At 58.0% G+C, this 56770-nt stretch carries 52 protein-coding genes, 1 tRNA gene and 4 pseudogenes (2 of these 57 only partly in view); 38 read left to right on the plus strand and 19 right to left on the minus strand.

Translation table 11 applies throughout. The features are described 5' to 3' along the window. Nucleotides 1–759, minus strand: partial view of an IclR family transcriptional regulator domain-containing protein gene (locus BSY240_RS22285; RefSeq protein ID WP_083229770.1) — the 5' portion only. It extends 849 nt beyond the left edge of the window; only the first 759 of its 1608 coding nucleotides appear in the window; its start codon is at nucleotides 757–759; its stop codon lies off the left edge, out of view. Nucleotides 760–862: 103 nt separating this feature from the next. Between BSY240_RS22285 and BSY240_RS22290 the strand changes: the two genes are divergently transcribed. Genes BSY240_RS22290 through BSY240_RS22300 form a run of 3 tightly spaced genes read left to right on the plus strand, consistent with a single transcriptional unit; the run spans nucleotide 863 to nucleotide 2360 of the window. Then, complete coding sequence (locus tag BSY240_RS22290) at nucleotides 863–1609, plus strand: dimethylmenaquinone methyltransferase (protein ID WP_069044134.1); 747 nt, start codon at nucleotides 863–865, stop codon at nucleotides 1607–1609. Further along, nucleotides 1609–2073, plus strand: coding sequence for a nuclear transport factor 2 family protein (locus BSY240_RS22295; RefSeq protein ID WP_069044135.1), 465 nt, complete (start codon nucleotides 1609–1611; stop codon nucleotides 2071–2073). The genes BSY240_RS22290 and BSY240_RS22295 overlap by 1 nt, the downstream gene beginning before the upstream one ends. After that, entirely contained in the window at nucleotides 2073–2360 is a 288-nt protein-coding gene (locus tag BSY240_RS22300) for a YciI family protein (RefSeq protein ID WP_069044136.1), read from the plus strand. The genes BSY240_RS22295 and BSY240_RS22300 overlap by 1 nt, the downstream gene beginning before the upstream one ends. 134 nt (nucleotides 2361–2494) lie before the next feature. Here BSY240_RS22300 and BSY240_RS22305 read toward each other — a convergent pair whose 3' ends face one another. Beyond that, nucleotides 2495–3169 (minus strand): GntR family transcriptional regulator, encoded by a 675-nt coding sequence (locus BSY240_RS22305; RefSeq protein WP_069044137.1) that lies wholly within the window; start codon nucleotides 3167–3169, stop codon nucleotides 2495–2497. Between the two features lie 78 nt (nucleotides 3170–3247). Between BSY240_RS22305 and BSY240_RS22310 the strand changes: the two genes are divergently transcribed. The 11 genes and pseudogenes from BSY240_RS22310 to BSY240_RS22360 all read left to right on the plus strand — a co-directional run bounded on the left by BSY240_RS22310 (nucleotide 3248) and on the right by BSY240_RS22360 (nucleotide 15658). Beyond that, on the plus strand, nucleotides 3248–4966 hold the full coding sequence (locus tag BSY240_RS22310) for an IlvD/Edd family dehydratase (RefSeq protein ID WP_150127573.1): 1719 nt from the start codon (nucleotides 3248–3250) through the stop codon (nucleotides 4964–4966). After that, nucleotides 4963–5724 (plus strand): SDR family NAD(P)-dependent oxidoreductase, encoded by a 762-nt coding sequence (locus BSY240_RS22315; RefSeq protein WP_069044139.1) that lies wholly within the window; start codon nucleotides 4963–4965, stop codon nucleotides 5722–5724. Before BSY240_RS22310 ends, BSY240_RS22315 begins: the two co-directional genes overlap by 4 nt. 67 nt (nucleotides 5725–5791) lie before the next feature. Continuing rightward, nucleotides 5792–6754 (plus strand): sugar-binding protein, encoded by a 963-nt coding sequence (locus tag BSY240_RS22320; protein ID WP_069044140.1) that lies wholly within the window; start codon nucleotides 5792–5794, stop codon nucleotides 6752–6754. A gap of 63 nt (nucleotides 6755–6817) precedes the next feature. Next, a complete protein-coding gene (locus tag BSY240_RS22325; protein ID WP_069044141.1) occupies nucleotides 6818–8323 on the plus strand; it encodes a sugar ABC transporter ATP-binding protein in 1506 nt (501 codons plus the stop codon). Beyond that, nucleotides 8323–9294 carry an ABC transporter permease gene (locus BSY240_RS22330; protein WP_069044358.1) on the plus strand — a complete coding sequence of 324 codons (972 nt, stop codon included), beginning with the start codon at nucleotides 8323–8325 and terminating at the stop codon, nucleotides 9292–9294. Before BSY240_RS22325 ends, BSY240_RS22330 begins: the two co-directional genes overlap by 1 nt. Beyond that, nucleotides 9291–10730, plus strand: a complete 1440-nt coding sequence (locus BSY240_RS22335; protein ID WP_069044142.1) for an aldehyde dehydrogenase family protein — start codon at nucleotides 9291–9293, stop codon at nucleotides 10728–10730. Before BSY240_RS22330 ends, BSY240_RS22335 begins: the two co-directional genes overlap by 4 nt. 180 nt (nucleotides 10731–10910) lie before the next feature. Then, nucleotides 10911–11357: pseudogene (locus BSY240_RS22340) on the plus strand (transposase); the annotation flags it as partial. A 300-nt stretch (nucleotides 11358–11657) separates the two neighbouring features. Beyond that, nucleotides 11658–12629: an NAD(P)H-binding protein gene (locus tag BSY240_RS22345; protein ID WP_083229798.1), complete on the plus strand. Its 972-nt coding sequence runs from the start codon at nucleotides 11658–11660 to the stop codon at nucleotides 12627–12629. 129 nt (nucleotides 12630–12758) lie between these two features. Continuing rightward, complete coding sequence (locus tag BSY240_RS22350) at nucleotides 12759–13688, plus strand: alpha/beta fold hydrolase (RefSeq protein WP_335622548.1); 930 nt, start codon at nucleotides 12759–12761, stop codon at nucleotides 13686–13688. A 483-nt stretch (nucleotides 13689–14171) separates the two neighbouring features. Further along, nucleotides 14172–14399, plus strand: coding sequence for a helix-turn-helix domain-containing protein (locus BSY240_RS22355; protein ID WP_083229771.1), 228 nt, complete (start codon nucleotides 14172–14174; stop codon nucleotides 14397–14399). Next, entirely contained in the window at nucleotides 14396–15658 is a 1263-nt protein-coding gene (locus BSY240_RS22360) for a type II toxin-antitoxin system HipA family toxin (protein ID WP_069044144.1), read from the plus strand. Before BSY240_RS22355 ends, BSY240_RS22360 begins: the two co-directional genes overlap by 4 nt. Before the next feature lie 208 nt (nucleotides 15659–15866). Here BSY240_RS22360 and BSY240_RS22365 read toward each other — a convergent pair whose 3' ends face one another. The 3 genes from BSY240_RS22365 to BSY240_RS22375 all read right to left on the minus strand — a co-directional run bounded on the left by BSY240_RS22365 (nucleotide 15867) and on the right by BSY240_RS22375 (nucleotide 20720). Then, nucleotides 15867–17669 (minus strand): NAD(P)/FAD-dependent oxidoreductase, encoded by a 1803-nt coding sequence (locus BSY240_RS22365; RefSeq protein WP_069044145.1) that lies wholly within the window; start codon nucleotides 17667–17669, stop codon nucleotides 15867–15869. Between the two features lie 118 nt (nucleotides 17670–17787). Further along, nucleotides 17788–18861 carry a 2,3-butanediol dehydrogenase gene (locus tag BSY240_RS22370; protein ID WP_069044146.1) on the minus strand — a complete coding sequence of 358 codons (1074 nt, stop codon included), beginning with the start codon at nucleotides 18859–18861 and terminating at the stop codon, nucleotides 17788–17790. A gap of 164 nt (nucleotides 18862–19025) precedes the next feature. After that, entirely contained in the window at nucleotides 19026–20720 is a 1695-nt protein-coding gene (locus tag BSY240_RS22375; protein WP_236759409.1) for a sigma-54-dependent Fis family transcriptional regulator, read from the minus strand. On the opposite strand from BSY240_RS22375, the gene BSY240_RS24450 reads away from it, so the two are divergent. Further along, a complete protein-coding gene (locus BSY240_RS24450; RefSeq protein WP_236759410.1) occupies nucleotides 20715–20945 on the plus strand; it encodes a hypothetical protein in 231 nt (76 codons plus the stop codon). The genes BSY240_RS22375 and BSY240_RS24450 overlap by 6 nt on opposite strands. Before the next feature lie 355 nt (nucleotides 20946–21300). Here BSY240_RS24450 and BSY240_RS22380 read toward each other — a convergent pair whose 3' ends face one another. Next, nucleotides 21301–22200, minus strand: a complete 900-nt coding sequence (locus BSY240_RS22380; RefSeq protein WP_069044147.1) for a LysR family transcriptional regulator — start codon at nucleotides 22198–22200, stop codon at nucleotides 21301–21303. A gap of 314 nt (nucleotides 22201–22514) precedes the next feature. Here BSY240_RS22380 and BSY240_RS22385 point away from each other — a divergent pair, with 314 nt between their 5' ends. The 10 genes from BSY240_RS22385 (at nucleotide 22515) to BSY240_RS22430 (ending at nucleotide 33138) form a co-directional block, all read left to right on the plus strand. Then, on the plus strand, nucleotides 22515–23258 hold the full coding sequence (locus BSY240_RS22385; protein WP_069044362.1) for a 5-oxoprolinase subunit PxpA: 744 nt from the start codon (nucleotides 22515–22517) through the stop codon (nucleotides 23256–23258). 12 nt (nucleotides 23259–23270) lie between these two features. Continuing rightward, entirely contained in the window at nucleotides 23271–23513 is a 243-nt protein-coding gene (locus BSY240_RS22390) for an acetyl-CoA carboxylase (RefSeq protein WP_069044148.1), read from the plus strand. Then, nucleotides 23510–24892, plus strand: a complete 1383-nt coding sequence (locus BSY240_RS22395) for an acetyl-CoA carboxylase biotin carboxylase subunit (RefSeq protein WP_069044149.1) — start codon at nucleotides 23510–23512, stop codon at nucleotides 24890–24892. Before BSY240_RS22390 ends, BSY240_RS22395 begins: the two co-directional genes overlap by 4 nt. Next, nucleotides 24892–25767: a 5-oxoprolinase subunit B family protein gene (locus BSY240_RS22400; protein ID WP_069044150.1), complete on the plus strand. Its 876-nt coding sequence runs from the start codon at nucleotides 24892–24894 to the stop codon at nucleotides 25765–25767. Before BSY240_RS22395 ends, BSY240_RS22400 begins: the two co-directional genes overlap by 1 nt. Further along, nucleotides 25757–26725, plus strand: a complete 969-nt coding sequence (locus BSY240_RS22405) for a biotin-dependent carboxyltransferase family protein (protein ID WP_069044151.1) — start codon at nucleotides 25757–25759, stop codon at nucleotides 26723–26725. The genes BSY240_RS22400 and BSY240_RS22405 overlap by 11 nt, the downstream gene beginning before the upstream one ends. Nucleotides 26726–26753: 28 nt before the next feature. After that, a complete protein-coding gene (gene torT, locus BSY240_RS22410) occupies nucleotides 26754–27827 on the plus strand; it encodes a TMAO reductase system periplasmic protein TorT (RefSeq protein WP_069044152.1) in 1074 nt (357 codons plus the stop codon). Between the two features lie 74 nt (nucleotides 27828–27901). Next, nucleotides 27902–29416, plus strand: coding sequence for a sugar ABC transporter ATP-binding protein (locus tag BSY240_RS22415; RefSeq protein ID WP_069044153.1), 1515 nt, complete (start codon nucleotides 27902–27904; stop codon nucleotides 29414–29416). Then, the gene (locus tag BSY240_RS22420) at nucleotides 29413–30447 is read left to right on the plus strand and encodes an ABC transporter permease (protein WP_069044154.1); all 1035 of its coding nucleotides are present in this window, start codon (nucleotides 29413–29415) and stop codon (nucleotides 30445–30447) included. The genes BSY240_RS22415 and BSY240_RS22420 overlap by 4 nt, the downstream gene beginning before the upstream one ends. A 1005-nt stretch (nucleotides 30448–31452) precedes the next feature. Beyond that, entirely contained in the window at nucleotides 31453–32178 is a 726-nt protein-coding gene (locus BSY240_RS22425; protein WP_083229773.1) for a DUF6088 family protein, read from the plus strand. Between the two features lie 327 nt (nucleotides 32179–32505). After that, a complete protein-coding gene (locus BSY240_RS22430) occupies nucleotides 32506–33138 on the plus strand; it encodes a hypothetical protein (RefSeq protein WP_069044155.1) in 633 nt (210 codons plus the stop codon). Between the two features lie 175 nt (nucleotides 33139–33313). Here BSY240_RS22430 and BSY240_RS24515 read toward each other — a convergent pair whose 3' ends face one another. Continuing rightward, nucleotides 33314–33436, minus strand: coding sequence for a hypothetical protein (locus BSY240_RS24515; RefSeq protein WP_256367286.1), 123 nt, complete (start codon nucleotides 33434–33436; stop codon nucleotides 33314–33316). A 295-nt stretch (nucleotides 33437–33731) separates the two neighbouring features. Between BSY240_RS24515 and BSY240_RS22435 the strand changes: the two genes are divergently transcribed. Beyond that, on the plus strand, nucleotides 33732–34658 hold the full coding sequence (locus BSY240_RS22435) for an ArdC family protein (protein WP_069044156.1): 927 nt from the start codon (nucleotides 33732–33734) through the stop codon (nucleotides 34656–34658). An 11-nt stretch (nucleotides 34659–34669) separates the two neighbouring features. Here the strand turns inward: BSY240_RS22435 and BSY240_RS22440 are convergent, their stop codons facing one another. Continuing rightward, the gene (locus BSY240_RS22440) at nucleotides 34670–35905 is read right to left on the minus strand and encodes a type II toxin-antitoxin system HipA family toxin (protein WP_069044157.1); all 1236 of its coding nucleotides are present in this window, start codon (nucleotides 35903–35905) and stop codon (nucleotides 34670–34672) included. After that, nucleotides 35898–36494 (minus strand): helix-turn-helix domain-containing protein, encoded by a 597-nt coding sequence (locus BSY240_RS22445; protein ID WP_069044158.1) that lies wholly within the window; start codon nucleotides 36492–36494, stop codon nucleotides 35898–35900. Before BSY240_RS22445 ends, BSY240_RS22440 begins: the two co-directional genes overlap by 8 nt. Before the next feature lie 575 nt (nucleotides 36495–37069). Between BSY240_RS22445 and BSY240_RS24630 the strand changes: the two are divergent. The 3 genes and pseudogenes from BSY240_RS24630 to BSY240_RS22455 all read left to right on the plus strand — a co-directional run. Next, nucleotides 37070–37150: pseudogene (locus BSY240_RS24630) on the plus strand (hypothetical protein); the annotation flags it as partial. 141 nt (nucleotides 37151–37291) lie between these two features. Further along, complete coding sequence (locus BSY240_RS22450; protein ID WP_069044159.1) at nucleotides 37292–38473, plus strand: hypothetical protein; 1182 nt, start codon at nucleotides 37292–37294, stop codon at nucleotides 38471–38473. A gap of 38 nt (nucleotides 38474–38511) precedes the next feature. Continuing rightward, a complete protein-coding gene (locus tag BSY240_RS22455) occupies nucleotides 38512–38847 on the plus strand; it encodes a hypothetical protein (RefSeq protein ID WP_171901627.1) in 336 nt (111 codons plus the stop codon). Between the two features lie 424 nt (nucleotides 38848–39271). On the opposite strand, the gene BSY240_RS22460 is transcribed toward BSY240_RS22455, so the two are convergent. The 5 genes from BSY240_RS22460 to BSY240_RS24245 form a co-directional block, all read right to left on the minus strand. Further along, nucleotides 39272–39568, minus strand: a complete 297-nt coding sequence (locus BSY240_RS22460) for a helix-turn-helix transcriptional regulator (RefSeq protein ID WP_069044161.1) — start codon at nucleotides 39566–39568, stop codon at nucleotides 39272–39274. An 11-nt stretch (nucleotides 39569–39579) separates the two neighbouring features. After that, nucleotides 39580–40908 carry a type II toxin-antitoxin system HipA family toxin gene (locus BSY240_RS22465; protein ID WP_069044162.1) on the minus strand — a complete coding sequence of 443 codons (1329 nt, stop codon included), beginning with the start codon at nucleotides 40906–40908 and terminating at the stop codon, nucleotides 39580–39582. 441 nt (nucleotides 40909–41349) lie between these two features. Beyond that, nucleotides 41350–41436, minus strand: coding sequence for a hypothetical protein (locus BSY240_RS24635; protein WP_442856022.1), 87 nt, complete (start codon nucleotides 41434–41436; stop codon nucleotides 41350–41352). Nucleotides 41437–42141: 705 nt separating this feature from the next. Next, nucleotides 42142–42492: an antitoxin Xre/MbcA/ParS toxin-binding domain-containing protein gene (locus BSY240_RS22470; protein ID WP_069044163.1), complete on the minus strand. Its 351-nt coding sequence runs from the start codon at nucleotides 42490–42492 to the stop codon at nucleotides 42142–42144. 313 nt (nucleotides 42493–42805) lie between these two features. Then, complete coding sequence (locus BSY240_RS24245) at nucleotides 42806–43159, minus strand: hypothetical protein (protein WP_171901628.1); 354 nt, start codon at nucleotides 43157–43159, stop codon at nucleotides 42806–42808. Here BSY240_RS24245 and BSY240_RS22475 point away from each other — a divergent pair. After that, nucleotides 43151–44095 (plus strand): GGDEF domain-containing protein, encoded by a 945-nt coding sequence (locus tag BSY240_RS22475; protein ID WP_171901629.1) that lies wholly within the window; start codon nucleotides 43151–43153, stop codon nucleotides 44093–44095. The genes BSY240_RS24245 and BSY240_RS22475 overlap by 9 nt on opposite strands. A 602-nt stretch (nucleotides 44096–44697) precedes the next feature. Here BSY240_RS22475 and BSY240_RS22480 read toward each other — a convergent pair. After that, nucleotides 44698–44904 (minus strand): cold-shock protein, encoded by a 207-nt coding sequence (locus BSY240_RS22480; RefSeq protein ID WP_069044165.1) that lies wholly within the window; start codon nucleotides 44902–44904, stop codon nucleotides 44698–44700. 364 nt (nucleotides 44905–45268) lie between these two features. Between BSY240_RS22480 and BSY240_RS22485 the strand changes: the two genes are divergently transcribed. Further along, nucleotides 45269–45589 (plus strand): helix-turn-helix domain-containing protein, encoded by a 321-nt coding sequence (locus tag BSY240_RS22485; RefSeq protein WP_069044166.1) that lies wholly within the window; start codon nucleotides 45269–45271, stop codon nucleotides 45587–45589. 125 nt (nucleotides 45590–45714) lie between these two features. Here the strand turns inward: BSY240_RS22485 and BSY240_RS22490 are convergent, their stop codons facing one another. Both BSY240_RS22490 and BSY240_RS22495 read right to left on the minus strand, forming a co-directional pair. Continuing rightward, nucleotides 45715–47775 (minus strand): ATP-dependent helicase, encoded by a 2061-nt coding sequence (locus tag BSY240_RS22490; RefSeq protein ID WP_069044167.1) that lies wholly within the window; start codon nucleotides 47773–47775, stop codon nucleotides 45715–45717. 486 nt (nucleotides 47776–48261) lie between these two features. Then, a complete protein-coding gene (locus BSY240_RS22495) occupies nucleotides 48262–48525 on the minus strand; it encodes a helix-turn-helix domain-containing protein (RefSeq protein ID WP_069044168.1) in 264 nt (87 codons plus the stop codon). Nucleotides 48526–48635: 110 nt separating this feature from the next. Between BSY240_RS22495 and BSY240_RS22500 the strand changes: the two genes are divergently transcribed. The 3 genes from BSY240_RS22500 to BSY240_RS22510 all read left to right on the plus strand — a co-directional run bounded on the left by BSY240_RS22500 (nucleotide 48636) and on the right by BSY240_RS22510 (nucleotide 51699). Then, entirely contained in the window at nucleotides 48636–49526 is an 891-nt protein-coding gene (locus BSY240_RS22500; RefSeq protein WP_069044169.1) for a LysR family transcriptional regulator, read from the plus strand. Nucleotides 49527–49953: 427 nt separating this feature from the next. Next, nucleotides 49954–50043: transfer RNA gene (locus tag BSY240_RS22505), tRNA-Ser, on the plus strand. Between the two features lie 390 nt (nucleotides 50044–50433). After that, entirely contained in the window at nucleotides 50434–51699 is a 1266-nt protein-coding gene (locus BSY240_RS22510; RefSeq protein WP_069044170.1) for an MFS transporter, read from the plus strand. Between the two features lie 175 nt (nucleotides 51700–51874). Here the strand turns inward: BSY240_RS22510 and BSY240_RS22515 are convergent, their stop codons facing one another. Then, a complete protein-coding gene (locus BSY240_RS22515; protein WP_236759411.1) occupies nucleotides 51875–52717 on the minus strand; it encodes a putative bifunctional diguanylate cyclase/phosphodiesterase in 843 nt (280 codons plus the stop codon). Beyond that, nucleotides 52669–53178: pseudogene (locus BSY240_RS22520) on the minus strand (transposase); the annotation flags it as partial. The pseudogene BSY240_RS22520 and the gene BSY240_RS22515, both read right to left, overlap by 49 nt. 104 nt (nucleotides 53179–53282) lie before the next feature. Between BSY240_RS22520 and BSY240_RS22525 the strand changes: the two are divergent. From BSY240_RS22525 to BSY240_RS22540, 4 genes and pseudogenes are all read left to right on the plus strand, one after another. Next, nucleotides 53283–53632 (plus strand): annotated as a pseudogene (locus BSY240_RS22525) (DDE-type integrase/transposase/recombinase); the annotation flags it as partial. A 135-nt stretch (nucleotides 53633–53767) separates the two neighbouring features. Next, complete coding sequence (gene rfaH / locus BSY240_RS22530) at nucleotides 53768–54265, plus strand: transcription/translation regulatory transformer protein RfaH (protein WP_069044172.1); 498 nt, start codon at nucleotides 53768–53770, stop codon at nucleotides 54263–54265. 40 nt (nucleotides 54266–54305) lie between these two features. After that, nucleotides 54306–56249 (plus strand): polysaccharide biosynthesis protein, encoded by a 1944-nt coding sequence (locus BSY240_RS22535; RefSeq protein WP_069044173.1) that lies wholly within the window; start codon nucleotides 54306–54308, stop codon nucleotides 56247–56249. A gap of 424 nt (nucleotides 56250–56673) precedes the next feature. After that, a protein-coding gene (locus BSY240_RS22540; protein ID WP_069044174.1) for an NAD-dependent epimerase crosses the window boundary here: on the plus strand, nucleotides 56674–56770 show its beginning. The gene runs 911 nt beyond the window's last position; only the first 97 of its 1008 coding nucleotides appear in the window; it begins with the start codon at nucleotides 56674–56676; its stop codon lies beyond the right edge, outside the window.

A 56770-nucleotide genomic window follows, 5' to 3' on the forward strand; every position in this document is an offset into this window, starting at 1 on the left:
AAGATACTCTGTCCGCGCGAGAGTTATGCGAAAACTTGGACCGGCCACCGAGACCGCAGCAATGGGCATTCCGCTATCGTCAAGCACTGGTGCGCCAACGCAACGAGTACCCATGACGATCTCTTCGTCATCAAGCGCATATCCACGCGCACGGGTCTTGGCGAGCTCAACGTCAAGGAGAATAGGGTCGGTAATCGTGCGCTCAGTCAGCGCGACCAAGGAGCCCTCAAGCAGGCGATCCCGCTGAGCCTGCGGTAAATGTGCCAGAAACGCCTTGCCTTGGGAGGTGCAATGCAGCGGTTTGACTGAGCCAAGTGCAGCTGAAGAACGTTTGGAATGCGCACCCTGAAACCGACCTATCGAAAGTACGCCCGCACCTTCCATCACAGCCAGATAGGCCGTCTCACCAGTGATATCTCGCAGGCGCTTCAGTTCGCCGGCCGCAACCGTGGTCAGATCGGAAGACGCCCATACCTGGGTTGCCATATCCAGAAAGCCGTATCCAAGCATGAACTGACTGTCAGCTGGACGAACGAGGCCGCGCGCAGAGAGCGCCTGTAGAATACGGTAGAGTGTCGGTCGCGACAGATTGCAGGATTTCGACAACAGCGCATGATCAGCCGCCCCCCCATTGTGGCTGATGGCTTCCAATATATCAATCGCCTTGCCGATCAGTGCGGCTCCGGCAGGTATCGCCTTGGGATCTTTCACACTGATGGTGTCCCTTTGGTTGAGGGAGCGGCATAGACGCTCGACCATCTCATATCATGAGACTCCTGATCCGCCTACTGTTGAAGTCCTGTGATCTCCATGACACCGTTCCCTGACGCCCTCACCGGACCAGTCGATACAGGAGAAAGACATGGATAGAGGTTTTCGGGACAGTGACCCGGTTTCTGAGGCTGTGCTCGACATGCTGAGGCAATGTGGACAGGGAACGCTGACGACCCAGCTGTTCAAGCGAGGCTACCGTCAACAGTTCCTGGTCGGATTGGCCCCGCTGAGCCCAACCACTGGACGCTTTGCCGGCGAGGCCTTCACGTTGAGGTTCATTCCCAGCCGTGAAGACAAGGACTGGGACCTGGGGGATCTGCACAAACGCGGTGTGGATAATCTGCAATGGGAAGCCGTTGAAACCATAGGTCCTGGCCAGGTTCTGGTCATCGACAGCAGGAATGATCCGCGTGCAGCGTCAGCAGGAAATATGCTGCTGACACGGCTCATGCGGCGCGGTGCTGTGGCTGCGATCACCGACGGTGCTTTCCGAGACGGCACCGAAATTAAAGCCATGCCAATTCCCGCCTATTGTCGGGCCAATACGGCATCGACACGGCCGGCATTCCACCGTGCTGTCGGTATCAATGAGCCGATCGGTTGCGCGGATGTGGCGGTGTATCCCGGTGATATCATCGTGGGCGATGCTGACGGTGTGACGGTAATACCTCGCCATATTGCCGCAGATGTTGCCCAGGACGCGCTGGAACAGGAACAGCGTGAAGCATTCCTGTTTACCAAGATCGATGCCGGGGCGCCTCTTTGGGGGACTTATCCGGCTAACTCCGAAACGCTGGCCGAGTTTGAAACTCTGCGGTCCAAGGGAGCTCCATGATGACTGGTCCAGAGAAGGCTGAAGCGCTGATCCGTCACTATTTCATGATGTGCAATGCGGCAGATCGGCAAGGATTGATCGATTGCTTTACACCGGATGGAACCCATTACTTTCCTCCCGGTTTGCCGGGCGCTCCATGGCGGGGTGCCGAGGCGGTCGCGGACGGATGGTTGCGGTGTGTGGAGAATCTAGGCTCGAAGTGGACAATCGAAAAGGTTTTGGCAAGCTCTGACGGGCGCGAGGCGGTGATCGAGTGGACCCATTGGAAAACGGCGCTCGGCCAAGTCTTGCGCGGCGATGAGTGGTACATCTTCAACCATGACATCACGCGGATCGTTGAGATACGTGCCTATTATGCGAGCCCTGTGAATCATGATCGGCCGATCAATTGTTTGCAAGACTTCGATTATGAAGAAAGGGGATATCACCTGTCGCCCCCGAGCGTTCCGGGGAGATCCGACTGATGCAATTCGCACTGATCTGCCGTGATGGCACAAATGCACTTGGTCGCCGTCTTTCTGCTCGCACGGAGCATCTGGCAAGCGTCAAACGCCTCAAGCAACAGGGTAACATCATCGATGGCGGAGCCATTCTGGATGACGTTGGTCGCATGGTGGGCTCTGTGGTTCTGTGCGACTTTCCAAACAAAGAGGCCCTTGATGCTTGGCTATTGACCGAACCGTTTGTACGTGAGGGGGTCTGGGAGCAGATTGAAATCCTCGAGTTTCAGCGGGTAAACTGGGATCTATAGCATCGGCCATTGTGACACGGCATGAAAGCCGGATGTAACGCATCGCGCGCTTTCCTCATCCACGCTATGCGCAATCATGTTTCTTCCCGCTTGCCGCCTCAAGCGGCAGCGAGTCGCTCGTGTAGCTAAAAAACTCAATCACGCCGGCGCTTCAGTGAAGCGCTTGCAATGTAAACGTCACGCGATGGTAGGATGTGCGATCTGCAAAGCTCCACCAGGGCCTTTCTGTCACCTTGCTCCAGTGCACCGATGATGCCCCAGTGCTCTTTCCGCGCGCGCTCGAGATAGTCCGGATTGACCGCGGTGAGCGAGCGTGCGCCATGTACTTTCTGTGCGGACAGACGGATCATTTCGGCCAGATGCAGGTTGCCGCAGGCGGCGAAGAAGGTTGAGTGGAACTGCATGTTTGCCCGAAAAGCCCCGCGGGGATCCGCACCGGCGACAGCCCCGTCATGTCTGGCCTGAACCCGACGGAGTTCCTCGAGAATTTCCGGTGGTGGTGGCAAGGGAATTCGTTCGGCAGCGAGGGTCTCGAGGGAGATGCGCACTTCATAGATCTGTGCGACCTCATCCGGATCCAGTACGCGAACAAACGCGCCCTTGTTGGGCTGTCTTTCTGCGAGCCCCATCCGCTCCAACTCGAAGATAGCCTCGCGTACGACATGTCGCTTGACCGAAAACCGTTCGGCAATCGTCTCTTCGACAAGCCGTTCGCGCGGCTGGAGCCAGCCAAGGACGATTTCTTCTTCTAGTGCGCCGACCAGTTGGGCAAGGCGATCGGGGGTGTCTGCAGGCGTCGATTCAAGCATGATGGCACTTCTGCGAAAATTGTTGACAATCTTGTTAGCAATCTTGTAGCTCTGTTATGGAGAATGGCGGAGGTTAACATGGCACACAAGACCGGGATGCAAAAAGCGCTGGCAAACTACGGCGACGCGGCATTCTCGGTGTTCCTGCGCAAGGCCTTCATCAAGGCTATGGGATATACCGATGATGCGCTTGAAAGACCCATCATCGGGATCATCAATACAGCTTCCGACTACAATGCCTGCCATCGTAATGTTCCGGACCTCATTGAGGCCGTGAGCCGAGGCGTATTGCTTTCTGGTGGTATTCCGATGAGCTTCCCGGTGATCTCCATCCATGAAAGCTTTGCATCGCCCACTAGTCTTTATCTTCGCAATCTGATGGCGATGGACGTAGAGGAAATGGTCAAGGCTCAGCCCATGGATGCCGTGGTTTTGATCGGTGGCTGCGACAAGACTGTACCTGCTCTCCTGATGGGCGCTGCCAGTGCCAACATACCTGCAATCTTATTGGTGACGGGGCCAATGCTTGCTGGCAACTGGCGCGGTGAGCGGGTCGGTGCATGTACAGACTGCCGCCGCTTCTGGGCAAGGTTTCGGGCAGGTGACCTCGATGAGGGCCAGATCGCCGAGGTGAACTCTGAACTGGCTCCAACCGTTGGCACCTGTGGTGTCATGGGCACTGCAAGCACCATGGCTATGGCAACCGAGGCGATGGGAATGATGTTACCAGGCGGCGCTGCCATTCCCGCCGTATTTGCAGAGCGCCGCCGCAGCGCTGAGCGCACCGGCGCACGCGCAGTGGCAATGGCCGCAGAAAACCTGACACCGGACAAGATCATTACACCGGCTGCCATCCGTAACGCATTGCGGGTTGTTCTGGCGTCAGGTGGATCAACAAACGCGCTTATACATCTGACGGCCATAGCTGGACGACGAGGCATCAGCGTCAGCCTGGACGAGTTTGATGCCATGGGGCGACAGACCCCAGTACTTATCGATCTGAAGCCAAGCGGACAACACTATATGGAAGACCTGCACGAGGCCGGTGGATTAGCACCACTCCTGCGGGAACTGGGTGACCTGATTGAGGGCAATTGCTTGACCGTCACCGGGCGCACGCTCGCAGACAATCTGGCGGACGCCCCACCGTCGTTTGCCCAGCATGTGGTTCGTCCGATCTCCGACCCTGTCTATAGTGGCGGTGCCATGGCGATCTTGCGGGGCAATCTGGCGCCAGGCGGAGCCGTCATCAAGCAGGCGGCGGCCTCGAATGCCTTAATGAACCATGTCGGGCCTGCTATGGTCTTCAGCGATCTGGCCGATCTGGCTGCACGCATCGACAGCGACGATCTCGATGTAACGGCGGATAGTGTTCTCGTCTTGCGAAATGCAGGTCCCAAGGGAGCACCGGGCATGCCCGAGGCAGGCTATCTGCCGATCCCCCGTAAGCTTGCACGCCAAGGCGTCAAGGACATGGTCCGCATCTCCGACGCGCGCATGAGCGGAACGGCGTTCGGGTCTATTGTTCTGCACATCACGCCTGAGGCCGCAGTCGGCGGACCACTTTCTTTGGTACAGACCGGTGACTTGATCCGGCTCGATGTGCCGGGACGGCGGATCGATATGCTGGTTGACGACGCTGAGCTGTCACGCCGCAAAGCAGCCTTGCCTTCCCCTGGACCAAGCGCCACACGGGGGTTCGAATGGTTGCACATGCATTCTGTGCTGCAGGCCGACAGGGGCTGTGACTTCAACTTTCTTACCTTTGAAGGAATTGATGAGGAGGCTGGTCGATGACCTATGCAATTTACCCCGATCTTGCAGGCCGAGCCGTTTTGATAACCGGGGGTGCCAGCGGTATCGGCGAAGGACTGGTCGAGGCCTTCGCATACCAGCAAGCCAAAGTTGGATTCATCGACATCGATGAGGCGCGGGGCAATGCCTTGGCCGATACTCTGACCAAAAAGGGTTTCCTCGTGAGGTTTGAAGCGGCCGATCTGACAAGTACGGCCGCGCTTCAGGCCGCAATCGGGCGCATCCGCACAGTGTTTGGCCAGATAACAGTGCTTTTGAACAACGCTGCCAACGATGAACGTCACCGGATCGAGGATTTAACAGACGCCTATTTCGAATCCAGGATCTCGGTGAACCTCAAGCATCAGGTCTTTGCAGCGCAGGCAGTATTGCCAGACATGATCGAGGCCGGAGGCGGATCCATCATCAATTTCGGATCGCATTCCTGGATCCTCGGGATGGGGGGGATGCCTCTTTACTCGGCCTGCAAGGCCGCAGTCCTCGGCTTAACTCGAGCAATGGCTCGTGATTATGGCCGCCACAGAATCAGGGTGAACCACTTCGCGCCCGGTTGGACGATGACCGAACGACAGCTGACGCATTGGCTCACTCCGGAAGCCGACGCAATGCGCGCCGAGCGCCAGTGCCTGCCGGAACGACTTTACCCAGCCGATATTGCGCGCGTCGCACTGTTCTTGGCTTCTGACCAATCTGCCGCGATCACTGCGCAAAGTGTGATCGCTGATGGCGGCTGGGCCTGACACCGAGCTTCAAAAACAAGAAGCGGGAAACCGCCACAAGTCATTCAACCCCGAGGAGGAGAACTCGATGACCACCAAACTGACCCGCCGTATGGCTCTCATTAGCTGTGCAGCAGCCATTGCACTGACCTCGCTTCCCGCTCTTTCGCAGGAGAAGCCGATCCTGGCCTTCGTGACGAATGCATCAGCCGATTTTTGGACAATTGCCCGCCGTGGCGCTGAAAAGGCGCAAACTGAGCTTCCCGACTATCAGGTCGAATTCGTCGTACCTGCCGAATCCACGCCGGCCGAACAGCGTCGTATCATTGATGACCTTCTGGCGCGGGGCGTGAAGGGCCTGGCGATCAGTCCGATCAACCCTGAAAACTCGACAGAGATTCTCAATAAGGTCGCTGCCGCTGGCGTGTTGTTCACGTCCGACAGCGACGCGCCGAATTCCAATCGTACGGTCTATATCGGGACCGATAATGTTGCCGCCGGAGTACAAGCGGGCGAGCTGATGAAGGAGGCCATGCCCGAGGGAGGAGATGCCATGCTCTTTGTCGGCACGATGGACAACGCAAACGCTCGCGAGCGGGTTGAGGGGATCCGCAAAGCACTTGAGGGCTCGAACATCAAGATCATCGATGTCAGGACGGACGAGATCGACTTTGTTAAGGCGCGTCGAAATGTCGAAGATACCCTGACGGCCTTTCCGGACATCGATATGCTGGTTGGGCTCTACAGCTACAACCCGCCACAGATTGTCGAAGCTGTGGCCGCCGCTGGGATGACAGGCAAGGTGAAGATTATTGGCTTTGACGAAGATGTTGTCACCCTGCGTGGCATCAAGGATGGTGCTGTCTACGGCACGATCGTGCAGCAACCCTTCGAGTTTGGCTACCAGTCGATTATCGGCATGGCCAAAGTGATTGGGGGCGACAGTTCCTGGATCCCCGAGAACAAGCTTTCGATCGTCCCCACCCGGGCTATCACCGGGTCTAACGTGCAGGAGTTCGAAGACAGCATGAAGGCGATGCTGGCGAACTGAGGCGCGTCGGGGCTGGCTACACCTCCCTGGGTCAGCCCCCATCTTCATCGAAAGAGCTTTCCCATGATCCCCGTTTTGTCGATGCAGGGTATTTCCAAGACCTATCCCGGCGTCACAGCCCTCAATGGCGTGTCTTTTTCCGTGTCGGCTGGCGAAGTGGTCGGCCTGATTGGCGAAAATGGTGCAGGCAAGTCGACATTGATGAAAATCCTGGGTGGAGTCCTGGCACCCAGTGCGGGGACCGTAACGATCGACGGCGTATCCTTCAGTCGCCTGACGGTCAGCCAGAGCCAAGCGGCCGGTATCGCGTTTGTTCACCAGGAGCTCAACCTGTTTGAGAATCTGGACGTCGCGGGAAACATTTTCGCAGGCCGTGAGCCTCGCAACCGTCTCGGTTTGCTTGACCGTGGGCGGATGAGATCAGAGGCCCGAGAGTTTTTGGCGCCGCTATCTGTATCCTATGGACCCGATACGCTCGTGGAGAGCCTGTCCATCGCTGAGCGCCAGATGCTTGAGATCGCGAAGGCTCTCTCGATGCAATCGAGGTTGATCATTATGGACGAACCAACCTCTAGCCTCTCCTTGACCGAGACGGAGCGTCTTTTGACGGTGGTGCGCGGTCTCCAGGCACGCGGCGTGGCCGTCATATTCATCACCCATCGTCTCTCTGAGGTGCGTAGTATCGCCGACCGGGTGGTCTGTCTGCGTGATGGGCAGGTGGCTGGGCATCTTGCCAAAGGCGAGATCACGCAGGACGCTATGGTGCGCCTGATGATTGGCCGCGAACTGCAGTCGCTTTACACGGCTCCGAAGGTGTCGACGTCAGAAGCGATCTTGACTGTGACAGATATGGTCATGGGATCTTTTCCCGCGCGCGAGCTGTCTCTGGAGCTGCGGGCGGGTGAGATACTCGGCCTGGCGGGCCTGGTCGGATCGGGACGGACAAGCCTTGCCAATACGCTTTTCGGCATCACCCCAGCCTTGTCCGGTCAGATAACTTTGGGTGGTACCCCTCTCAAAGTGACCTGTCCTGGAGACGCAATTCAAGCTGGCATCTTTCTCGCGCCGGAGGATCGCAAACGGTCCGGTGTCGTGCTTGATATGTCGATCCGCGAAAACATAAGCCTTTCAGACCTGCCTCGATTGTCGCGCTTCGGTTTGATCCGCCAAAAGGCGGAACTAGCGCTGGCTGAAAGCCAAAAATCTGCATTGAAGGTCAAGGCCCCTAGTGTGGATACCTTGGTAGTTACGCTCTCAGGCGGCAACCAACAAAAGGTGGTTCTCGCCAAATGGCTTGCTATGTCCCCGCGTGTCCTGATTTTCGACGAACCAACACGCGGCATCGACGTGGGTGCGAAAGCGGAAATCTACACATTGATGCGCAATCTCGCAGATCAAGGCACCGGTGTGTTGATGATCTCCAGCGACCTGGAAGAGGTCGTCGGCGTCTCTGACCGCATCGCTGTGATGTGCGAGGGGAGAATTTCTGGCCTCCTGAACCGTCCGGAGTTCAGCGAGGATGCGGTCATGCGATTAGCTGTCGGAATGCATGAAAGGCACGTGGCATGATTTCGAAGAAGGAACTGGCTCTGATCGTGCTGATCTTGGCAGTGGGAGCGGTGACGTATGCACTCAACCCGCGCTTCCTCTCGCCAGTCAACATCATCAATATGGCCAATCTAACCGGCCTTTTTGGTATATTTGCAATTGGGGTCGGCCTGGTCATCATCTCTGGTGGGATCGAGCTATCGGTCGGCTCTATGTTTGCACTGTTAGGCGTGGTCTTTCTGGATCTTTTCGCCAATGCCGGTCTGCCATGGACGGCCGCGTTGCTACTGGCTGTGGGCATGGGTCTTCTTTTGGGACTCATTCACGGTCTGCTGGTCACCAAGGTCGGCCTGCAGCCGTTTGTCGTGACGCTTTGCGGCTTGTTGATCTATCGGGGTATTGCCCGCTACTACACCTCAGATTCCACCATGGGCTTCGGTTATGGGACCGATGATGAAACTCTGCGTTGGTTGATGTCGGGACGAACACTAGAGGTCCCCCACACGTTCATCGCCTTTGTGATAATCGCTATCGTCATGGCTGTCGTGCTGCATGGCTCGGTCTTCGGTCGACATCTGTTCGCGACGGGAAAGAACGAAGAAGCGGCTCGCTATTCAGGCATCAACACCACCCGCGTGGTGGCGGCGACATACGTCATTTGCGGTGGGCTTGCAGGCCTCGCATCGGTGTTTATCGTCTTCTATACCAACTCAGTATCGCCATCATCTCACGGCAATTTTTACGAGCTCTATGCGATCGCTGCGGCGGTGCTGGGCGGCTGCTCTTTGCGGGGAGGTGAAGGCTCCATCCTTGGCATCGTGTTGGGCACGGTGTTGCTACAGATCCTGCAAAATCTGGTCAATCTGCTCGGCATACCGTCTTCGCTGAACTTTGCGGTTATGGGCTCGGTGATTTTGCTTGGCGTCCTGGCAGATCAGGAACTGACGAGGCGGCGAAAGCGAGTGCTGGCACAACGGGGAGCAAAACTATGATGGCACATCCGAATTATATCGGCGGCAACTGGGTAACCGGGGAGGCTGTTGAGAACATCAACCCATCCGATACGTGCGAGGTGGTTGGACTGTATGCCGGTGGGAGTGCCCTCGATGTGGCGTCGGCAGTCGACAGTGCCCGCACAGCTTTTGCGGCATGGTCTACTTCAGTCCCCCAGACCCGCGGTACCATTCTCGCCCGCGTCAGTGCTGAAATCGGCGCACGTTCCGAAGAGCTTTCCACGCTTTTGGCGCGCGAAGAGGGAAAAACCCTCGTGGATGCGCGCGGAGAGATTGGTCGGGCCGCCGACATTTTTGCGTTCTTCTCAGCTGAATGTGTAAGGTTGACTGGCGAAACGTTAGCCTCCACGCGCCCTGGCGTCGGAGTTGACGTCACGCGCGAACCCGTAGGTGTCATTGGTCTGATCACACCTTGGAACTTCCCAATGGCAATTCCGGCATGGAAAATCGCGCCGGCTCTGGCTTACGGAAATTGTGTCATCCTGAAGCCAGCCGAGATCGCAAGTGCCTGTGCATGGGAGCTTACCAAGATCCTTTCCGATTGTGGTCTTCCTGCAGGTGTATTCAACCTTGTTATGGGCAAAGGAAAAATTGTCGGCGAGGCGCTCGTCAATCACCCGGGCATCGACGCGATCTCATTCACCGGATCGGTTGACACCGGCCGATCTATTGCGCTCGCCTGCATCTCCAGCAATCCGATGAAGAAGATCCAGCTGGAAATGGGTGGTAAGAATCCACTGGTAGTTCTAGATGACGCTGATCTTGATCAGGCGGTGTCCGTTGCCTTGAACGGAGCCTTCTTTCAGACCGGGCAACGCTGTACGGCATCCTCGCGATTGATCGTAACTGAAGGTATTCACGACCAGTTTGTCGCTGCCTTGACCTCCGCAATGGCAAAGTTGCAGATTGGCCATGCCCTTGACCCAACCAGTCAGATTGGCCCGGTGGCAGACGCCCGGCAGCTCGAAACCGACCTGCGATACATTGCTCTTGGCCAGTCGGAAGGCGCGCGGCTTGCGTTTGGCGGAATGCTCTTGAACCGGCCGACCCCAGGTCATTATCTGCAACCAGCGCTGTTTACGGAGACGACGCCGGAGATGGCAATTGCACGCGAAGAGATTTTCGGACCAATCGCCTGCATCATCCGTGTGCGGGACTATGATCATGCTTTGGCGGTGGCCAATGATACGCCATTCGGTCTCTCTTCTGGCATTTGCACTACCAGTTTGAAACATGCCACCCATTATCGTCGCCACGCCCAGGCAGGGATGGTTATGGTAAACCTTCCAACAGCAGGAGTGGATTTCCATGTACCTTTTGGTGGTCGAAAGGCTTCAAGCTATGGCGCACGCGAGCAAGGTCGCTACGCACAAGAATTCTTTACCACCGTCAAGACTGCGTATTCGTTTGCTTGATTGAGCTTGCCTTCAGTCTGAGGTGAACCCCCAGTCTGTTGGGACTTTGAGGGATAGGTGTGAAGCCTATTGTCCTTGGTCGTGGATCGTGTCCCGGGAAGTGGTGTAGCTGGATTTCATAGCCATCGGTGATTTCCGGTGGGGTCAGGTTGCTTAGAGCCAACCTGAGGGACACCACCGATGACCGACGACATGATGAACCTGCGCTCACTCGTTGAGAAGAGCGCTGACGCCGATTTGCTGCGCGAGATGATCGGCTTTGCTGCCGAGAAGCTGATGGCGCTGGAGGTCGGTACCAAGACCGGCGCGGGCTATGGCGAGAAGAATGGCTTCCGTCTTGCCCAGCGCAACGGCTACCGCGATCGAGACTGGGAGACGCGTGCAGGAACAGTCGAGCTGCGCATTCCCAAGCTTCGCACAGGCAGCGACTTCCCGAGTTTCCTGGAGCCGCGCCGGAGGGCGGAGAAGGCTCTGACGGCGGTCATTCAGGAGGCTTACATCCAAGGCGTTTCGACCCGATCCGTCGATGATCTCGTCAAGGCCATGGGCATGAGCGGCATCTCCAAGAGCCAGGTATCGCGGCTCTGCGAGGAGATCGACGAGAAGGTGAAGGCCTTCCTCGACCGTCTCTTTCGCCCTTTACTCTCCCGGCTGGCCTCCGGGCTAGTCGGCGACGATCAGGCGTTTTGCTGCGCTTGAAAGTCAGCAAAGGCCGTTGAACAAGAGGTGCGGTTTCGCCGGGTCGTTGTTCGCTTTTGGATGACTGGCAATTGCTGCGTGGGCTTTCGTTAGAAACGCGACTAAAACAGGTGGCTGTAAACTGCACCTACTGCAGGCTCACGCGATGGGGGCAATGTGACTGGCACTCGCACTGGCACTTCGGTAATACCGGGCCGTTCCGGCCTGCAAGCGTCTAAGCGTGTTTGCCTGCTGGGCGCCACCGGCACGATCGGTCGCGCGACATCTGCGGCTCTCGTGCGGCAGGGATATGAGGTGGTCTGTTTTGTCCGGCCGCCCGCTGGTTCCAGTGGAGCGAGCGTGACAACGACACTCTCTCATGTGCTAGAGGGTGCATCCGTCCGGTTGGTCGATGTTTCCGATCCGGTATCACTGGATCGCGATGGATTTTCCGGCTCCAGGTTCGATAGTGTGATCTCGTGCATGGCCTCACGCACCGGGGCGCCCAAGGATGCCTGGGCCATAGATCACCGCGCGCAGCTGAACGTGCTGGAAGCGGCACAGCGTGCAGGCGTTGAACATTTCGTCCTTTTGTCTGCCATCTGCGTGCAGAAGCCGCTTCTCGCCTTTCAACAGGCCAAGCTGGCGTTTGAGGCAGCCCTGATGGCATCCGGTCTTCGCTATTCCATCGTGCGCCCGACCGCTTTCTTTAAATCCTTGTCCGGCCAGATCGAACGCGTCCGCAATGGTCGCCCCTTTCTGATCTTCGGAGACGGCACACTGACCTCCTGCAAGCCCATCAGCGATGGCGATCTGGGCGGTTATCTTGTCGACTGCCTGGAAGATGCACGCCTCTGGAACTGCATCTCGCCGATCGGCGGGCCGGGTGAGGCGATCACCCCACGCCAGCAAGGTGAGGCACTCTTTGAACTTCTCGGGCGCCAGCCGAAGTTCCAATCCGTTCCAGTCGCCTTGCTCGACGGCATTATCGCTGGCCTTTCAACCCTTGGTCTGGTCGCACCGTCGCTGCGCGAGAAGGCGGAACTGGCACGGATCGGCCGCTACTACGCAACCGAATCCATGCTTGTGCTCGATCCGCAGACAGGGCTGTACGATGCAGAAGCCACGCCTTCGACAGGGACCGAGACTTTGTTCGACTTCTACCGCTCGGTTGTGGCCGGCGGCGACCTGCCTGACAGAGGCGACCATGCCGTCTTTTAGACTGCTGTGAGGCCGGGACGATTTGCGGTCTGATTATGTAGGAGGCCATTGCCATGTCAGCGCCCGGTGGACGTTGGTTTGGTATAATCTGAAGGCATCACGGGGGAGGACATGGCCAGAAGAGGGAAGATGATGATGACGATCTTTGCCTGGCTGGCCGGGTTCATTGTCCTTGGGATCATCGCCATGGCGGTCTGGCTTTATGAGCCCGACAAACAGCGTGCCGCATTGGAGGAAATCTATGCAGGGGAATATCGCATTGTCGACGGGGCTCGTCTGCGACTGCGCGACACCGGCCCTACGGCCGCCCAGGCCATTGTCATGCTCCACGGTTTTGGCGCCAGCCTGGATACCTGGGAGGATTGGGCACAGGCCTTGTCGACACGGTACCGGGTTATTCGCTTCGACTTGCCGGGATTTGGGCTGACCGGTCCAGATCCGACGGGCGACTACACCGACGCTCGCAGCATGAAGATCCTGGGCGACCTGATGGACCAGCTGGATGTGGCCCGCGTCAGCCTGATCGGCAATTCCCTGGGTGGACGTATTGCCTGGCACTTTGCCGCCTTGCATCCGGATCGGGTTATCAATCTCGTCCTGGTCTCCCCCGATGGTTTCGCCAGTCCGGGCTTTGACTATGACAAGCAATCAGAGACGCCGCTGATCATGCGTGCTTTGCCCTACACGGCACCGCGCAGCATGTTGAAGGCCAATCTGGCCGCCGCATATGGAAATCCGGACGTCCTGAGCGAGGCAAGCGTGACCCGCTACCACGACATGATGCTGGCACCTGGCGTGCGGCCAGCAATCCTCGCACGCATGAGCCAGGTAATCCTGCGCGAACCCGGTCCAACACTCGCCCGCATACAGGCCCCGACGCTGCTTCTATGGGGTGAGAAAGACAGCATGATCCCGACCAGCAATGCGGATGATTATCTGCAAGACCTGCCAAATGCCACGCTGGTGCGCCTGCCGGGCCTTGGCCATCTGCCCTTTGAGGAAGATCCGGTTCAATCACTTGTTCCCTTGGAGCGCTTCCTGTCAGGCGAGACGCCATAGAGCCTCCATTGAGGCTGCGTTGCAAAGTCTGGATGGCGTACGCTTACCAACCAAATCTTGCCGCCGTCTCAAGGATCCTTGGCGCCTGTGGTCGGCCGGCGAATGATTTAGCGCCCTTCATGAGCTGGCTCGAAACGCAGACAGACACGCCAAGTGGATGTTGGCCCTATCTTCCTGCCACCTTAGCTTGACCTCAGCATGCGCACTAGCAGACCGTCCTTGAGCCAGAACTGGTGATGGAGCGAAGCGGCGACATGCAGCGCTATGGGGACGATGAATGGCCTGCTGCCGGTTAGTGGTCAATGCACATATGCTCGACGACGGCGACCTTGAGCATTTAGAGTAGTCCTGCGGAGTTGTAGATTCATCCCGATCGGTTCTATTTCGGTCAGTTGGCGCTATTAATCCTAAAATCATCCCGATCGGTTCTTTTGACTTCCCTTCATACCATCTGATGATATCATCATCCCGATAGGGGTGATTATGGAAACGATCAAAGATACGAAAAGCCTCGGAATGCTGATCCGTGAGGAGCGCAAACAGCAGGGTTTAACCCAGGAGCAACTCGCCGGGGTGATTGGTGTGGGCGTACGGTTTGTGCGTGAACTCGAGGCTGGCAAAGAGAGCTGCCAGATTGGCCGTGCGATGCAAGTCTTGGCTGGTTTGGGCCTCGTTGTTTCGGTCGGGCGTCGCCAGGGCCCGCGATCATGACACGCGTCTTGGACGTCTATTTTCGCGACACCAAGGCGGGCGTACTCGGCCGGCTTGATGACGGCCTGCTGACTTTTGCCTATGACGGCGCGTATCTCCTGGACCAACGATCGCGTGCGATCTCGTTCTCGATGCCCCTGCAAGAAAAGCCATTTGGTGATCAGGTGGTGCGCCCGTTTTTCTCCGGCCTCTTGCCGGACGAAGGCGCACGGCAACGCCTAGCCGGCGCGCTCGGCCTTTCGGCAGGCAATGCTTTCGGGCTACTGGAAATTATCGGGGGTGAATGCGCAGGTGCCTTGTCACTCTATCCCCCCGGCACGGCGCCCGAACCTCCCGGCCAGTCCCAAGCCGAAATTCTCACTTCGGAACGTCTGGATGAAATTCTCAGCAGGTTGCGGACCCGCCCTTTGCTTGGTGGAGACGAGGGCATTCGCTTATCGCTCGCCGGCGCGCAGGATAAACTGGCGGTCATTGTCGATGGAGATTCCATTGCCTTGGCGAGAGATGGTCGACCAACGACCCATATCTTGAAACCGCTCATCCAGGCGTTGGAAGGCACGGTGGAGAACGAGTATTTTTGTATGCGGCTGGGTGCCCGCCTCAAGCTGCCGGTACCCCATGTCGAGATACGCCTAGACGGGGCGACTGCCTTTCTCCTGGTTGAACGTTATGATCGGACGAAGGCTGCAGACGGCATCATTGAGCGCCTACACCAGGAAGACTTTTGCCAGGCCCTTAGCGTACCGCCGGAGCTGAAGTATGAGGCCGAGGGCGGACCGGGAACAGAACGGGCTCTCGGGCTGATCGACCAGGTCTGCGCTAGACCTGCCGCGGATCGGTTACAGTTCATCCGCATGCTGATCTTCCACTATCTCGTCGGCAACGCCGATGCCCACGGCAAGAACTACGCCCTGCTTTACGGCTCCGATGAACCGGATCTGGCACCGATCTACGATGTCGTTTGCACGGCCGTTTATCCTCGCTTGTCAAAGAGGCTCGCCATGAAGATTGGCGGCCGCGATGTGCCCGACACGATCCAGATGAAGCATTGGACGACATTGGTGCCCGAAACCAAATCTTCTCAGCGCATCCTTGTTCGCGATCTTGCCCAAATGGCCGAAAGGATTTTGAGCGAGGCCGATGCCCTTGTTGCAGAACTGGCCGACGAGGGGATCAGGCACCCCATCCTGAGCGCAATTCGCAAGGTCATCTCTACTCGGGCTGGTTTGCTACAGAAAGCCGCGGAGCAGGTGTCTTAAGCAGTTAAGGGTCGCGGATATCCACCGCTTTGTCCTTGGACAAACGGGTCGGTGGTTCGAATCCTTTCAAGATCGAAGACGACTGGTATCGCACAGAACGCGGAGACAACTATCCCATTCGCCAAGAGCATCGCCGATTACGATTACGACGACGCCACTGGCGGGGAAATCCGGGGGCGCCGGCGGAACCGGCGCCCTTTGATCGGCATCACGACATATGGTGCGGCTCGCTGAGGCCGTAGACGGGGGTGTCGATCCCGGCCTGACGTGCCTTCAATTGCAGTGACAGGTATTGCGAGTAGTGGCGTGACTGGTGAAGGTTGCCGCCATGGAACCACAGCGCTTCCTGTCGCGTCGGCTTCCACATGTTGCGCTGTTCACCCTCCCAGGGACCGGGGTCCTTGGTCGTGTTCGAGCCGAGGCCCCAGCACTTGCCGACCTTGTCAGCCACTTCGCGCGAGATGAGATCGGCAGCCCAGCCGTTCATCGAGCCGTAGCCAGTCGCGTAAACGATGAGGTCCGCCGGAAGCTCCGTGCCGTCCTTCAGCACGACGGCATTCTCCGTCAGGTGCGAGACATCGACGCCCGACTTCAGCTTGATCGAGCCGTCGATGACGAGATCGCAGGCCCCGACATCGATGTAATAGCCCGACCCCCGGCGCAGGTATTTCATGAACAGGCCTGAATCGTCATCGCCGAAATCCAGCATGAAGCCAGCCTTTTCGAGCGCCCGATAGAACTCAGCATCCTGCTCGCGGATCCTGTTGTAGATCGGGATCTGGAACTCGTGCATGATCCGGTAGGGCAGGGACGCGAAGATCAGGTCCGCCTTTCGCGTCGTCATGCCGCTCTGGACTGCCCGTTCGGAGTAAAGATCGCCTAGTCCGATCTCCATCAGCGAGTCCGACTTGACGATATGGGTGGACGAGCGTTGCAGCATGGTGACGTCGGCGCCGGCTTCCCAAAGTGCCGCGCAGATGTCATGGGCGGAATTGTTGGAGCCAATCACAACGACTTGTCTGCCGGCATAGGCATCCGGTCCTGGATGCTGCGAGGAATGCTGCTGTTCGCCCTTGAAGATGTCCTGACCTTCGAATTTCGGAACATTGGCCTTGCCCGACATGCCGGTTGCCAGCACCAGCTGCTTAGGTTTGAGCACCACTTCCTTGCCGTCGCGCTCGACCACCACCGTCCATTCGCCTGTCGCCTCGTCATATTGCGCTGACTTCGCCGTGGTCGAGCCCCAATAGTTGAGCTCCATGACCCGGGTATACATTTCCAGCCAGTCGCCCACCTTGTCCTTCGGCGTGAAGACCGGCCAATTTTCCGGGAAAGGGATATATGGCAGGTGATCGTACCAGACCGGGTCGTGCAGGCAGAGTGACTTGTAGCGTTTGCGCCAGCTGTCTCCGGGTCGTTGGTTCTTCTCTATGATAATGGTCGGCACGCCGAGCTGGCGAAGACGCGCGCCGAGCGCAATGCCACCCTGGCCGCCGCCGATGATCACGACATAGGGCTGGATGGTGTAGCCGAGTTCGGCTGCCTCGGTGTCCTGCTTCTCCTTCCAGGTCCGGCGGTTGCGGTCATGGCCGTGCTCTGCCCCCATTGGGCGACGGAAACCCCGGGGCTCCTCGTGACCCTTGAGTTCCGTCATGGTGGTCAGAAGCGTCCAGATCAGGCCCTCCCTGAGGCGGATATGGCCATAGCCACGGGCAACGTCGGTTTCAAATTCGAACCAGCCCTCGGTGACGCCGCCGGCTTCGGACGCCGCCTCTTTGCTATCCTGGACAAAGTTGGAAGGTTTGGTTGTCGCAAGCTGGCTCGCCAGCATGTCGCGGATCTGCTTATGGCCTTCCAGCGTCTTCAGGTTCCAGGTGAAGGTCACCAGGTCGCGCCAGTAGCAGTCGGCCTGAAACAGGTTGACGGCGGTGTCGATGTCGCCGCTTGCAAGCACCCCCTCGAGTTTTGCAAGTGCCGTATCGATCTTGGTTGCGGGGCTGATATCAAGCATGTCTTCTCCTCCATGAATGCTTGGGTGTGGTCAGGAGAACGCCCGTGCGGGGCGTTCCGTCAAAGCGTCCAGGCCGCCGCCTTCTGGGCTCCTCTCCCTGAAGGCTTGGCCAAGGTGCTTATTTCGAAAGATCGATGAGGATCTTCAAATGGGTGCCGGCTGGGTCAAGGAGGGCGTCGAAGCCCTCCTTGACCGCCGAGCCGAGCGTGATGCGCTTGGTGACTATCTTGGTCGCCGGCAGCAGGCCGGAGGCGATCAGGCTGATGACGCGCGGCCAGTAGTGGGTCGGATAGGCCCAGGAGCCCTTCACCTCAAGATCCCGAAATGTGACCTGGAACCAGTCGATGGGGTTTTCGTGCGGATGCAGACCTGTCTGCACGACGACGCCCTGCTTGCGTACGGCATCGACGCAAGCCTTCAGCGCATGCTCGTTGCCCACGCATTCGATCGCGACGTCGCAACCGACCTGGCCCTCGGTCTGGGCGCGCACGACATCGCCGACCTTGTCGCGCTTCGGATTGATCGTGATGACGTCGGGCAGCACCTTCCTGGCAAGTTCGAGCCGTGAGTCGTTGAGATCGGAGACAAACAGCTTGGTCGCGCCGGCCGCGCGGGCGGCGAGCAGCGTCAGCATGCCGATCGGGCCGGCGCCGGTGACGAGAACGCTGTTGCCGGCGGTCACGCCGCCGCGGTCGCAGGCATAGACGGCAACGGCCGTCGGTTCGACGAGCGCGGCCTCCTCATCGGTCATCTCGTTCGGGATCTTCTGGACGTTGTATTCGTTGACAGTGGCAGCTTCGGCCATGCCGCCGCCGTCCCAGCTCAAGCCCACCAGTGCCAGCTGCGTGCTCAGGTGGAACAGGCCTCGGTCGGCGAAATAGTCGCCGGAGCGCGGCATGACGAGCGGCTGGATCGAGACGCGATCGCCAACGGCAACCGAGTTCACACCTTCCCCGACGGCTTCGACAACGCCGCCGAATTCATGGCCGAGCACCTGCGGGCCGTGGGCGCCGGTAAAAGGATGCGGCTTTGTTGGGATGAAGATCGGGCCATAGCTGTATTCGTGAAGATCGGTTCCGCAGATCCCGACGAAGCGGTTGCGAACGCGAACCTGACCTGGTCCCGGCATCTTCGGCTCGGGGATATCTTCGAGCCGCAAGTCCTTGGCGGCATAAAATCTCAGGGCACGCATGTTTCCTCCACAAGGCTGCTTTTGATATCCTCAAGGAGAGCAACCCCTGTGCCAGCTGTGCAGGTCGTCGAGATGACTGAAATTGCAGCGCTTTTAGAAACCACGCAGGTGGAGGGCGCCACAGGTGTGGCGCAACAGCTGTGGCCGGTGCCGCAGTGGCCTGTTTAGTGTGGGCGGTCTATGCCAAATCGCTTCATCCGACGATGAAGGGTCGTGCGATCGATGCCGAGACGGCGTGCGGCTTCCGAGACATTGCCCTTGCAGCCGATGAGTACGGCCCTGAGCTCCGCTTCCTGTCCATGTTTGTGACGGTCCGGAGCCGATCGGATTAATTGATCCGGCAGGTCCGTGACCTCGATCATGCCGTCGTCGCAAAGGGCTGCCGCAAAGGCTATGGCATTGTCGAGCTCGCGGATATTACCCGGCCAGCGATGGGCCAGAAGCAGCGTCCGGGCCACGCCGGAAAGCGTGAGGGGCCGGCCGCGCGTGCCGTGTTTATCGAGCATTCGTTCGAGTAGCCAGGGCAGGTCCTCGCGTTCGCACAGCCGTGGCAGCGCCAGGACGGCGGTGTTCAGCCGATAATAGAGATCTTCCCGAAAACCGCCCGATGAGACCATGTCGGCCAGCGCATGATGCGATGCGGAGAGGATGCGGAAGTCGATCTTGCGGGCGACCGAGCCGCCGACGGGCAAAACCTCGCCTTCGGCCAAGACCCTCAGCAAACGGCTCTGCGCCGCATAGGGCATGTCGCCGATCTCGTCGAGGAACAGCGTTCCGCCTTCGGCCTCCTCGATCAACCCCTTTCGCCCCTTGGCCAAGGCGCCGGTGAAGGCGCCCGGTACATAGCCGAAGAGCTCGCTTTCGATCAGCTGTTCTGGGATGGCGGCGCAGTTGACCGCCACGAAGCGGCCGGAAAGGCCGCTCACCTCATGAATGATGCGGGCGAGATATTCCTTGCCGGTTCCGGTCTCTCCCTGCAGCAGGATCGGCAGGCCGCTGGGGGCGAGCCTTGTTACCTTGCGCCGGAGGGTGTCGATCGAAGGCACGATGCCGCCGAGCCGGCTGAGAGCCGGCGGCCGGTCAGACGAATGGACAAGCGGCAGGCTCGCCGTACGCTGCTGCGGCTCGATGGCATGGGCAAAGAGCAGCGAGCCGTCGCGCACCGCGATCCGCCGGTCCTGAGGCAGGCTGGCGCGGGTGAGCGAAGCGAGTTCGTCGAGCCCGGCCTGGAAGAAGTGAGTGACCGGCTGTCCGATCAGAAGCTCGGGCGATCGCCAGTCGATCCCGGAAGATGTGGCCAGAAGTCGGGCGCCTCCGTGGGTCATGCCGGTGATCCGTCCCGCGCCGTCGACGGAGATCGCGGCTTCCGGGTCGACGTCGAGAAACTCCGGCGCCCCTGCAAAGCGCAGTACCAGATCGTGGCGGCTGTTTGCCATGAGATTGGCCAGTTCGATGCGCCGCACGGTCGATGAGACGAGATGGCGCGCCATATTCTGGCTTGTCTTGAGGATGGGTGAGCTCAGAAGCGAGATATCCAAGACGGCAGCCAGCGTCCCTTGCGTATCGTAGATCGGCGCGGCAGTGCACGAGAGCGGCGTGTGGGTAATGTCGAAATGATCGGTCTGATGGATGGTCAGGGCCTCGCCGGTCGCGAGGCAGGCACCCACTGCACAGGTGCCGGCGCGTGGCTCGGACCATTCCGAGCCAAGATAGAGCCCCGCCTTGCGCAAATTGTTGTTGAAGGACGGGTCGCCCAGAAATTCAACGGTAACACCCTGCCGGTCCGATAGCAGCAGCACATAGTTCTGCTCGGCAACCTGCCGGTAAAGCCGCTCCAGACCGGAGCGGGCGATATGCACAAGGTCTTCTGCCTGCTGGCGATGTTCGCGCAGCCGAGTCTGAGAGACGATGACCGCCTCGCGCGCCTGCGCAGGATCAAGCTGATAGGTTTCCAGGCAGCGGCGCCAGGATTCAATGACAATGGCGTCGCGACCCGTGTTGCTCCCTCGTCCAACCTGCTCGATTTCTTTTATGTGATCCGCAAAACCCATCAAATCACCGGCCTTCAAGGCCGCCTCCCGTGATCACAGATTGGTCGTAGACGCATCGGCTTTGCTGCCTTACGCTCACTGGAAATGTCGCCTGCATCTGGTGCGCCTTCGGCCCACAGAGACTGCGATGTTTCAACGCCAAGAGCAACCCTGGCCCTAACCTGATTTCCTTGGCAACGGAGAAGTCGCGGTTCTATTGCATGCCGCGACAGAGCCGCGGTCGCATCCCGTAGATCCCATTCTCAGACCTCTGGAGCGAATAGGGTTGTCTGGGGTCGAAAGAAATCACGCTTAGAGTGGGTGACGACGGGGGAGTCCGTGAGTTTCCCTTTGAAACCTTGACTGCCGGAGCGAAGGCTTTCATCGGGTCCGCCCATCGAACTTTTTGTCATTCAGGCACGTTGAACGAACGGCGGAAATAGCCTCTCACCGCATCCATCGCGGGGCTGAACTCCGCGTTCAGTTTCCAGGCGAGGCCCACATCCATCGACGGGATCGGATCGGTAAGCGAGATGGTTTCGATCCGTTTGCCTTCCAGCGACCAGGGGCGATGCACCATGTCCGACAGGATGGCCACGCCCTGGCCGTTTGCCACCAGCGAGCGCACGGCTTCGACCGAGGAAGTGCGCAAGGATATTTTCGGCAAATAGGGGGTCTGGCTCCAATATTTCATTGAACTATGTGAGGCCTCGTCCACTGTCAGCATGATATAGTCTTCCTCGGCCACCTCCTTTAGGCCGATCTGGTTTTCGCTGAGTAGCCGGTGGCGCGCCGGCACCCAAAGGCGACGTTGCGAACTCAAGAGCTTTTCGGCGACCAGCTCCGGGTTTAGGATGTTGGAGGTCAGCATCACCGCAATGTCGTAGCGATTGGCAAGCAGCCCTTCCTCAACCGATTCCCGGTTCATCTCGAATAGCTGGATCGACAGGTCGGGGAACCGACGTTTCATCCGCTCGATATGGAAGGGCAGAAAATAGCCGATGACGGTATAGGTCGCCGCGATGCTGAGCGTGCCGCTGACCTCTTCCGAAACAAGGCTGAGCTGCGTTGCCTCCTCAACCTTCTGCAGGATTTCATAGGCTTGGGACAGAAAGCGCCGACCGGCGCCGGTCAGGTCCATGCCATGCGGCGTGCGCTCAAAAAGAGCAGCGCCAATCGTTTCTTCCAGATCCTTGATCGCGGTTGTCACCGCCGATTGCGAGATCGCCAAGTTGACGGCGGCCTGGGACACCTGGCCCGCTTCTGCCGTTGCGACGAAGTAGCGAATTTGGCGAAGGCTGAGCGACATCACAGTTCCATTCTGTTTCGCGGATATCCTGTATCGGAAAACCAGATGAATATTCCAAAAAATTGAAATTATGCGCTGCGCAACCGAGACTGTCTCTCGCCAAATCCCTATTTTCGAGAGCTATTTGGCTTTGGAGCGCAATCGTGGCGCCATCTGAATTTTCGATATGATGCTTCTGAAAATAGAATTTTTCAAATGAATTAATTCTTCCTACCATCTTCTGACCAAAACAAAAGCACCGCTGTTATGTGCGTAAAAATCAGGCAAGGCAGGGACGAAACGTGGCACTCGAAGTCGTGGACATCAATTGCGATATGGGCGAAGCCTTTGGTCGCTGGCGCGTCGGGGATACGGACGACGATGTGCTGATGGGGCTGATCAGTTCCGCCAATATCGCGACGGGCTTTCATGCCGGTGACCCCAATCTGATGGACCATACGGTGCGCATCGCTGTCCAGCATGGGGTCGGGATCGGTGCGCATCCCGGCTATGACGATCTGCAGGGTTTCGGTCGTCGCAAGATCAATGGCACGGCCCGCGAACTGGTCAACGACATGGTCTATCAGGTCGGAGCCTTGCGCGAATTTGCCCGCCGTCACGGCGCGAGCCTCCAGCATGTGAAGCCACATGGCGCGCTCTACATGGAGATGGCGGTCAATCCCGAGTTGGCGCAGATCTTCGTCCAGTATATGCGCACCGTCGCACCCAATGCCTATGTGCTGTGCATGGCAGGGTCTGCCACAGAAAGGGCAGCGATCGAAGCGGGCCAGCCGGTCGTTCGCGAATTCTATGCCGACCGGGATTATGACGAGAGCGGATCGATAGTCTTTACTCGCGATGTCGGCCGCCCGGATGCTGCAGCGATCGCCCGCAAGGTGGTGCGGGCCTGCACGCATGGCACCGTCACGACGGTGACCGGCAAGGACATAGACATCCCCTTTGAAAGCATCTGCTTCCATTCCGACACGCTCGGCGCACTCGATATCGTCCGCCAGATGCGTGAGGCGCTGGTCGCGGAGGGCATTCGTATCGCGCCCCTGTCCGAAATCGTCAAGTAACCGGAGACAAAGATGAGCAAGCTCGAGATCAGATCGCCACTTCCCGGCACCTTCTACCGCAAGCCGGCTCCGGATGCCGCTGAGTTCATGGCCGATGGCGCAACCGTCGCCGTTGGCGACGTGATCGGCCTCATCGAGGTCATGAAGACCTTTCACGAGATCCGCGCCGAAGTTGCCGGTGCAGTCGTCGTCTTCATCGCCGAAGACAGTGAGCCGATCATGGCGGGCCAGGTGATTGCCGAGGTCGAGGCATGACCATCCGCTCGATCCTTATCGCCAACAGGGGCGAAATTGCGGTCAGGATCATCCGGGCCGCCAAGGCGCTTGGCATCCGCACCGTGCAGGTCTATTCCGCCGCCGACCGAGACATGTTGGCGGTTAAGATGGCTGATGCCTCGGTCGAGATCGGGCCGCCGTCTGCCGCCAAGTCCTATCTCAATATCGCTGCTGTGATGAAGGCGGCGGTCGATGCGGGCGTCGACGCGGTCCATCCGGGTTATGGCTTCCTCTCGGAAAACGCAGCCTTTGCGCAAGCGGTGGTGGATGCTGGCCTCATTTTCATCGGGCCGAGTGCTGACGCCATCCGGTTGCTCGGCGACAAGGTCGAAGCCCGCAAGGTCGCGAAGACTGCCGGTGTGCCGACTGTTCCCGGATCGGATGGTCGCATCGAAGATCTCGACGCCGCCCGCGCTGTTGTCGCCGGGATCGGGTTTCCGGTGATGATCAAGGCGGCTGCTGGTGGTGGTGGTCGCGGCATCCGCATCGCCGAGACCATGGAGGATTTCGAACGCCATTTTCCGCAGGCTTCCGCAGAGGCGCTCGCTGCCTTTGGTGATGGCGGACTTTATGTCGAGAAGGTCATCACCCGCGCCCGCCATGTCGAGGTCCAGGTACTCGGTGACGGCGTGGATGCGGTCCACTGCTTCGAGCGCGAGTGCTCGCTGCAGCGTCGCCGGCAGAAGGTCTGGGAAGAGGCCCCCGCCTTTCGCCTGCCGGATGCCGTGCGTGCGAACCTCTGCGCCAGTGCGGTCGCGCTTGCCCGCGAGGTCAAGTATCGCGGCGCCGGCACGGTCGAGTATCTCTATGACGAGGCGAGCGGCGAATTCTATTTCATCGAGGTCAATACCCGTATCCAGGTCGAGCATCCGGTGACGGAAATGGTGACGGGCATCGATCTCGTCCAGGAAATGATCCGCATTGCAGGCGGCGCCAGGCTTTCTGTCCGTCAGGACGAGATCAAGGTCCAGGGACATGCCATCGAATGCCGCATCAATGCCGAGGACCCGGCGCGCGGCTTCCTGCCGGCACCTGGCACGATCGAGGCGCTGACGATCCCGGAAGGCGAGGGCATCCGTTTCGACACCATGCTCTATGCCGGCTACCAGGTGCCACCCTTCTATGACTCGCTGCTCGGCAAGCTGATTGTCTGGGGCGAAACGCGCGAAAGCTGCATTGTCCGCTTGAGCAGGGCGCTTCAGACCCTAGAGATCAAGGGGCTCGCCACGACGATCCCGTTGCACCAGGCGCTGGCCGCGGACCCCGCCGTTGCCTCTGGCGATGTCCACACCCGGTTCCTCGAACCCTGGCTGGACACCGCGTTCCAGACCGCTGTTCCACCAAAGGAGGTTGCGTGATGCCCATGCGATATACATTCGGCGGCGATGAACACCTGTTCGTCGAATGCTCGGACGAAATGTCCCTCGATGCCTTCTTCAATTCGATGTCGATGACCAGCGGCATCCGGCAGGCCGGCATCAAGGGCGTTACCGAAATCTGCCCGGCCAATGCATCCTTCCAGATCAAGTTCGATCCCGACGTCATTCATCCCAACGACATTTTGAAGGAAGTGCAGGCGATCGAGCTGGCGGCGGCCAAGGCCGAGCCGGTGATCTCCACCCGCATCGTCGAAATCCCGGTCTTCTATAACGATCCCTGGACCCATGAGACGTTGATGCGTTTCCGCGAGCGCCACCAGGATCCCGTAGGCACCGATCTCGACTATGCAGCCAGGATCAACAATTACGGCTCTGTCGACGATTTCATCAAGGCTCATGCCGGTTCACCCTGGTTCGTCTCCATGGTCGGCTTCGTATCCGGGCTGCCTTTCATGTATCAGATGGTCGAGCGCCAGCGGCAGATCGAAGTGCCGAAATACTTGCGCCCCCGCACAGATACCCCGCGCCTGACCATCGGTCATGGCGGCTGCTTCGGCTGTATTTATTCGGTGCGTGGTGCTGGCGGCTACCAGATGTTCGGCATCACGCCGATGCCGATCTACGACCCGACCCAGACGACGTCCTACCTGAAGGACTTTATGGTCTTCTTCCGCCCCGGCGACATCGTCAAGTTCAAGCCGGTGGATCGCGACGGCTATGACCAGGCGGTGGAAGACGTCGACAAGGGCCGCTTCTCCCCGCCCATCCGCGAGGTGAAGTTTGACCTCACCGAATTCAGCAAGGACATCGACGGCTACAACGCAAAGCTGGAGGGCATTCTCCATGGCCATTAAGGTTCTTCATCCGGGTCTTGCCACCTCCATCCAGGATCTCGGCCGCCCCGGCTATTTCCACCTCGGCATCCCGCTTGGCGGCGCCATGGATCGACTGGCGCTCAAGGCCGCCAATCTGCTTGTCGGCAATGACGAGGGAGCTGCCGGCCTCGAAGCCGTCTTCATCGGACCAAAGCTCGAGTTTGAAACGGATGTCATGGTCGCCGTCACCGGCGCCGAAATGCCGATCAAGGTCGATGGCGAGGAAAAGCCCGGCTGGACGGCCTTCAAGGTCAAGGCAGGCCAGGTGCTGACCTTCGACTACCTGAAAACCGGTGCCCGTATCTATATCGCCGTCTCCGGCGGTATCGACGTGCCGCTTGCACTTGGCTCCCGCTCGACCTATGCCATCGGCGCGCTCGGCGGCCTGAACGGGCGGCCGCTGGCTGCCGGCGACGATCTGCCCGTCGGGCAAGCGCGGGATGCCGTTGAAGGAAAGTCCATTCCGGAGGCCCTGCGGCGCAGGCCCGGAATGCCGGCTGAACTGCGCGTCCTGCCGGGTCTCTACTGGGATCGCATCACCGAAGAGGCCGGTCGCAACTTCTTCGAGGACACCTGGAAAGTGGCGCCGGAAGCCGACCGCATGGGCTACCGCTTCCGCGGTGGTCGCAAGCTTGATTTCGTCGATCGCACGCCGCCCTTCGGCGCAGGCTCCGACCCCTCGAACATCGTCGACAGCTGCTATCCCTATGGCTCTATCCAGGTGCCGGGCGGAACAGAGCCCATCATCCTCCACCGCGATGCCGTCTCCGGCGGCGGCTATTTCATGCTCGGCACGGTGATTTCCGCCGACATGGATCTGATCGGCCAGTTGCAACCACACACACCCACCCGCTTCGTCAAGGTCGACATGGAAACCGCCCTGACGGCGCGCAAGGACCGCACCGCGCTGATCGACCAGATCCGCGCATTCTTCTGATCATCAATAACCAATAAGGGGAACGATCATGACGCATAAACTCGCATTGACACTGGCAAGCTCGCTGCTTGCGCTGTCCATCGCCAGCCCGAGCTTTGCCGATAGCTGGTATCCCTATCCGGCCCAGGCCATGGAACCGCCCTTTGCCGCCGATGCCAAGCCCGTCGGCGTCGAATACACGCCGCTGGAAAAGGCTGAGAAGTCCTGGAATATCTGCGTTTCCTTCCCGCACATGAAGGATGCCTACTGGCTCGGCGTCGATTATGGTGTCGCCGAACAGGCCAAGGACCTCGGCGTCAAGATGAACCTCGTCGAGGCCGGCGGCTACACCGAGCTCAACAAGCAGATCAGCCAGATCGAAGACTGCGTCGCCGGTGGTGCTGAGGCCGTGGTTATCGGTGCCATCTCGTTTGACGGATTGAACAACCTCATCGGCGAGATCAAGAAGAAGAACATTCCGGTGATCGACGTGATCAACGGCATGTCATCTCCGGATATCACGGCGAAATCGCTCGTCTCCTTCTACACCATGGGCTACGAGACCGGCGCCTATCTCGCCAAGAAACACCCGGCGGGTTCGGAAGAGGTCAAGGTCGGCTGGTTCCCTGGTCCGGCCGGTGCCGGCTGGGTGGAGGCCGCCAATAGCGGTTTCCTTGATGCCATCAAGGGCTCCGCCGTCAAGGCACTGGAGCCGAAATATGGTGATACCGGCAAGGAAGTGCAGCTGAAGCTGGTCGAAGACATGCTGCAGGCTGAGCCGGATGTCCGCTATGTCGCCGGCACTGCGGTGACTGCAGAAGCCGCCCAGGGCCTCATCCGAGAACGTGGCCTGCAGGGCAAGGTCGATCTGCTCGCCTTCTACATGACGCCCGGCGTCTATGAAGGCATCAAGCGCGGCTTTATCCTCGCAGCCCCTGCCGATTCCATGGTCATCCAGGGTCGCATCGCCATCGACCAGGCGGTTCGTGCGCTCGAAGGCAAGGAGCTGGTCAAGCATGTCGGTCCGAAGATCTTCGTCGTCGATCCGGACAACATTGCAACCGTGCCGCAGACCAACATTCTGCCGCCGGATGGCTTTGCACCGGTCTTTTCGGTCAACTGATACCTCCCCCCGAGGCAACCCCGGCGCGCGAATGCGCCGTGGGTATTTATTTGAGCGTTGAGGAACCAGTGCGGATGACCGTGACCGAAACTCTTGTGCAAATGTCGGGCATCGCCAAGGTCTATCCGGGCGTGCGTGCGCTCGACGGTGTCGACTTCGATCTAAGATCGGGGGAGGTGCATGTCTTGTTCGGGGAAAACGGCGCGGGCAAGTCGACGCTGATCTCGATCCTCGCCGGTGTAACTCCCCAAAGCGAAGGCCGGCTGGTCATCGATGGTAAGGAACGGCATTTCCAGTCGGTGATTGATGCGCGCCGGGCCGGCATCGGCGCCGTGTTCCAGGAGTTTTCGCTGGTCCCGACCATGAGCGTGGCCGAGAACATCTTTCTCGGACAGGAGCCCCGCCGCTTTGGCCTCGTCGACCGCAGCCGGATGAACCGCGAGGCGAAGGCGCTCTTTGTCCGGCTGGGCTTTGATATCGACATTCGCCGCTCGGTCATCTCCCTGTCGCGCGCCGAGCAGCAGATGGTCGAGATCGCCAAGGCCCTGCACCAGGACGCACGGATCCTGATCCTCGACGAGCCGACCGCCTCCCTGACAGAGCGCGAGACGGAAAGACTCTTCGAATTCATCGGCAATGCGAAGGCGGCAGGCGTTGGCATTGTCTACATTTCGCACCGGATCCAGGAGTTCAAGGCAATCGCCGACCGTATCACGGTGCTGAGGGACGGACGTCTGATCGGCACCATTACCGGACACGAGCTGACGGAAACCCGACTGGTCGAGATGATGACCGGACGCCGTATGGAGGAGACCTATCCGCAGATCATCCGCAATCCTGCCCCGCACCCGATCATGACTGTCCGCGGCTTGAGGGCCTGGGGTGTTGCCGGCGTCGATATCGATATTCACCGTGGCGAAGTGCTGGGCGTTGCAGGGCTCGTCGGATCGGGCAAATCGCGCAGCTTCCGCGCCCTGATGGGTCTCCTGCCGGTTCAGGCAGGTTCCGTTACACTGAACGGCGTGAGCTGCACCGGGGCCACCACCCGCCACATGATGCAGCATGGTGTCTTCTTTCTGCCTTCCGACCGCAAGGAGGAGGGACTGGTGCTTGGCTCCAGTGCCCGCGCCAATATTGCGCTCTCGGTCATCGATCATAAGGACAGCCGGTCCGGGCTCGGTTTCCTGTCGACACGCGCCATCGACGGGCAGACCAGCGCAATCGGCGCAAGGGTTGACCTCACCGAGGCCTTTCTCGAGCGCGGAACCGCAAAACTATCCGGCGGCAACCAGCAGAAAATCCTGTTCGGCAAGAGCTTCGGCCAGGACTTCGACATCTACATCTTCGACGAACCGACGGTTGGGGTCGATGTCGGCACGCGCGCGGCGCTCTACAGGATCATCAAGTCCATCGCCGAGGCCGGAAAGGCAGTCGTCGTCATCTCCTCCGATCTGCCGGAGGTTATGCATCTCTCCCATCGCCTCATTGTCTTCAGCCATGGCCGCATCGCCGCTGAATTCGAACGCGAGGGCATACAGGAACAGGCGGTCCTTGCGGCCTTCTTTGATCAGGAAAGACAACGGGCATGACCAGCGTAGACACTTCACCCGCAGCACAGGCCTCTCAGGGCAGGGCATTTGGCGCCATCATCAAGACGGTCTTCATCAAGCTCGGCGTGCTGCCATTTTTCCTGCTCGGCGCGCTCGTTCTCTTCACCTTGACGTCAAAACAGTTCCTGACGCTCGACAATCTCACCAATGTCGCCCGACAATCGGTTTTTCTGGTTCTGGTTTCGCTCGGACAGATGCTGGTGCTGGTCACCGGCGGCTTCGATCTCGCCGTCGGCACAGCGATTGCGCTGACGTCTGTGGTCTCGGCGCTTGCGATGGTCTACTTCGCCGCCCAGTTTCCCGAACTGATCTGGTTGGTGATCCTGCTCGGCATGTCTGCGGGCTTCCTGGCAGCCCTCGCCCTTGGCGCGCTGAACGGATTTGGCATTGCCCAGTTCGGTGTCTCTCCCTTCATCATGACGCTGGGCGTGCAATCGGTCGGCGCGGGCTTTGCGCTCTTCCTGACCGGTGGCGTGCCGATCGGCAACCTTCCCCACGAGTTCGGCAATATCTTCGGCTTCGGTCGCCTGTTCGGGGTGCCGGTGCCCGTGCTAGTGGCAATTGTCGCGATTATTGCCATGTGGATCCTGATGAACCGGACCCGCACCGGTGCCCGCATCTATGCCGTCGGCGGCAACATCAAGGCCGCCAATCTGTCGGGGATCGACACCAAAAAGACCTTGTTCATCGCCTATCTCATTTGTGCCTTCCTGGCCTCGGTCGCCGGTATCCTGCTCACGGCACGGGTCGAGAGCGGCGAAACCAATCTCGGCGGCTCGATCGCGCTTGAATCGATTGCCGCCTGCGTCATCGCCGGCGTGTCGCTGCGCGGCGGGATCGGCCGTGTCGAAAGCGTCGTGCTGGGTGCCTTCTTCATTGTGCTGGTGCAAAACGGCATGAACCTTATGCAGATCGGCTCCTACATGCAGATGGTCCTGCTCGGCTCGCTTCTCATTCTGGCCGTGGTCATCGACCAGTTTCGTTACCGCATGCTGGTCGGGGGGCGTTGACTGGCCTCTCATCCGCTGAAAAGACAATAGGCTGTTCAGGGGCATGGAGAGAGGCAAATGAAAGAAGGGCTCGGGTAGCTCGGGGACCACCGTTGCAGTAGCTGCCTAGCTTGATGACGCTCAGGCTCGCACAGCCAACTGCCGTTTGGGGTCAAGCTATTTTAGGTGCCGATTTGCAGCACGACGAGCCGCTTGCGGTGCCTGTGTTGTAGACAAAAAAATTCGTTACTCCGATCATTGGCATGCGTTGCTGGCGAATAGAATCTGATCATCAGTCACTTCAAGGATGCCGCGTTTCGACCCGTGCTTGCCGTGAATGTAGAACAGAAGAGAGAGAATAATTCGGGCGCGTGCTGAGGGCCAGATCCACACAATTCAATCAACCAGACAAAAGTGTCTTCAGTGGATTTGATCTTCTACAAAGAAAATCCAATGTCTAAAAATTTTTATCGATGCATCTAAAGGCAGAGTGGTCGGTCTAGGGGTCTACTATAGCATGGGGAGACAGGATCGGCCTGTGTTTCGAACCGGTAAATTCTTCCGAGCGACATCGAAGAGCAACGCGGCCGTGTTCACAAACCCACATGTGTGCCCATGTTGGCATCTTCATTTCTGGAGCAAGCAAGGTGAGCCGATTGACGATCGACATAATTGTTCAATAGCATCAAAGCTTCGGGCTCGCGGATTTGCAGGGCAAAACAACCAAGCCGTATGCACTTGACGCCTCGTTCCCGGTGACATCGATGGAGAACGAGCCTGGGTGGAGTTGAAGACATTGATGAACACGCAGGTCAATGACGGGCTTCCAGCAAAACTATCGATTAAAACCGTAGTTGAGATCCTGATGAGGAGATTACCGAGGGTAACGCTTGAGACCTGCACTTTCACCGCAGAGACGGAATCGAAGCTAAATTCGCTTATCTGCTTCACACATGTGCAATGTAGTGCCTTCCAGGCACGCCGCTACGTCTCGACTCCGCTCTATCCGCCCTTACGAGTTCCTGGATGATCGACCTTTCAAATACCTGCAAGCCTCGACAAGATGAAACAGCAGGCGTTGCAGAGCACATCCTCACGCGAATCCAAGAGGCCGCCCCCTCTGGCGTGTGGTCACGGACCGACTTTCTGGATTTCGGCAGCTCATACGCAGTGGAAAAAGCTCTGCAACGCCTGGTGCAGCGAGGGAAAATCCGCAGGCCTTTGCGTGGCCTTTATGACCGGCCCACAAAAGACCCCAACACCGGAAGGTGGAAAAACCCTTCCATTCTTTCCTTTGTTGATGCGATTGCTAGACGTGATCGCCTGACGGTTTTGGTCGACGGAATGACGGCGGCGCATGCACTGGGGCTCATCCCTACGAGACCTTTTTCGACGGTTTTATACGCAAGGATCCGTCCTCGGCTTGTCACGATAGACGCCAGCATCGACCAAAAGGGCAGTCACGTGCCGACTATTTACAGGCTGGATTTTAAGAGATTTTCTGAGAGGACGCCTGTATTCTGGGCGGGTCGACCTTCCATGCTTTTGATCCAGGCATTTCATCTGATGCGCGATCGGGATCAGGATCTTAATGCCGTTGCGGAAAAGGTCGTTGAAACCATGCGGATGAACGGGAATGGACATGCGGTAGCGATGGATCTCCGGTTGAACACGGCCGCGCTGGACACCTGGATGAAGCCCTTCATCCTCAAGATCGCAGACGCACTGCATCAGCCGGAGGACGCACGATAAAGCAGCATCAGCTGACCTCTCCCTTCTTCAGTCATCAAAGGCGAAGGGTCGAATGATTGCTTATGGAAAAGACATGCCAGAAACGCGATGCTGGCTCCGGTCGAGTTTGCGCAGCAGCAGAAATTCTAACCCGATGAATCTCAAAAAATCGGGGCTGTCCGGACGGTCAACTGCTCAGTTTCCTTGTGGACCAGAAGCGAAGCAAACAAAGCCATGGGTAAATGCATTCCCTTTGGACCTTCGTCACTTATCTGTCGTGGCAGAAGTCGAATTCGGTCTGTCTTAGACCGTTACCTAACGGCTTTCTGGGCAAACAGGCACTGAAACATGAGAGCAATTGAAGTAGAGGATCGCTGTTTTAAGATTGAGACAGCCTTCGGCAACAATCCTGAAGAGCCTAAGATTCTGGAATTTTCTGTCGAGTTGCGCCAAGATGGGGCCGCTCATGACATAGTTTGCCCTGCCATCCTGGGATATCTCGGCGGTTTTGTGGTGCGGGCAGGGTATCTCCCTCAAGGCGATGATAATTGGTACTTTGACATCTTCGATATGCGCAGCGGTCACGCAATGGAGGCATTTCATATTCTGGCGGATGAAAGGTCTCTGTTGCGCAGAGCTTTGGGGCGAAGGGGAGTATTGGATGAATGCACCTGCGTTGCCCATTTGGAGCAGATATCCGTTCATCCATCGCTTTACGGTCATGGGGTCGAGCTGCGTTTGATCCGCGAGGCGCAGCGTGTGCTCGCTCGTCCTGGGCTGCTTGCGGTCATGAAGGCCCACCCACAAGGTGCCTCCATATCGGACGTCGACTGTGCTCGACTCGCGGCTCACTATCAGTCGGATCACCAGCTTGGCTTCATTGCCATATCGCAGCAGAGATATCCCGGGTGGTTGGCTGCAATCTGGAACCGACCCTTAGGCGAGCCAGCTGATGAAACAGTGTTGCATCGGTTGACCTGACGCGCAGACGCCTATTGAGGTTGCCGGTCGGGCTAGATCGCTTTGATTTGCTGTGCGGGTATAAGTCGTTGCTCGGAGTTCTGTCGTTGTGTCGAGCGCCTTCCAGCGTGTCGTGCATCCATTTGTCATCCGCCTCTTCCCCCGGCCCCCGACCGACCCATCGTGCCAACGCGTTTCAGGTCGCCTCGGCAATCAGGAACTCGACAGGATCGCCTGCGGTCATACTTCCTGCCGCACAGCGCTCGAGATCAAGGCCTGAGGGTGGCGTCAGTTCGGAGGAGTGAGATGCCGGTCTCATGCGCTGCAGTCGAGCGAGAATGTATAATGTCCGCACGCAAAGGTTTGACTCCAGGATGATATGTCCGCGGATCCGTCGATGTGGGACATTGGCGACCTGGTCGTTCGTTTCGCTAAGTGCCACACCATGGCTGCCTTCTTCAGGCTGTCCTGACAGTTCCTCCCATCCCATGCAACGGTTTGCACCGTCTTTTCGCTTCGCCCGCCCCTTCGGGGTGCATGGGCTGTTTTGGCCTGTCTCTCCGGACGCCATCAGGCCGCGATGGTCGTGGTCTCAAATGCGAAAGGAGACGATCATGTCCAAATCATCTTCACCCAAATTCGATATCCATCAGGAAATCACCAACCGCATCGTTGATGCTCTCGAAAACGCTGGCGAATTCCAGCTACCCTGGATCGCCAGCAAAGCGGCAAGCTTGGCTCGTCCCGTCAATGTCGCATCGCGCAAGCCCTATCACGGCGTGAATATCTTGAGCCTCTGGGTGTCTGCCCAGGCATCTCACTATCCCTCGAATGTCTGGGGCACGTACCGACAGTGGCAAGATGCCGGTTGCCAGGTGCGCAAGGGTGAAGGATCCTCACTTGTCGTCTTCTACAAGACATTCGATGTCGAAGAGATCAATGACCATACCGGTCAGGCCGAACAAGCCGAACGCATGGTTGCGCGTGCCAGCTGGGTCTTCAATGCCGGCCAAGTGGATGGCTTCCCTCTTGATCAGGCAGATATCCCGGACCAGCCCTTGTTCGATCCTATCGCTCAGGCCGAAGCCTTCGTGAAAGCAACAGGTGCTGTTATCGAGGAAGGGGGCGACAAAGCTTGCTATGTCCCATCAGCTGACATCATCCGCATACCGGAGCGTCGCCGCTTCACCGGTACCGCTACCACGACTGCCAGCGAAGGCTTTTACAGCACGCTATGCCATGAGCTCACCCACTGGTCAGGTGCGAAAACCCGGCTTTCTCGCGATCTGTCCACCCGATTTGGTACTGAGGCCTATGCCATGGAAGAACTCGTCGCCGAACTGGGTGCAGCCTTCCTGTGCGGCGATCTTGGCTTGGCGCTTGAGCCGCGTCTCGATCATGCCCAATACATCAAGAACTGGTTGACCGTGCTGAAGTCCGACAAGAAGGCGGTCTTCACCGCAGCTTCGAAAGCCTCTGAGGCCAGCAACTGGCTGATCTCGCTGGCTTCTAATCATCGAGACAAAGAGGGTGCGGCTTAGGCCGCATCCTTTCACTCTTTACCGGTGACAACAGGCAACGTCGTAAGATACTTGTCGATGGTTTCGACAACATTCTTATGCATTGGGAGGTTGGTCCTTTCGCTCCCCCATCGCTCCATGAATAGGGCGACGGTTTCCTGAGCCGTGTCGAGCACAAGCTTCTTGGGAAGGTTGGCTTTCGCGGATAGATGCGCCAGCTCGTCTGTTGTAAACCCGCTGAACTCCTTTGTCCGGCTGAAAGTCAGCGCGGATTTGTCATTTGCGATATACGTGATCGTCGACACAAAGTCATAGGCCGGAGCGAGGCGGGCGCTGCGACGGTCTGGATAAATGAGCGACCAGTTTTTTAGGTGCATGTCGCCATTGCCGATCAGAACATTAAATGTAAGGCGGCGAATGAACTCGGCCACATCATCTGGACCGGATTCCGAGGCGATCACTGATATCACATTGCGGTAACTGGCCTTCTTGTACTTATTCTCAGGGTAGACATTAAAGACCTGCGCGAAATCCTCGATATGCGTCGCACTGCCATCCTCATTGCGATCGAAGCGTTCGATGACGAAGGCCTGTTGCCCGATCGTCTCAATCCCGTCCGGCAAATTTCCGATCGATCGCACATCGATCAGTCCGATCGCTGGCACGTTGATCCCGACCATCCTGGCAAGGCTCATCATCGAGAACTCGTTTTCCGGGACGTTGGCAAACTCGCGCGAGGGGAGTTTGACGATCCGATTGCCGCCGATGCCGCTTGTCGGAATGGTCAGGCCGCCGCTGGCACTTTGTACCGCCGAGAATTTGAGCTGCACACCCGCCAATGAAAACCGCATGGCATCTTCCGCAGCTTCTTTCGCTGCTTCGCCTTCCAAGACGTTGTGCGCTTCGTCCGGCCATTCTTCGCCGTCCGCGGGGTTGATGGTGATCGCGCCGGGCAGGTCCTGCCCGAGCACCCATAGGAGGAAGAACTCCCGATCAATATGGATATCAGCCTTCTCGGCCAGGTATCGGCGCAGATGCCCCTCCGGCAGGAGGTTCGAGAAGTATGGCATCAGCTTGATCTTGTATGGTCGAAAATCCGTGATCAGGTCGCCGAGGCTATCCTTAAACTGCAGGCCGAGGGTCGGTCTTTTTGGGTTCTCGACATAGGCATCGTTGAACGCAAAAAGCGTCTTTTCGGCTCCGACATAAGTGATAGTGCCGATTTCTTTGCCATAGAGGCGCACACTCAAGACGGATACATCAGGCATCGTCATCCTCCTCATCTAGCGAGTAGGCTGGACGGTTTGCATTCCGTTGTTCGCTCGTCGGCCCGAAATGAGCGATTTGGTTGCGGAGCGCCTTCATGCCGTTAGCTGCATCGAAGATGCCGTTCCACTGCTCTGTGATATTGGCGCGTTCAATGGTGCGCCGAAGAGAGCGGAGATTGTCCAAGAACCGCGTATCGACCTGCAGGCGCTGGATGGACGCTAGGGCTTTGCGCAGATCCTGCAGTTCTGGAAGTGCCGGCGCTTCGATCTGAAGTGTGCGGATTGCCTTTTGCAATCGCTGCATTTCCTTGTCGATTGCTGTTGATTGGATCACATTACGATCCGTCGTTTGGCGCATGATTGACTTGATCGCAGGCACCGCTTTGCGCGGGACCAGTGCGATCTCCAAGTCAAGCGCGTTGGCAATCGCGACGAGGCTCGACAGGCGTAAATCTACGTTATTGGTTTCGATCCGTGAAATCTGTGCTTGCGGAACGCCAGCCAAGCGGCTCAGTTCGCGTTGACTGAGCTGTTTGGCTTCTCTGGCTTCGCGTAGGCGGTCCGCGATTTCTTCGGTTTCATATCTCATTGATGTTTATTTCTGCATCGTAATCGATTGTTGATATCGTTTTCAATATCAAAAAATGTGTCGTATGGCAATCGATATCGAAAGAGACATCGAGTTGCTTTTTGATGTTTATTTCGACATCAAAAGTGATGCGTTGTAAATTCCTTCTCACCCGTATCTGGGCACGATACCTAGAACTTCAGGTGCTATCCTCCGATCCGAAGCCGCATCGATTAAGGTTGGCTTGGTAACTGCAAAACTAGCCTTCAAGCTGGGTAACTCTCTCAGACATCTGGGAGGCTGTTAGGATTTGGGTCCAAATGCCCAGAGGCAGGGTCCACACCGATCGGTTGCCGTTATCAATCCCGCAAGATCTCACCCTATGCGCCTTACCATTCAAGCCCGATACTGACGGCGGCCCTGCATTCGACGAGCCCAGCATTTGACGAGCCAAACAATCTACTAGCCGGTACCTCAACCCATCTCGCCAAGCGAGGATCACGCGGCATCGTGAACGTAAGCAACCCGCAGGCCGATGGAGCCCGATGTCAGCAAACCGTCCAGGCCGCTATCTTACGCAAACATCTTCCTCCTACATGTTTCAAATCAGGCTTCCGTCTACGCTTGACCCGGGGCGGCCGCTCATCCGGATTAGTCTTCGAACACGCAGGCTTGCAGAGGCGCGTTGGCTGACTGATACCTTGGCCGTCAGAGCGCGACTGCTCTTCAATGCGGCGATCTCACAAGCCTTACGCACTGCTAAGAGCCCTCTGGCGACGCCTGGAGCAGAGGCATCGCTGGTAGGCATTGAAGCCAGTATGCGCATCGCGGCTGCCATCAAAAATCGCCTGAAGGATGATCTGGCGCTCATCGCGTCCGGCCAACCGCTTCCTGCGCGCGACACAGGTGAAAAGCCTCTTCCGTTGCTGCAGCCTGATCTTGAGGAAAGGATCAAACTTGCAGCCCAGCTGGCGGTTGACGCGTTCTTGATGGAAGCGGCTGAGCGCGTCAGGCAAAGGGCCGCGCAGGAGCTGGCAGCGGATTCTCCGCATACTGTGGGGAAGAAGGTTGCCCAGTGCGTTCCTGTGACCTCAGCCTCGCCAGACAAAACGGTCATGCAGCAAGTCGTGCGGAAAAGATTTCCTTTAACCAAACGGCAGGGGCCTGTTTCGTCACCAAACAAGCCTGACGCGATCAATGACACGGTTCCGGCCTATCTGCAGGACCGGAGGGCAGTCTTACGCAAGAGGTCGAAGCTGCCAAGGTTCAGCATTATCGCTGCCGACTATCTGAAACTTCGCGCCATGGTCACGCCTGGCAATATGAAGGACGTCCAAAGTGCAAGTTCGAGAATTTCGGTCTTTCTGGACCTGATCGGCGACCATCCGGTCGACCGCTACGAGGCCGCCGATCTGCAGGCCTTTATTCTCCTGATGGCCGACTGGCCAGCCAGAGCGAGCCTTAGAAAGCGAGGCTCGGCCAGGGAGGTGATTGACGAGGCAAGGCGGCTTGGTCATCAGCCTTTGGCTGAAAAATCAGTCAAGGACGGCTATGTGGCAGCCGTCCGAGCAGCAATGCGATCGGGGATGACGTCCCATTCGTATCGGGATCCTTTCCATGATGTGTCCGTACGCTATCCATCAAGTCTCGCGCCATCGCGACAGACCGTATCACTCAATGCAAAACAGCTGACGACCCTGTTCCGCATCGGCACTGACTCGGGCCACTTGGATGCAGCCATGCTGCCGCTATTAGCGCATCTGACAGGGAGGCGGCTTTCGGCTCTGATCTATCTCAGAGGGATCGATATCGTTGAAAAATTCGACAATGTCTGGGTCGTGCAACCGACGAGCATCGTTGAAATCGAGGGGCGGGCGCGTCGGGTTCCCTTGAAGACCAAAGCGAGCTTAAGCTTTTTCGTGCTGCACGAGTTCTTCCATCGTATCGGTTTCATTGACTGGGCCTTGAGCCGCAGCCATCAGTTTCTGTTCCCGGACTGATGCGCCTTGCCGATCCTTCCAAGAGCGCCTCTCAATATATGCAGCGCCTGTTCAAGAAGGCGGGGATTGCGCCCGGCTGCGGCGAGGTCTTTCATTCTCTGCGTGCTCAATACATCGATGATTTGCGTGATCATCAGGTTAGTCTGCGAGCAGGCAGGATCCAGGTTGGCCATTCGGTCGGGGCTGACGTCAACGCACATTACGGCTTGAAGTCACTTAACGAGGCATCAGCGGTGGCTCTTGCCCGTCTGCAGATGAGATCCGATGTGGACTACTCGGTGTTCGAGGCGCTCGATTTCAGGCGGATGGTCCGGAACCGTCGTAGCAAAGGGGTGCGTGGCTATTTGCAGGGGGCCGGGGAGCAAGGTGACTAGGATTCTGATCAGTTCAGTTTCGGTGTAAACCAGATCACCGCAACTGCTCCATCTCCCCGATTCATCAAAGCCCGGAGGCAAAACCGTTGACGCACTTCTGCTGGACGTGCGCACGTGGTGCGGTACCCATTGTCCCTAATGATGGCCAGCTTGTTAGTGTCCGGCACCAAGCCGTCGAAAGATGGTCTTAAATCGTCATGACCATGCTCTCATTGTCGAAACTGTCGGCTCAGTGAGCCTGGACGATGCCCCGCCTTGGGGGCCAGTCCCTCCAGCCAGTCCGTTGGTGGGGTAAACATCTGACAGCCATGCCTGTCTGGCACCCGGTCAGGACAACAATAGACCGCATACGAGCCTTCAGCCCTTGAGCGACCTTAACGCTTGCCTGTCGGACGCGTGTCACCTCACGCTGGTCCGCTGCAGGTTACGAGAGCCGATTGACCTCACGCGCCTTTGGTACAAGTCCGACGCTCAGACCGAGCAGGCGGGCAATTCTGTCGAGCGTTTCAAGCGTTGGGTTTGCCGTACCGGCCTCCATTTCAGCCACCTGACGTCTGGTGAGTGATAGCATGTTGGCGAATTCTTCCTGGGTCATGCCGATACCCTTGCGGATTTCGACAACTGCACCGGGCAGTCTGAGATCGCCGGTTCGAGCGCGCTCAGCCAGTGCCCGGCGATTTTCAAGTATTGCTTCCTTCGAAGGCTTCTTCCACCGGGCCATAACCTAATCCTTCACCATGACTGACAAGCGTCCAGGACGCTGCTTGCGATGGCTGTACAGCGTCCCATTGCATGATCGAGTATCTCAGGTGCAGCGCGCATGTTCTTCGCCATCCTTGGGGCCTGCTGCAGACGTTCGGCAAACTCTGATAGCGCGCGTGCGAGTGCTTCTTGCTCTTCTCGATCCGATACGAGTCCGAGACAAATGCGCTTCCAATCCGGAAAATGATCAAGGCCGAGATCTCGCATCATCGCCCATCGCGTGGAACGGACGATCCCCTCCTTGGCGAGCCGCATGGGCGCGAAATCAAAAAGGGGCGAAAGGCGGATTGTACCATCCTCAAGCTTGCTGAGAGCGGAATTGCGGCCATGATTGTCGGGATTGCCGAGCGCCAGGTTGGCGATATCGCGCTTCAGGTATTCGACAATATCCACGAAGGGATTGGCAGAATATCGGCTGAGAACATCGATATAGGCCTCATGCGTGCCGACATGGCCGAAATCGGCAACGCCGATCGCTGACACAAGACTTTCCTGGCCCAGACGAATGGTTCCGCCACCTTCCGGCTTCTTCCGGTCGAAACGGGGAATGATCAGGACGCCCTCAGCATAGGTCGACGGTTCGCTGACATGAAGGCCGATGTCTTGCGCGATCCGCGAATAGAGGGCTTCGCCTTCGAGGATCAGGCGGTCTACAGGCTCGTTGCTGCGGAGCAGCTTGACGATGACATGGCGCACGGCCTCGTCATCGGCCACGAAGCTGTCGGGATAAAAGAGGCCGTCATTCGCCTGGGTCATCGCGACCTTCGGCCACTCGCCTTGCAGGCCGCTCGAGCCTGAAGCGAGTATTCCAAAACGATCAGCGACTTCCATGAAGCGATCAGACCGCGAAAGAATGTCCGCTTCTGTCACCCCTTGCCGTTCGACACCCCGCAACCGCTCCGCTTCGGCGTCCGACGCTTCCTTGATCCTGATATTGCCTATGCCGCCTGTTGCCGATCGCAAAAGCAAGGGCAAATCGGAAGCGCGAGAGCTTTCAGCCAGGCCGAGGTATTCGGCAAGTTGTCGCCTTGCATGCCCCTGGGGCATAAGATCCAATAGGAAAGGTGGCCAGTTGCGACTGTATCGATTTTCGAGATCGACGGGATAACCGACTGACAAGGCGCGATGGTCCCGGACCTGTTTCCCGGCTGAGAATTCCGCCGACGCTGCCGCGATGAAATAGTCGAGATCATAATCGACAATCGACGCGCCCTTGAAGCCGGCCGTGTCGTCCTTGAGCTCTAGCGTAGCGGCGTAGTGCCACTCGCCATCAAAATGAGTTTGGAGCGTGAGTTGCATCAATTGACCCTTTAGATGGTATTATTAATGCGAGAATGTAGATTTTTCAACCCATCAGACTGGGTCAGATAATGTTATACGGCCCTATTAGGTCTCAGCCCGTCGCCGAAGATCGGCGAACCGCACGCGTATTCCATCGCCTAGAAAGAGCGCTGATAAATGACCTGGTCTTGCCCTCCCGTTCGTTGCCAAGTTCTTGAGGAATGGAAGGTCGAGCAGCAACACTCTTTGGCTCACCATCTAGTCAAGTCCGTCTGCATTTTCGGTTGGGCGTATATGGGGGGGCATTCCGGTCGCCCCCTGGGCGGCCGTCCATTTCCACGTCCAGAGTGCCCACCTGAAGGCCGTAAAGTCGCAACGAGGCCGGCATCAGAGGATAGCCTCCTCGTCCGCTATGCTGGCTGGCTCGGTTGCGCTCGCTTCCAACCTGATTCCCAGGACCTATATCATCTTCAGCACCATATAGATGGGCGGGTTGACCCTGCCACGCTCGAAGTCCGAAAGCCGCTTTTGCGAGTAGCCGACCAAGCCTGCCGCGCGAGACTGGGTCAGCCGACGCTTTTTCCGTCCTTCTTCAGCAGTTCACGCAGGTCATCGACAGTCAGGACGAGCATTTTATAACCGATCCATTATAGAGTTCTGTTGGATGCTGCATTATTACCGAATGGTAACAAGACGAGCTACTCTTGGCTTGATAACTGTTTGGTTAAGTGGGTTCGCGTCCGCGGACTCTGTCCTCAAGCAAGATGGTTCTCATCATCTATTGCCGCAAGGCGCGATGTGGTGCGTCTTCGCCCCGTGCCAAAAATGAGATTGGGATCGCTCCTAAATGCACCATATTCCAACCTTCGCGCGAGCAGTACGCCTTTGCCGCTTCGCCCTGAAGCTAGGCAAAAAACCCGTGTTCTAGCGTCGCGGTTCACCTTCATCTGGTCGGGCCTGGTGATGCCTGCGCGTTCTGCAGCACCCGTTGGGTAAGCCGCTAAAGTGTAATTGTCCTGGCGGGCAGAGATCCGCTCGAATTTTCAGCCCTATATCAAACGATTGCCGACGGTTGTAAGCTTATGACCTGGTTAACCATCTCGGATGGCGGTCATAATCGAAAGGCAAGTGTCGAGCCCAGGCACGCCCCTATTGCTGAATTGCCCGCCAGAGGCTGCGCGCTCTCGCCTCACCGTGGCTCACGGGCCCATACGGATTAAGTGCGCTGAGCAACTTCCCCTTGAACATCGATCAGGCGTGGATACCAGTATCGACGGCGTCGATGTAATCGCGCACATCGTCGGCTCGCCCATCTTTGACAAGCTGCATCGCTGTAAACCCGAAGAACCCGGGAAGAGGTTGGGAACGGTACCAGGCATAGGCCATCAGCGCAGAGCCGAAACGCGGCTCCACCTTGTTGATGGTTTCCACCAATTCGCGCAAACGAGCTTGCGCCTTGTCTGAACGAACCCGATCCTTGCCTTGAACCTCGTCCTTGCTAAGGCCCGCTGTTCGGCAGATGTCCTCACTGGTCGTCCGCAAGGTCTCCGCAATCCTGGCCGGAGAAAAGAACTCGTCGTCGGCGTATTGGGCAAGGCTCACAGTGACTGTCTCCACTCTGTTCGCTGACAAATCTGACGCAATGTCGCGTCAGATTTATCGGGTTTCAGGAACAGTATGCTTGTGTCATGCCGTCAAAGAATGGGCCACTCGTTCTGAGAAAGTGGCATCGTTCTTCTGCCATTTCTCCAAAGCCAGTGACACGGGTGAGGAGCGAGCAACAAATTGGCGGCTCCGCAGGCCCTAGTTTCATGACTCTGGGTGAGAACCAGTGGGGGTGGGTCTTGGCCTTTGCGGGGCAATGCCGAAGACGTGAGATGGGCTGCAAGGAAAGCTTTGTGCCAAACATTATAAATTAATCTTTGCGAGCAATCTTCTCCCCTAATATCAAGGGGATAAGGCCTTCATCGGTCGTCAGCCGATCCGCCTCTTCTGCAATGCCTGAAATTTTTGCCGAGTAGTTTTGATGGACGCCAAAGACCTGCTTTTCTACTTGCCTTTGACCGTCTTTATGGGCCTTTCGGTGTTTTTTCTGCTCTTGTGGCGCTTGGGCCTCGCATCGTCCTGGCATTGGTCGGTGGGATGTTTGCAAACCGCGCTCGGTTTTGCCCTTTCCACTTTTCCGGTGGAACCGCGATTTGATCAGCTGGCTTCGGGGATCTTGTTCATTGGTGCCGCCTATTGTTACGGCAGCGCCTTGATGATCCATTTCGGCGTGGACCGCGCAGCTCTGTTAAGGCGCGGCCTGGCGCTCTCCTTCCTTGTCCCTCACATCTATTTGGTCTTCTTCGATCCCAATCTCCGGCTTGTCCTTTTCGTGATCGAGATGGTCTTTTCGAGCCTCTTGGCAATCGCGGTCTTCAAGGTGATCGGCCGCAGCAAAAATACAGCCGATCGTTTTCTGATCTTTGCCAGCTTTCTGGTAACGCTCGATAGCCTGGTTCGTGGCGTCGTCTTCACCTTCATCTATCCCACCGGTGAAGCGATGAGCGAATTCGTCGAGTCCGCCTATAACCTTTCGGTCCATGTGACGACGCTGACGATCTGTCTGCTCTTCCCCTTCTCTGCGATCACGGCACTTGCCTTGAAGTCGGTGGACAAGCATAGGCTTGCAGCAGCCCGCGATCCCATGACCAGCCTGTTGAACAGACGTGGATTTGAGACGGCCGTCGAGCAAATGGCAAAAAGCGGCAAATCCGCAGGCGCCGTCATCGTTGCCGACATTGATCACTTCAAGGCCATCAATGACAGCCAAGGCCATGATGTCGGCGATCAGGTGATCATCGACATGGCAAGAAGGCTCAAGCAGATGGCCGGCGAAAACACAGTGCTGGCTCGTTTCGGCGGAGAGGAATTCGTTATCCTTTTGCCCGGTGCCTCAGAAGCGGACGCGAAACACTGGGCAGAGATGATGCGCAAAAGTCTGAAGGACACTTCGATCACCAGGCTTCATGCGCAGTCGTTTACCGCGAGTTTCGGGGTCAGCGAAGTCGCAGACCTGAAACATGATGTCCTCACTGCGATCGGCCGCGCCGATGAAGCGCTTTATCTTGCCAAGCGCATTGGTCGGGATCGTGTAGAATGTGCATCGACCGTCAGGGAACGCTCTGTTGATGGCCGGGCTCAGGTTACCGCATTTGCTTGATTGGCAATGTGCCGCCTGATCGAGAGCTCGGGTTTGAGCGCGACAGCCGGGTTCAAGATTAAATATCATCCCAGACGTTTTTCGCGATCCCCTCGCGTCCGGCGCCGCCTGACTGTCTGGCAGGAGGCCTGAAGGCAGGCTTGCTCACATCTTGCGTGCTCGCTTCAGATATTTGAGGGGTCACTATGTCGACCAGGCAGCGCTTGTTTCGGGGCTCTGCGAAACAAGGTCGAGCGGGCAGGCCTCGTAGGTGCTGGCAATAGGACAAATTGCGTTTTTCAGGTGAGTTGAAAGGCTCAGTTACTTATCCTATCGCAAGGCTTGAACAAGCCAGAGCTGGTGATCGTCACGCCGGCCAGAGTGCAGGCGACGGCAGGTCACTGTTCGAGATTGGACCTTGCAGAGATCTGCAGCAACCTTCGTCGAGTCAGCGTTCTGTTGCCGAATGCGATTGTCTGCAATGGTCGCTTTAGAGACGCGCTTTGGCCGCGAAACGGCAGAGGCATATGAGGCGCAGACGTACGCCACCCCTGCAGGTTGAGGGGACGCGCACTTTGCCCTGATTTGGCCAGTCGCGCGCGTCGCCATTGGGCTCAATGATATCAGCGCAGAACGGTGACGTTTTCCGCCTTGGACTTGCCGGTCTTGCGATCCTGGCCAACATCGTAGTTCACCTTCTGGCCATCCTGCAGCGGGCTGCCCGTGCTGATCGCAGAAATGTGGACAAAGACGTCAGGGCCGCCCGCGTCGGGGGTGATGAAGCCGAAGCCCTTGTCCTGGGCGAAGAATTTGACGATGCCGGTTGCCATAATGGTGCTCTCCTAGATGCATTCTTGCACAATTCGCATAGCGGTTGAGGCCGGAGACGGCAAGTCGCCAGAGACGTGCTGCAGCTTTTTGGGGGCATCGACGCCGGATGCGCGTCTGGGTTCGGTTGCTTTACGAAAGGCCCGGTCAGGTCATTTGAGAGGCAGTTGCGCGTTCGGTCTGAATTCAAGCGCTTGGTGCACCCAAAAAGTCCTGACGTGGCATCGCCTTCCGATCGGTCCGCATAGGCAATACCGGCCACCACCGCCCTGAAGAAAGACTGGCTACGCTCCGGGGACTTGCTTGACAAGTTTGAGCCTGTCTCGAACATCAAGGCTCATGAAGTTTACTGCATAAGGCATTGTCGTGGCGACGGAATCAGAAGACCTCCTGCTTATCGGCCAGAAACTGAAGGCGACCCGCAAGGAGCTTGGCTATTCGCAAAAACGGGTGGCAGAAGAGGCTGGAATTTCGCGCCTGCGTTATCAGGACATCGAAGCCGGTCGCAGTTCTGCCCGAACCACAACCCTGATCAACATCGGACGTGCAATGGGCCTCGAACTGATGTTTGTGCCCCAGGTCTGGGTGCCGGCCGTCACTGCGCTGTTGAGGCCGGATAACTTTGTCGATGATACGCCGGGCCTCGTCTTCACCCAGCTTGATGATGATGAGGAGGAGGAGGCTTGATTAAGCCGTTGTTGGCCAGTGATCGAGCCCGATGCTCATTGACGCTTACTGAGGCCAGGAAACATCGCTTCACGGGCGATCCCTCTGGTCGAGACGCATGATCGCCCTGGTCGCCCTTTTGGGCGTCAATTCCACATGCCGCGCATCTTGGCGGCAACGTCAATCCTGATCTGGCTGGCACTTCGTCCCGTGGTGGTCGCTGCCACCTTCGGCCAACTTGTCTGCTCGAAAAACTGCAAGAGCATGGCCGGGATGAACCGGCTGCGGGATGCATAGACATGCCGGTCGCCGCGGCTGTTCTGTCCATGGGTGTAAAAGCGCTGCGGCACAATCAGGCTGAGACTGTCTCGAGCCCTGGTCATGCCGACATAAAGCAACCGGCGCTCTTCCTCGAGCTCATCCGTCGTTCCCGCTCCAAGGTCAGAGGGCATGCAGCCGTCAACGACATTGAGCATGAAGATGACACGCCATTCCTGGCCCTTGGCGGAATGAATCGTCGAGAGGATCAGATAGTCTTCGTCAAGCAGGGGGACGCCCGCCTGATCGCTTGTTGCATCCGGCGGATCGAGTGTCAGTTCAGTCAAGAAGCGTTCGCGGCTTGGATAGCCGGATGCGATCTGCTCGAGCTGCACGAGATCAGCCTTACGGGTCTCGGGATCCTCGTGGATCCGTTCGAGATGCGGCTCATACCAGAGCCTTGCCTGTTCGATGTCGCCGGGCCAGCCATGTTCATCTCTGCGAAGGCCGCAAAGCAAGGTGACGAAGGGCGCCCAGTCATCGCCGGTCTTCGGCGGCGGCGGGATCTCGCCAAGCGATGCTAGGGGCTCAGGATCGGCGGCAATCGTGTCGAGGATTGTGGCAGCCCTTTGCGGCCCGATACCAGGCAGTATCTGCAGCACCCGAAAACCGGCGACGCGATCACGCGGGTTCTGGGCAAAGCGGATGATGGCCAGGAGATCCTTGACATGGGCGCTGTCGAGGAATTTGAGACCGCCGAACTTGACGAAGGGGATATTGCGCCTGGTCAGTTCGACCTCGAGCGCACCGCTATGGCTCGATGTCCTGAAGAGAACCGCCTGTTGCTTGAGCGCAATGCCGATCTCCCGGTTTGCCAGGACTTCTTCGACGATAAAACCAGCCTGGTCGTTCTCGTCCTTGACTGTCACCAGACGGGGCTTTTGTTCGGATTGCCTGTCGGTCCAGAGGTTCTTGGTATAGCGCTCGCGCGCCAAGCCAATCACGCCATTGGCTGCAGCCAGGATCGGCTCAGTCGAGCGGTAATTGCGGTCAAGCGTAATCACGTCGGCCGGCTTCGGTGAAAACTCATTCGGGAAGTCGAGGATGTTTCGGATGGTCGCAGCCCGGAACGAATAGATCGACTGGGCATCATCGCCGACAACGGTCAGGCCCCGCCCACCCGGTTTGAGCGACATCAGGATCTGGGCCTGCAGCCGGTTGGTGTCCTGATATTCGTCGACAAGCACATGGTCGAAGCGGTTGCCGATATCGTCGGCCAGCTCTGGATGCGAGACCATCTGTGCCCAGTAGAGAAGGAGGTCGTCATAGTCGAGGACGCCTTGTGCCTGTTTGGCCGCGACATAACCGGCAAACAGCGCCTTCAACTCCTCTTCCCAGTTGATCGCCCATGGATAGGCGGACTTGAGCACCTCTGCGATCGAGCTTTCGGCATTGACGACGCGCGAATAGATCGCAAGGCAGGTTCCTTTGGTGGGAAAGCGGGTCTCGGTCTTCGACAAGCCCAGCTCGTGGCGCACCAGGTTCATCAGGTCGGCGCTGTCTTCGCGGTCATGGATCGTGAAATCGACGGTAAGCCCAATCTGTTCGGCATAGAGCCTCAGCAATCTTGCCCCGATCCCATGGAAGGTGCCCGACCATAAAAGACCGTCAGCAAGTGCCTTGTCGCCGAGCACCTGTCGGCAGATGCGATCGACGCGGCGCGCCATTTCGGAGGCTGCGCGACGTGAGAAGGTCATCAGCAGGATCCGGCGTGGATCGGCGCCATTGAGGATCAGATGGGCGACACGATGCGCAAGCGTGTTTGTCTTGCCGGAACCGGCACCTGCGATGATGAGAAGAGGACCTGCTGCTGACGGGTCGCCCGGGCCGGTGCCGTGTAAGACCGCGTCCCGCTGTCGTTCGTTGAGGCTTTCCAGATGGGCGGTCATGCTGTCTCGTCTGATGTTTGAAGCAGGTGTGCGATGCTCATTCTGTGGCCGCTGGTGCAGGATTGCATGCTGCATGAACAAAGATAGAACATATCAGGTTTGGGTGGCTGTTCAAGCGGCGTGTACGGATGTGAGGAGGGCCCCGCTGGCTTTGAGCGCAAGCGGCGCGTCGATGGCAGTGGAGGTCATCCCAGCGCAAGCGGGAGCTGGATGTCCTGTGACCGGCTCAGGCGGCGTGGCTGCGAGCAGCTTTACGGGACGCGGACTGATGAGTTGGTCGCCGGTAGTGTTTCACTTAGCCGGGGTCGCTTGAATGGCACGATCGCCGCGGGATGGCTTATTGGTCGACCCCTGCCGACGGGACGCCAAGCCAGGTTCGTTGTCAGCCGTACAGATTGCGAATTTATTGTTGCGCTGAGTCAATTTAAGGGGTGCTTTGGCCTCCCTCAAGGGCCTCCCCAACTGTCGCCTCTGCAGAAAAACCGGTTAGCCTTTCGGTTTCCGTCCAACCTTGAGTGGCCGGGCTGCTTGCTCATCCGCTGAGGGTATAAGAAAAAACACTGAGATATCCACTTCTAAGGCCGAAGCGAGCCTGTCGAGCAGATCGATAGAAACATTGTGTCTCGAGCGCTCAAGGTCGCTAATGACGCTCCGGTCGACTACAGCGTCGACAGCCAAACTTTCCTGCGTCAGGCCCTTGGCTATCCGCAAGTGTCTCAGATTCCACGCTATGCGAGCACGAGTGTCCATGAAGCATGGCCACCATCTTGCATTGTATTAATCCATCGGATATAACCGACATAATGCGTTTTCTAATGCCCTCTGTCGTTTAGTGCTCGTCAGTGCGGCTGGAGGCATAGATGGAACTCCGCCAACTCTCCTATTTTGTCGCTGTCGCCGAGGAGCTCCACTTCGGTCGTGCCGCCATGCGGGTGAACATCGCCCAGCCGGCACTGAGCACACAGGTCCAGGCGTTGGAGAAGGGGCTTGGAGTCCAGTTGCTGACACGCTCAACCCGCAAGGTGGAACTGACGCGGGCAGGGGAGGTGTTCTACGATCGCTGTGTCAGGATGCTGGGAGAACTGGATCTGTCTGCGGAGATGGCCCGGGCTGCAGGAGGCAGAACCATGCGGGAGATCAGGATCGGCACGATCTATCCGGCAACGACTGGCGTACTCCCGGCATTCCTTGCCCGGATCGGCCGGAAGTTTCCCGACATCCGTCTGCATGTCTCGAATGGTTCGACATCAGAAATCATCCGGCAGCTGGAATGCGGCAAGCTGAACCTCGGCTTTATTCGACCGGTCGAGAACATCGGCTCGCTGCGCTTCTTCTCGATTGCCCATGAGCGGTACCTGCTGGCCGTGCCAATGGGAAACCCACTTGCCGCGAAACACGAGGTGACGATCGAGGATCTGAGGGCCGAGAAGATCATCGCCTTCAAACGACAGAACCTGTCCTTCACCGAGCGCTATTTTGCAGAGACCTTCGAGGAGCATGGGCTGAATGACAATGTCGCCTATACCTGTGACGACACCTTCTCGCTGATCTCGCTTGTCTCCTCAGGTCTTGGCGTCGGCTTTGCGCCAGAATGGACGGCAGATTTGCCGGGCAGGGACGTGGTGCTGAAGAAGGTGACGGGGATCGATCTGAAGATCGGGCTTGGTGTCGCTTGGAGCAAGGATGATCCGACGGCCGCCCGTGATGACATCATCGACATTGCCCGGACGCTCGGGCGGCCGGGCAGGTGAGGGCAGCGGTGGGTGAGACTTTGCCGACGACGCTCACTGCCCCTTCACACGGAACGCCATGGCCGGGTGAAGGCGGTCCCGCCTGACCCTGAAGGGTCGCTATGCTCAGGCTCCTGCGGCTTCCATTTTTCCGGCCCTGACGTGACGAGAATTCCCGGCGTCCCGGGCTTTGGCCCGTCGCTATGCTGACGCCTCCGATGTTCTTCATTGTCTGACCCGGATCTCGCGCAAGCGCGGCTTTGATCCGGGTCCGCGTCGCGACAGTAGGTTGAAGAGAGGCGGAGAGATTGCTGGCTTTCTTGCGACTTCTGCAGGGGTGTGCGCTTTTCCTAAAGCGAAATAGAAAAACGGTCATATTCGCGCTTGCATGGGGGGGGAGTTGCCGCTAAGAGACAGCCCGCGCCAGTGAGCGCCGACCAGTGTGACCGGAGAGGTGGCTGAGTGGTCGAAAGCACCGCACTCGAAATGCGGCATACTCGCAAGGGTATCGTGGGTTCGAATCCCACCCTCTCCGCCATAGTGAACCCTTGGGGTGCAAAGGCTTCCTCTAGGTCAATTCGCTTCTGCTGATCGTCGAAATCAATCATACAATTGACCAAGGCCACGTTTGAGGCACGCCCTCGCGTTGGGGCTTTGAGCGACTATGTGATCTAAACATTTTCTGCTGTGTGGCGTGCCGATCGATGCCAATCGCGATCGATGATTTTCTGAGGCTATCTGAGCTCGCGGTATCCCGGTGCGGTGGATTGGGGCATTCGTCTTGCAGTCGATTGAAGGCAGACGAGGAAGTTATCTGTGATTGCCTGTCGTAAACGGATCCGGATGCGGCGCTGCAACAATCAGGTCATTGATCTGCCTATGCAAACCTGAGCAACTGCTTGCAGTCCAGCCCATGAAAGAGTTCCTCATGATAGCGGTATTGTTACGGGTTTGGGCTCTCTTGCTTGGCATCGTGCTCATCATGCTGGGCAACGGCATGCACTTCACCCTCATTGGCCTTCGAGGTGGGATTGAAGGTTTTTCGCCAGCCGAACTGGCCATTGTTACCTCCGGCTATTTTATGGGCTTCCTATCCGGTGCCCGGATCGCGCCGGTTATGATCCGACGAGTGGGTCATGTGCGGGTGTTTGCAGCACTCGGTAGCTTCATGTCAGCTGGACTGATTGCCCTTCCTCTGCTGGCCGAACCTTGGGCCTGGACTTTACTCCGGTTATTGATCGGGTTTTGCATGTCCGGGATCTATGTCGCCGCGGAGAGCTGGCTCAACGACGCTGCTACCAATGAAACGCGTGGCAAAGTTCTGTCGGCCTACATGATCGCGCAGACGCTGGGCATTATTGGTGCACAAGGTTTGTTGTCGCTGGGTGACGCCGGGACTTCGGTTTTGTTCATTGTGGCCTCCATCCTTGTCTCTATCTCCTTTGCACCCATCCTTCTGTCCGTAGCTTCCGTCCCTGCGGTTCAAGTCGCGCGGCCCATGCCTTTGCGCCAACTCTTCAAAGGTTCCCCTCTGGGCACGGTAGGAATATTCCTTCTTGGCAGTGTTTACGCCACGCAATCCGGGATGGGGGCCGTGTTCGGCACTCAGATTGGCATGACGTCGGCGCAGATTGCTCTTTTCGTTGCCATGCTTTTTGCAGGAGCACTGGTCCTGCAATATCCCATAGGCTGGCTTTCCGACCGCATGGACCGTCGCAAACTGATTTTGGGGGCATCCCTTGTTGGGGCAGCCTTCTGCGCGCTTGGCTTGGTCTCCAGCGGCGAATTCTGGCTTCTGATGGTTTCCGCCTTTTTTGTCGGCGGCGTCACTACGCCGCTTTATGCCTTGTTTTTGGCTTACACTAACGACTCTCTCTCAGCGGAGGATATGCCGGCTGCCTCCGGAGGGCTTGTATTCACGTTTGGGCTTGGTGCGATCGTGGGCCCGCTCGTAACCGGATGGGCGATGCAGGCGATTGATCCTTACGCATTCTGGCCGGTGCTCGGGGCAACATTCATCGGAATAGGACTCTATGCGCTTTATCGAATGACTCAACGGGCGCCCGTGCCGATTGTTGAAACGGAGAGCTATCTCAGCGTCCTGCCCACTGCGACACCGGTCGCGGTAGAAGCTGCGGGTGCTTGGTCTTCGGAACAAGCAGAAAGCGAACGCGAAGCGGTAGCCAAACCCTGATTGGTGCGCGCGAACTGCAGCATACCGTGAGCTGCGATGCCTAAGCCGTCTGAGAAGTGACTGAGCTGGGGCTTGGGCCGATCACTTCAGTTCTGCAACCGATAGCGCACCGCGCGATTGCGAAGTGTGGTGCATTCTAAATGCTTGGGGTTTCAACGATCTGGCCGGAACTGAGCTAATATTGATTGCCGAGAAGCGCATCAATGGTGAGAACACAGACGGGACGGCTGTAGAAATAGCCCTGCCCGTGTTCACATCCCGCCAGGCGCAAGAACTGCGCCTGCTCGATGGTCTCAACGCCCTCCGCCACGACCTGAAGCTTGAAGCTCCTCGCCAGGTTCAAGATGGCCGTGACAATGGCACAGTCTTGTTCGCCGTCTGGCGTGTTTGTGATGAACGATCTATCGATTTTAAGACGGGAGAACGGGAGCTTTTTCAGCATATTCAAGCACGAATAACCGGTTCCGAAATCGTCAATTGCGAAAGTGACTCCCATATCGGTGAGCTCTTTCATCACGCCCACGGCCGAACCGATATCACGCATGACCGAACTTTCGGTAATCTCGATTTCAAGGAGCGACGGGTCCAAACCGCTCTCCCTGAGTGCAGTTTTCACGTGATCAACCACACCTGCATTTTGAAACTGCTTCGGCGACATGTTGACGCTCACCGGGACGCGGGCTCGACCATTCATGCTCCATTTTTTGGCTTGGTGGCAGGCTTTCTTGAGGACTGCTTCACCCAGCTCGACGATTACACCCGTTTCTTCCGCAAGACAGATGAACTCGGATGGAGGCAACATACCTTCCAACGGATGATTCCATCTGACGAGCGCTTCAACGCCGGACACAAGACCAGTTTTCAGTTCTATTTGCGGCTGGAAATGAAGCAGAAACTCATCGTTTTGGATCGCCTTGCGCAGTTCTTCGGCACGAAGAAATTTCTGCCGTGCGCGATCGAGGAGTTCCTGCCGCGACGAACCTTCAGATAGGTGGCATCGATCCAGAGGTATGGCCATTCCCCCTCAATGGGCCGGTCGAGGAAGGCCTTCACCTTCTCGTCGATCTCCTCGCAGAGCCGGGATACCTGGCTCGTGGAGATGCCGCTCATGCCCATCGCCTTGACGAGGTCATCGCCGGATCGGGTCGAAACGCTCTGGATGTAAGCCTCCTGGGTCACAGCAGTCAGGGCCTTCTCCGCCATGCAGCGCGGCTCCGGGAAACTCGGGAAGTAGCTGCCTGTGCGAAGCTTCGGAATACGCAGCTCGACGGTGCCCGCCCGCGTCTCCCAGTCCCGGTCGCGATAGCCGTTGCGTTGGGCAAGTCGGAAGCCGTTCTTCTCGCCATAGCCCGCGCCGGTCTTCGTCCCGACCTCCAGCGCCATCAGCTTCTCGGCAGCAAAGCCGATCATATCCCGTAGCAAATCGGCGTCGGCGCTCTTCTCAACGAGTGAGCGCAGGTTCATGATGTCGTCGGTCATCGGTGGTGTCCCTCAGGTTGGTCTTGAACAATCCGACCCTACCGGAAATCACCGATGGCTATGAAATCCAGCTACACCACGCGCTGGGACACGATCAGGCCGCCGCCGCGACCAATTTTTTCGCCCGCACCATCGAGAATAATGGCTGGCCCGAAAAGGTTGTCATCGACAAAAGCGGTGCGAATTTGGCAGGGTTGCAAAACATGAATATCCTGCTGCTATTGCGTGGTTGGCTCTGGCTGATCGAAGTTCTGCAAGCCAAATATCTCAACAACATGATTGAACAGGATCACCGTTTCATCAAGAAGCTGACAAGGCCAATGAAGGGCTTCAAATCCTTTCAAGCCGCATCAGCGACACTGGATGGGATGGAAGTCGCACATATGATCCGCAAGGAACAGTTTGCGACCAATGGCCATCAGCCTTTCAACAATTCGCCGCCCTCGCCGCATAACTGTGTCCAGCGATAGCCGTTTTCTGCGCCCCTGCCAAAAGTTTGCGACAGAACCTTTGGGTTTGCGTCGATGGCCGGGCCGGTTGACGAGAGGTTAACGGCAATCTACTGGTGACGCTTTGATGGGGGTTTGCAGTGCATTGGTATCTGGTTCACACGAAGCCCAGGCGCGAGCTCTGCGCTCTGGAAAACCTGGAGCGTCAGGGTTATGAATGCTACCTGCCTGCATATACAGCCGAGGTGGTGCGTTCAGGCACGCTGGAGGTTGCCGTTCAGCCGCTGTTTCCGCGCTATCTGTTCGTCCGCCTGGGGCGTGGCCCGACAGCCAAGAGCTGGACCCCCATCCGCTCGACGATCGGCGTCAGCAGGCTGGTCAGCTTCGGCACGGAGCCAACGCCGGTCGATGACAGGCTGATCGAGATATTGAAGGCCCGTGAGGCGCGACATGGTGCCGAACCGGTGCCCCTCTTCCGGAGCGGCGAAAAGGTGGCTCTCACCCACGGCGCATTCGACGGTATCGAAGGGGTCTATCAGATGACGGATGGCGATCGAAGGGCGATGGTGCTGATCGAATTGCTGAGCCGTCGGGTTGTACTGCGCGTGGCTTCTTCGAGCCTGCGCAAGGTACCGTGAGAGGTAGGCAGGGCATTTCGTGCTCTGAGAAGCAGGCAGATTGAGATACAGTCTCTCAGATTTCGCATTTCCGGTTCTGGCTCTGTCGCGGGCGTCGAAGCGCACGGTTGTTCTCTGCCTTGACACGGGCCTGTGCGTTCTGGCGCTTTGGTTCGCCTATTATCTGCGGTTGGGCGAGTTCGTTGCATTGTCGGGCAACGCCCTGATCGCCGCAGCGGCGTCCGTCGGTCTGGCGATACCGATCTTCATCGTTTCAGGGCTTTACCGCGCCATCTTCCGCTACAGCGGCTGGCCGGCCATGGTGACGGTCGCACGCGCGGTCGGCATTTACGGCGTGCTTTACGCCTCATTCTTCACCGTGATCGGTCTGTCCGACGTGCCCCGAACGGTTGGCCTCATTCAGCCGATACTGCTCCTGCTTCTGGTGGGTGCTTCCCGTGTGTTCGCGCGGGTATGGCTCGGGGACCAGTACCGCGACATTCTCAAGCGGGCGGCTCGGCCAAAGGTTTTGATCTATGGTGCGGGGCACGCGGGCCAGCAATTGGCGCAGGCGATGGCCAACAGCATAGAGATGCAGCTGATCGGCTACCTTGACGATGACCAGCGGTTGCACGGGCACGTCCTGAACGGCCTGCGGATATACGACCCTTCGGATCTGGAGAATCTTGTCACAACGTTGTCGATAAACAGCGTTCTCTTGGCAATGCCCCGCATCACCCGCCGGCGCCGCAACGAAATCCTCATGAGCATCCGCAAGGTCCATGTCGCGGTCAGAACGCTTCCGAGTCTGGTGGAGCTGGCGCAGGGCAAGGTGAGCGTGTCGGACCTGCGGGAACTGGACATCGAGGATCTGTTGGGGCGGGAGCCGGTATCGCCCAATCATATTCTCCTGTCACGCAATATCCTTGGCAAGGTCGTGCTCGTGACCGGAGCAGGCGGCTCCATCGGCAGCGAGCTATGTCGCCAGATTATCGCCATTGGGCCGGCGAAGCTCCTCCTGGTCGAGCAGTCCGAATTCTCGCTCTACGCCATCAATCAGGAGCTTGAGGAGAAGCGCAACGAACGCAACATTGCCTTGGTGCCGCTGCTGGCAAGCGTTCAAGATCGCGTTCGTATGCAGGAGATCATGTCGACCTGGTCTCCTGACACTGTCTATCATGCCGCGGCCTACAAGCACGTTCCGCTCGTCGAGCACAATCCTGCGGAGGGGCTGAAGAACAATGTATTCGGCACGCTTCATACGGCGCAGGTGGCTGCCGAGAACGGCGTGGCGGATTTTGTCCTGGTCAGCACCGACAAGGCCGTCCGGCCTACCAATATCATGGGAGCCAGCAAGCGGCTCTCCGAGATGGTGCTGCAGGCGCTCGCGGACAACTCGTCGGGAACGAAGTTCACGATGGTCCGCTTCGGTAACGTGCTCGGTTCGTCCGGCTCCGTGGTTCCTAAATTCCGTCAGCAGATCCGCGAAGGCGGTCCCATCACTTTGACGCATCTTGAGGTGACCCGCTATTTCATGACGATCCCCGAGGCGGCGCAGCTGGTCATTCAGGCGGGAGCGATGGCAAGAGGCGGTGATGTCTTCGTGTTGGACATGGGGCAGCCGGTGAAGATTCTGGACCTAGCTCGGCGCATGATCGAACTCTCGGGCCTGTCCGTCCGGGACGAGGACAATCCGGACGGGGACATAGAAATCACCGTGACAGGTCTGAGGCCTGGAGAGAAGCTTTATGAGGAGTTGCTGATAGGCGACAATCCCACGCCGACGTCGCATCCGCGCATCATGCGGGCGAAGGATGAGTTCGTTGATTGGAGCGAGTTGGAGGTGCGGCTCGCAAGTCTGGAGCTTGCAACCAATATCAATGACGTCGGGGTCATCCGTCAAATCATTCAATCGCTGGTCTCGGGCTATGTCCCCGATGCGCCTATTGTGGATCTGGTTTATCTCGAGCATGAATCGGAAGCCGAAGCGCTGCAACATATCTAGGGTCTTCCTGCAAATTGGATGTGACGCGCGGTGCGCTTGGTCTCTTGCAGGGCAGGTGGTGGCGCTTGCGAGGGTGTTGATATCGACAAGAGCTTCGCCGATGGCTTTTCAAAGCTCCGGTGATGCGCTATCAGGGACGCGCGTAGCCTGCAGCGGCGGCTTCGACAGAAAGGTGCCGCTGAAGGTCGATTGACCGGACTGACGTGTATGCGCCTGCGGCGCATGGCACTGCGGTAGCTTGTTCGATGGCCGCTACGCATTTTCCGCCCTTGCTGCTCTGCTGGCTCGCGATGGCGAGACGAACGGGGACTGCTCTCTGTTCCGAGCGACCGATGGCCGGGAGTGCTCCTAGCGACTGTCGTTCGCGCAGGGCTTTGAGTATTCGCAAGTGTCGGATTTAGGTTCGGCCGGGAAGGAAACGATTGTGAAGGTGCTTGTTACCGGTGCCGCGGGCTTTATCGGGGCAACTCTCGTCATGCGTCTCCTGCAGCGCGGAGACAGCGTTCTCGGCGTCGACAATC

Source organism: Agrobacterium sp. RAC06, assembly GCF_001713475.1.
GTDB lineage: Bacteria > Pseudomonadota > Alphaproteobacteria > Rhizobiales > Rhizobiaceae > Allorhizobium.

Bases quoted from the DNA above. Each gene is read 5' to 3' on its own strand.
- BSY240_RS22290 (WP_069044134.1), top strand. From the start codon at position 863: ATGGATAGAGGTTTTCGGGACAGTGACCCGGTTTCTGAGGCTGTGCTC.
- BSY240_RS22295 (WP_069044135.1), top strand. From the start codon at position 1,609: ATGACTGGTCCAGAGAAGGCTGAAGCGCTGATCCGTCACTATTTCATG.
- BSY240_RS22300 (WP_069044136.1), top strand. From the start codon at position 2,073: ATGCAATTCGCACTGATCTGCCGTGATGGCACAAATGCACTTGGTCGC.
- BSY240_RS22305 (WP_069044137.1), bottom strand. From the start codon at position 3,169: ATGCTTGAATCGACGCCTGCAGACACCCCCGATCGCCTTGCCCAACTG.
- BSY240_RS22310 (WP_150127573.1), top strand. From the start codon at position 3,248: ATGGCACACAAGACCGGGATGCAAAAAGCGCTGGCAAACTACGGCGAC.
- BSY240_RS22315 (WP_069044139.1), top strand. From the start codon at position 4,963: ATGACCTATGCAATTTACCCCGATCTTGCAGGCCGAGCCGTTTTGATA.
- BSY240_RS22320 (WP_069044140.1), top strand. From the start codon at position 5,792: ATGACCACCAAACTGACCCGCCGTATGGCTCTCATTAGCTGTGCAGCA.
- BSY240_RS22325 (WP_069044141.1), top strand. From the start codon at position 6,818: ATGATCCCCGTTTTGTCGATGCAGGGTATTTCCAAGACCTATCCCGGC.
- BSY240_RS22335 (WP_069044142.1), top strand. From the start codon at position 9,291: ATGATGGCACATCCGAATTATATCGGCGGCAACTGGGTAACCGGGGAG.
- BSY240_RS22350 (WP_335622548.1), top strand. From the start codon at position 12,759: ATGATGATGACGATCTTTGCCTGGCTGGCCGGGTTCATTGTCCTTGGG.
- BSY240_RS22355 (WP_083229771.1), top strand. From the start codon at position 14,172: ATGGAAACGATCAAAGATACGAAAAGCCTCGGAATGCTGATCCGTGAG.
- BSY240_RS22360 (WP_069044144.1), top strand. From the start codon at position 14,396: ATGACACGCGTCTTGGACGTCTATTTTCGCGACACCAAGGCGGGCGTA.
- BSY240_RS22365 (WP_069044145.1), bottom strand. From the start codon at position 17,669: ATGCTTGATATCAGCCCCGCAACCAAGATCGATACGGCACTTGCAAAA.
- BSY240_RS22370 (WP_069044146.1), bottom strand. From the start codon at position 18,861: ATGCGTGCCCTGAGATTTTATGCCGCCAAGGACTTGCGGCTCGAAGAT.
- BSY240_RS24450 (WP_236759410.1), top strand. From the start codon at position 20,715: ATGCACAAGGTCTTCTGCCTGCTGGCGATGTTCGCGCAGCCGAGTCTG.
- BSY240_RS22380 (WP_069044147.1), bottom strand. From the start codon at position 22,200: ATGTCGCTCAGCCTTCGCCAAATTCGCTACTTCGTCGCAACGGCAGAA.
- BSY240_RS22385 (WP_069044362.1), top strand. From the start codon at position 22,515: ATGGGCGAAGCCTTTGGTCGCTGGCGCGTCGGGGATACGGACGACGAT.
- BSY240_RS22390 (WP_069044148.1), top strand. From the start codon at position 23,271: ATGAGCAAGCTCGAGATCAGATCGCCACTTCCCGGCACCTTCTACCGC.
- BSY240_RS22395 (WP_069044149.1), top strand. From the start codon at position 23,510: ATGACCATCCGCTCGATCCTTATCGCCAACAGGGGCGAAATTGCGGTC.
- BSY240_RS22400 (WP_069044150.1), top strand. From the start codon at position 24,892: ATGCCCATGCGATATACATTCGGCGGCGATGAACACCTGTTCGTCGAA.
- BSY240_RS22405 (WP_069044151.1), top strand. From the start codon at position 25,757: ATGGCCATTAAGGTTCTTCATCCGGGTCTTGCCACCTCCATCCAGGAT.
- torT (WP_069044152.1), top strand. From the start codon at position 26,754: ATGACGCATAAACTCGCATTGACACTGGCAAGCTCGCTGCTTGCGCTG.
- BSY240_RS22415 (WP_069044153.1), top strand. From the start codon at position 27,902: ATGACCGTGACCGAAACTCTTGTGCAAATGTCGGGCATCGCCAAGGTC.
- BSY240_RS22420 (WP_069044154.1), top strand. From the start codon at position 29,413: ATGACCAGCGTAGACACTTCACCCGCAGCACAGGCCTCTCAGGGCAGG.
- BSY240_RS22425 (WP_083229773.1), top strand. From the start codon at position 31,453: ATGATCGACCTTTCAAATACCTGCAAGCCTCGACAAGATGAAACAGCA.
- BSY240_RS22430 (WP_069044155.1), top strand. From the start codon at position 32,506: ATGAGAGCAATTGAAGTAGAGGATCGCTGTTTTAAGATTGAGACAGCC.
- BSY240_RS24515 (WP_256367286.1), bottom strand. From the start codon at position 33,436: ATGAGACCGGCATCTCACTCCTCCGAACTGACGCCACCCTCAGGCCTT.
- BSY240_RS22435 (WP_069044156.1), top strand. From the start codon at position 33,732: ATGTCCAAATCATCTTCACCCAAATTCGATATCCATCAGGAAATCACC.
- BSY240_RS22440 (WP_069044157.1), bottom strand. From the start codon at position 35,905: ATGCCTGATGTATCCGTCTTGAGTGTGCGCCTCTATGGCAAAGAAATC.
- BSY240_RS22445 (WP_069044158.1), bottom strand. From the start codon at position 36,494: ATGAGATATGAAACCGAAGAAATCGCGGACCGCCTACGCGAAGCCAGA.
- BSY240_RS22450 (WP_069044159.1), top strand. From the start codon at position 37,292: ATGCGCATCGCGGCTGCCATCAAAAATCGCCTGAAGGATGATCTGGCG.
- BSY240_RS22455 (WP_171901627.1), top strand. From the start codon at position 38,512: ATGCAGCGCCTGTTCAAGAAGGCGGGGATTGCGCCCGGCTGCGGCGAG.
- BSY240_RS22460 (WP_069044161.1), bottom strand. From the start codon at position 39,568: ATGGCCCGGTGGAAGAAGCCTTCGAAGGAAGCAATACTTGAAAATCGC.
- BSY240_RS22465 (WP_069044162.1), bottom strand. From the start codon at position 40,908: ATGCAACTCACGCTCCAAACTCATTTTGATGGCGAGTGGCACTACGCC.
- BSY240_RS22475 (WP_171901629.1), top strand. From the start codon at position 43,151: ATGATCCATTTCGGCGTGGACCGCGCAGCTCTGTTAAGGCGCGGCCTG.
- BSY240_RS24245 (WP_171901628.1), bottom strand. From the start codon at position 43,159: ATGGATCATCAAGGCGCTGCCGTAACAATAGGCGGCACCAATGAACAA.
- BSY240_RS22480 (WP_069044165.1), bottom strand. From the start codon at position 44,904: ATGGCAACCGGCATCGTCAAATTCTTCGCCCAGGACAAGGGCTTCGGC.
- BSY240_RS22490 (WP_069044167.1), bottom strand. From the start codon at position 47,775: ATGACCGCCCATCTGGAAAGCCTCAACGAACGACAGCGGGACGCGGTC.
- BSY240_RS22495 (WP_069044168.1), bottom strand. From the start codon at position 48,525: ATGGACACTCGTGCTCGCATAGCGTGGAATCTGAGACACTTGCGGATA.
- BSY240_RS22500 (WP_069044169.1), top strand. From the start codon at position 48,636: ATGGAACTCCGCCAACTCTCCTATTTTGTCGCTGTCGCCGAGGAGCTC.
- BSY240_RS22510 (WP_069044170.1), top strand. From the start codon at position 50,434: ATGATAGCGGTATTGTTACGGGTTTGGGCTCTCTTGCTTGGCATCGTG.
- BSY240_RS22515 (WP_236759411.1), bottom strand. From the start codon at position 52,717: ATGGCCATACCTCTGGATCGATGCCACCTATCTGAAGGTTCGTCGCGG.